The organism is Stenotrophomonas sp. STEN018 (assembly GCF_056760235.1).
The window spans coordinates 1-40456 of sequence record NZ_JBRREK010000042.1 but is presented as its reverse complement, the minus strand read 5'-3'; the positions used below and the strand labels follow the sequence as shown (position 1 = coordinate 40456).

Below are 40456 nucleotides of genomic sequence, written 5' to 3'. Positions count from 1 at the left end.
CTCGGCTCGTCTGTCGGCTGGTATCCGCAGATATCATGTTGACGGTCCCTCCACCCTGGCTCCTACATACCTCGTAGGAGCCGGGAGGAACATACAAGCCATGCTCGGCTGGGCGTTACCGGGAAAGCCTCTGCCGAGCATGGCTCGGCACTACGCTCCCTCCTTTGCGCCGAAGGCGGAGGGGAGGGTTGGGGAGGGGTTGGCTTTTAGGCATTTCAGGCATAACCAGCTTCGCGGCTTACGCCGCTCCTACAGGCGAGTCGACATTGCGGGTGAAGCTCCTGCCGAGCTTGGCTCGGCACTACGGTGCTCCCACATTGGGATGTGGCTAGCCGCGCGGTGCCATCGCCAGGATTGCCAGCTGCTGCTGCGCTTCGTCATTACCGGCTGCGGCGGCGGCCTGCATCTGGGCCAAGTCCGGGTGTTGCACTACCAGTAGCGGGTACTCGCATTCGGGGCAGGCGTATTCGGTCTGCTCGTCGTGCAGTTCCATTTCCATCTGCCGTGAGCTGCCTTTCCATTCACAGGCGGGGCAGTTGTGCTCGTCTTCGCGCCAGCCGGTTTGGTAGTAGTCGCTGACAGTGATGGTCATGGGTAAGGCCGGAATCTGGGGCTGTGAAGTGTAGCCCGGGTGCGCTGTGCTTACCCGGGCTACGGTTCTACGGGCCAGCGGCCGCAATCAGTGCAGCAGCACCAGCGTGGCCAGGCCGAGGAAGGTGAAGAAGCCCATCGAGTCGGTGACTGCTGTCAGGAAGATGCCGCTCGCCAGCGCCGGGTCGAAGCCGAGTCGCTTCAGCGTCAATGGCACCAATACGCCTGCAGATGCTGCAAACAATAGGTTGAAGGTCAGCGCGATGCCGATCACCAGCGACAGCCCGGGCATATGGAACCACGCCAATACGATCAGGCCGAGCACGGTGCCCAGCACCACGCCGTTGAGCAAGGCCACGCGTAGCTCTTTCCACAACAAGGTGCGGGCATTGGAGGCTCCCACCTGACCCAGTGCCAGGCCGCGGATCATCAGCGCCAGCACCTGCGTACCCGCATTGCCGCCAAGGCCGGCGACGATCGGCATCAGCACCGCCAGCGCTACCAGCTTGTCGATGGTGCCTTCGAAATGGCCGACCACGCTGGAGGCGAGGAAGGCGGTGCAGAGGTTCACCGACAGCCACATCAGGCGCCGGCGCATGGCGCGCCAGACCGGGCTGAACAGGTCCTCGTCCTCGTCCAGACCGGCCGCACCCAAGGCCTGGTGATCGGCCTGGCCACGGATGATGTCGACCACGTCATCGATGGTGATGCGGCCGATCAGGATGTTGTTGTCATCCACCACCGGTGCCGACACCCAGTCATGATCGGAGAACTGGCGGGCCACTTCGTCGGCGCTTTCGCCCACGTCGATGGCTGGCTGTTCGTCGTCGATCAGGCGGTTGATCGGGGTGGTGTCCTCGTGGGTGACCAGCGAGGCCAGCGACAGCCGGCCCAGATACTGGTGGCGACGGCTGACCACGAACAGGTGATCGGTGTGGTCGGGCAGTTCGCCGCGCAGGCGCAGGTAGCGCAGCACTACATCGACGTTGACATCGGCGCGCACGGTGACCACGTCCGGGTTCATCAAACGGCCGGCGGTGTCTTCCGGGTAGGACAGCACCTGCTCGAGCCGCTCGCGGTTCTCGCGGTCCATCGACTTGAGTACTTCGTCGATGACGGTATCGGGCAGGTCTTCGACCAGATCGGCAAGATCGTCGATGTCCAGGTCTTCGACCGCGGCGATGATTTCGTCCGCGTCCATGTCCGCCAGCAGGCTTTCGCGCACGTCTTCGCCGACATGCACCAGTACCTCGCCATCGTCCTCGGCATCGACCAGGCCCCACACCACCTCGCGCTTACCCGGCGGCAGCGATTCGAGCAGGTTGCCGATCTCGGCCGGGGACAGGGTGTTGACCAGGCGACGCACCGGTCCTAGCCGGCCGCTGTCCAATGCATCGGAAAGCAGGCGCAGCTGGCGTGCGGTCTTGTCGTGGCGTACGGCTTCAGCCATGCGCAGCTCCCGGTATGGTGATGGCCGCTGTCCGTGGCGGCTGGGCGCCAACGGCGGTGTTTAGCCCGCCATTATCACGCGCGACGCGCGGGCTTGCATATAACCGCCGCTACCGAAATCAGTTTCCGGCGATGCTGGTGATCCAGCGTTCAATGCCGCGGCGGTCGCGTGCAGCCAACAATTGCGGGGCCTGCAGCCGCAATTCGCCCAGGTTCACCTCACGGATGGCGCGTCGCACTTCCAGCAAGGTGGCCGGGTGCAGACTGAACTCTGTCAGCCCCAAGGCTAGCAGCAGGGCTGTCATCTGCGCGTCACCTGCCATTTCACCGCACACCGCCACCGGCGTGTCATGCCGTTGTGCGGTTTCAATCACCTGCCACAGCAGCCGCAGCACTGCTGGATGCAGCGGCGAGTACAACTCGGCCACAGCGTCGTTGTTGCGGTCGGCGGCCAGCAGGTACTGGACCAGATCGTTGGTGCCGATCGACAGGAAGTCGACCTGGTCGATGAAGGTCTCCAGTGCGATGGCCGCTGCCGGCACTTCGATCATCGCCCCGACCGGGATGTTTTCCGCCACCTCATGGCCGTCATTACGCAGGATCGCGGCCAGCCGCGACAAGCGCCGCCGTACCGCCATGATTTCCTCACGGGTGGTCAGCATCGGCACCAGGATGCGCAGCGGGCCGTAGCCGGAGGCGCGCAGGATGGCCCGCAGCTGGGTGTCGGACACCTTGGGCCTGGCCAGTGACAGGCGCACGCCGCGCAGGCCCAATGCCGGGTTTTCTTCGCTGCTGAGTACCAGCCCGGTGCGGTCGGCCTTGTCCGCGCCCAGGTCCAGGGTGCGGATGGTGACCGGGCGGCCACTCATGCCAAGTACGGTGTCGCGGTAGACGTGGAACTGTTCTTCTTCGTCAGGCAGCTGGTTGCGCTGCATGAACAGGAATTCGGTGCGGTACAGGCCCAGGCCACGGGCACCCAGTGCGTGCGCCTGGGCCACGTCGTCATGCGATTCGGCATTGGCCAGCAGGGTGATCTCCGCGCCATCGAGGGTGCGGGTGGGCTTGGCTCGCAAACGGCCGAGCTCGCGTTGTTCACGGGCCAGTTCACGCTGGCGCAGGCGGTATTGGCGCAGGTCGTCCGGGCCCGGATCAACCACGATCTCGCCGCTGCCACCGTCAAGGATCAGTACGTCGCCATCGCTGACTTTCTGCAGTACTGCATTGGCAGCCACTACCAGTGGCATATGCAGGCTGCGGGCAAGGATGGCGCTGTGCGAGAGCACGCTGCCGGCACTGCTGACGATGCCGACCACGCCTTGCGCTTGCAGTTGGGCCAGCTCAGAGGGTGCGACGTTCTCGCAGACCAGGATCTCGCCGGCCAGCCCCTTCATGGTGGTGGTGCGCTTGTGCAGGAAGGACTGGATGCGGCCGATCACATGGTCCAGGTCATCCATCCGGCTTTTCAGATAGGCGTCTTCCATGCCCTCGAAAACCTGTGCCAGGCGATCGCGCTGCACGCGCAGGGCATGGCTGGCGCTGTAGCGCTTGCTGCGCACCAGTTCATCCAGTGCGGTCAGCAGCTCGGGGTCGTCCAGCAGCATCGCGTGCAGGTCGAGGAACTCGCCCACTTCGGACGGCAATGCACCTTGCAGGCGGGTGCGCAGTTCGCGCATTTCCTGGCGTGCGGCATCGGTGGCGCGGTGCAGGCGTTCCAGCTCGTGTTCCACCGCAGAAGCCGCAACTCGCTTTTCACCAATGTCCTGCACATGCGGCAGGCGCACGCGGGCGCGGCCGAGCGCGCTGCCACGGGAGGCGGGCAGGCCCAGTAAACGGGTCACCGCTGCCGGCTCCACACAATGGCTGCAGCAGTGCGCGCGGCCTGCGACATCAGCTGTCCTCGTCGAAACGACGCTCGAACAGTGCGGCAACTGCCTCCAGTGCGGCAGCTTCGTCTTCGCCATCCACCCGCACCGTTACCGGTGTGCCTTGGGCGGCGGCCAGCAACATCACGCCCATGATGCTTTTGGCGTTGACCTCGCGGCCCTTGGCCACAAGCGTGGCGTTGGAGCGGAAGGCAGACAGCACCTGCACCAGTTTGGCGGTGGCCCGGGCGTGCAGCCCCAGCCGGTTGGAAACCATGAGTTCTTTTTCAAGCATCGTCGGTGATGACTCCATTGCGAGCGCCCGCCGCCGCAGTGGCGGGCAGTTGGTCCAATCCCTGTTCCGGATAGTTCATTACCCGCAGCAACATCGCCAAGCTCAATCCCGATACACGCCGGGTTGGGGTGCCCAAGCGGGCCAGCTTGCCGGCAAGATTGCTGGGGCTGGCACCGTACAGATCGGTCAGTATCAACACGCCGCCATCGCCTTCCACCCTGCGCATCGCCGCCGAGGCGGCGGGCAGCAGGGCATCCAGGTCGGCGTCGAACGGCACTTCGAACGCTTCTGTTTTCAGCGGCAGTTGCCGCAACAAGGCGGTCGTCACTTCCAGCAGGGAAGTGCCGACACCGGTATGAGTAACTAGGAGAATGCCGCAGGTCATCCCTGAACGTTAACAGGTCAGGGCAAGTCCGCGATAGCGCTTAAAACTGTCTTCTGTGTGCCATTCAGTACATGCACGGTGATTGCATATGCGGCCCATCAATCCTGTTCGCGATGGAAGGTGGCTACGTCCTGCCAACCCTGCTCGCGGGCATGCCGGGCCAGCCGTTCGGCCAGGTAGACCGAGCGGTGTTTGCCGCCGGTGCAGCCAAAGGCCACGGTGACGTAGCTGCGGGTCTCGCTGCCCAGCTTGGGCAGCCAGGTGTCGAGCAGGTCCTGCAGCTGGGTGACGTAACGCACCACGTCGGGTTGGGCATCCAGATACTCGCGAACCTCGCGGTCGCGCCCGGTCAGCGAGCGCAGCTCCGGGTCCCAATGCGGATTGGGTAGCACCCGCGCGTCGAAGACGAAGTCTGCTTCGGCCGGCACGCCACGCTTGTAGGCGAAGGACTCGAACAGCAGCGACAGTTTGCTTTCGTGGCTGAGCGCAAACTCGGTCACTACCCGGCGCCGCAGCTGGTGCACGTTGAGGCGGGTGGTGTCGATGACGGCGTCGGCTTCGCGGCGCAGCGGCGCGGTCAGTTCGCGCTCGCGGGCAATCGCTTCCGGCAGCGACAGGCCCAGGTGGCTCAACGGGTGGCGGCGGCGGGTGTCGGCGTAGCGGGCCAGTAAGGTGTCGTCGTCGGCTTCGAAGAACAGCAGACGCGCCTCGATGCCGTAATCCAGCGCGGTCTTGCGCCAGGTAGCCAACTGGCTGAGATCGCTGCGGCCGCGCACGTCGATACCGACCACCAGCCGCTGTGGGCGGTTCTCATCGCGTTCGCCGAGTACCCCGCGTACGAATTCCGGCAGCAGACTTACCGGGATGTTGTCCGAGCAGTAGTAGTCCAGGTCTTCAAAGGTCTTCAATGCCACCGATTTGCCCGAGCCGGACAAACCGCTGACGATGCTCAGTACCGATGCAGGGGTGTTCATGGACTGCGTTGCTCCAGCAGGTTGCTATGGCGGGCGATGAACATCGCCGCCGGGTCGATGCCCTTTGTCCGCAGGATATGCAGGCGGGTGGCGGCCTCGGTCAGCACCGCCAAATTGCGCCCAGGCATCACCGGCAAGGTGATCAGCGGCACGTCCAGATCCAGTACGTGACGCTTGCCGGAGTCGCCAGTCAGGCGCTCATAGCCATAGCTGCTGGGTTCGGTCATCGGCTTGGTCAGGTGGACGATGAGGCGAAGGTACTTGTTCTTCTTTACAGACGTGTCACCGAACATCTGGCGCACATTCAGTACGCCCAGTCCGCGCACCTCCAGCAGGTCCTGCAGCAGCTCCGGGCAGGTGCCGTCGAGCACGTCCGGGGCGATCTGGGTGAATTCGGGGGCGTCATCGGCAACCAGCCGGTGGCCGCGTGACAGCAGTTCCAGCGCCAGCTCGCTCTTGCCGGAGCCAGCCTCGCCGGTGATCAGCACGCCGATGGAGTAGATCTCCATGAATACGCCGTGCAGGATTACCCGTGGCGCCAGCGTGCGGGCCAGGTGGTAGCTGAGGTGGTTGAGCAGTTCGTGGCCGCGTCGCGGCGACACCCACAATGGGGTCTGCGATTCATCGGCCGCCGAGCGCAGGTCTTCCGGGCAGCCATGGCTTTTGGTGATCACCAGTGCCAGTGGCCGCGCCTGGATGATGCGCTCGATCACTTCCCAGCGCTGACGCGCGTCCAGCGAATCCAGCCAGGTCAGCTCCTCGGTGCCGAGGATCTGCACTTTATTGGGGTAGATGGTGTTGAGGTAGCCGGCCAGCGAGGGCCGCCGCGAGACGGTATTGCCGGCCTCCAGCTCACGTTGCGCACCAGCATGGCCGGCGACCCAGCGCAGATCGAGTTTCTCGCGCTGATGGTCGAAGAGTTCCTGGGCGGTGATGCTGGTATTCATCCGCTACGCGCCTGTTGCGGGTTGGTGATGATGTGTCTGAGGGTCTGCGCATCGGGGGCAATGCGCAGCGCGTGGCGGATGTCGGGATCGGAGAAAATCTCCGCCAGCTCCGATAGCAGCATCAGGTGTTGGTGGGTGTAATGCGCGGGCACGGCCATCGCAAAGACCAGGTCCACTGGTTCGTCGCCGCCGAAATCAACGGGTTGTTGCAGCCGTAGCAGGGCGCCGCGTGGCTCCTGCAGTGTCTCCGAACGCCCGTGCGGGATGGCGATGCCGTGGCCAATGGCGGTGCTGCCGACGTTTTCACGTTCGCGCAGGCTTAAAAACAGGCTGTCCGCACCGGCCTCACGACAGGCAAGCAGGCGTGAGGCGGCAATCAGGGTGCTGTCTCGATCAGCGACCGCGAGTACCTGGGTACTCACGGCCGCCATCAGGTCGGTCAACGGCATGTTGGGCTTACGGCTGGGTTAAAGATCAGCCATTGTCGCGCAGAGCATGCGATGCGTGGGGAAGATGCTTTTCCTTGTGCTTTATGACCAGTCGGTCGAGCTTGTCGGCCAGCACGTCGATGGCTGCGTACATGGTGGGTTCTGCAGCATCGGCGTGCAGGGTGCGCCCGGGTAAATTCACCGTGGCGACGACGAGGTAGTCAGGCTTGCGGGTGGACAACTGGACTCGTACTTCGCAGTGCTGGTCGAAGTGCCGACCCAGCCGCTCCAGCTTTGTTTCCACGTACTCCTTCAGGGCAGGCGTGACTTCAACTTGCTGGCCATACGTCTCGATACGCATCGGATTCCTCCTGTGGTTCGGGGTTGCCTAGATGAACCCTGCGCTGCTCAACGACTGCTTCAGGCGATGCGGACGCGTTCGTGAGAGGCACAGATGTTCATGGCCTCACGATACTTCGCAACGGTGCGGCGCGCTACCGGTATGCCACTGGTTTTGAGCATCTCAGCCAGCTTGGCGTCAGAAAGCGGTTTGCGCGGGTTTTCCGCATCGATCAGGTTGCGGATCATCGACTGGATCGCGGTGCTGGAGGCCTCACCGCCGCCTTCGGTATCAATGCCGGAGGCAAAGAAGGCGCGCAGCGGCAGGGTGCCGCGCGGGGTACGCACGTATTTGCGGGCGATGGCACGCGAAATGGTGGATTCGTGCAGTTCCAGTTCGCCGGCGATTTCACGCAGCGTTAGCGGACGCAGCGCCTGTTCGCCGAATTCCAGGAAGCCGGCCTGGTGATGCAGCAGGCTGCTGACTACCCGCAACAGGGTTTCGCCACGGGCCTGCAGGCTTTTCAGCAACCAGCGTGCTTCCTGCAGCTGTGCGCGCAGATAGCTGGCGTCGGCATCGCCGCAGCGCCGGATCAGTTGTTCGTAGCTTTGATTGATGACCACCTTGGGGCCGGCGTGCCCAGCCAATGCGCAGCGCCAGACGCCGCGCTGGCGCCAGACCACGCAATCGGGAACTACGTAGGTGTCCGAGGTCATCTGTCCCAGTTGTTTGCCCGGGCGCGGGTCGAGCGAGCGCAGCAGCTGCACGGCTTCTTCGACGTCGGCAACCGGCTGTTTTAGTTCCTGCGCAATACCGCTGATGCCGGCGCGCGGCAGGCGCTCCAGTGGGCCATCGGCGATGCGTCCGGCCAAGGCGAGGGCAGGGGTTTGGCAGGGCAGCATGTCCAGCTGCAGGCGCAGGCACTCGCCCAACGTGCGTGCGCCTACCCCGGCTGGGTCAAAGCGCTGGATCTGGCGCAGTACCGCCACGATCTCATCTTCGTCGGCGTGGATTTCCGGAAGCAGGGTTTGCGCGATCGCCGACAAGGGCTCGCGCAGATAGCCGTCTTCATCCAGCGCATCGATCAGGGCTACGCCAATGGCGCGATCACAAGGACCAAGATGGGTCAGGTGCAGCTGCCACAGCAGGTGATCAGCCAGCGTGTCGCCGTCTTCGGCCTGTTCGCGTTCGTCGCTGTCGCCATCGTCGTCGAACGAGCCGGAGCGACCGCTGCTCCAATCTTCATCGCCGCCATCCCAATCTTCGCCCTCGGCGTTGATTTCGCCTTGTGCGGGATCAATCGGGGTTTCGTCGTTGGAACTACTGGGGGCTGCGTCGTCGCTGTCGCCACCCTCGGTGTTGTCGGCCCATTCCAGCAGTGGATTGGTTTCCACTGCCTCGGTCAGTTCCAACTCGAGCTCGGTGCTGGACATCTGCAGAAGACGGATGGCCTGACGCAACTGCGGCGTCATGACCAGACTTTGTCCCATCGATGTCTGCAGCCGAGCTTTCATGCCTGTTCCGTTCGGGTAGGGGCACGACGTGGCGCTGCGACTCAGAGGGTGAAAGCGTCCCCGAGGTAAACACGGCGCACGTCGGTGTTGGCAAGCAGGTCTTCCGGTGCCCCCTGCGCCAGTACGCTGCCTTCAGCGAGGATATACGCCCGGTCGCAGATTCCCAAGGTTTCGCGCACATTGTGGTCGGTGATCAGCACACCAATGCCGCGTTGCTTGAGGTGGGTCACGATGCGCTGGATCTCGCCGACCGAGATCGGGTCGACGCCGGCAAACGGTTCGTCAAGCAGGATCAGGCGCGGTTTTGCCGCCAGTGCGCGGGCGATTTCGCAGCGGCGGCGTTCGCCGCCGGACAGGCTGGCGCCAGTCTGATCGGCCACGTGGCTGATCTGCAGTTCGTCCAGCAGCGAGGACAGTTCGCGCTCACGGCCGGCGTTGTCCAGGTCGGTGCGCAGTTCCAGCACCAGGCGGATGTTGTCGGCCACGCTGAGCTTGCGGAATACCGACGGCTCCTGCGGCAGATAACCCACGCCGAGCTTGGCGCGCTCGTACATTGGCTCGGAGGTGATGTCCTTGCCGTCCAGCACGATGCTGCCGGCATCGGCGGCTACCAGGCCGACGATCATGTAGAAGCAGGTGGTTTTACCGGCGCCGTTGGGGCCGAGCACGCCGACCACTTCGCCGGCATCCAGGGTCAGCCCGAAGTCCTTGACGACTTCGCGGTTCTTGTAGCGCTTGCGCAGGCCTTGGGCAACGAGCATTACTTGCTATCTCCCGCCGCTGCCGGCGCCTTGTTCTTGGGTTGGATCACGGTGCGCACGCGGGTGCCATCACCGCCGCTCTGCATCGCGCCGCTGCGGGTGTTGTAGACCATGCGCTGGCCGGCATTGGTGCCACGCTCGGACTCAACCTTGTAGTTGCCGGTCAGGATGATGATTTCGCTGTTGATGTTGTAGTCCATGTTGTCGGCACGGGCATTCATCCAGGTGTTGTCATCCATCTGCTGCTTGAGCGTGGCTTGCTTGCCGGTGAGGATCACGCGCTCGGTTTCGCCGTTTTTGCGGATCACATCGGCGGTGTCGGCATGGATCTCCATCGTGCCCTGGGTAATGATCACATTACCGCTGAACTGGCATTTGCCGTTGTCGCTGAAGTTGCAGTCATTGTTGTTGGAGTCGATGGTCATCGGCTGGTTGCGATCCGATGCTTTGGACCACGCAAGACCGGGTGCGAGCAGGGCGGCGAGCAGCGTGATCGACGCGAGCTTAGCGGGCAGCATTGGGTTCATAGCGGGTCTTGACCTGGGAAAGGAGTGAATACTGTTTGGTTTTCAGGTTGGTCTGGAAGCCAACGCCGGTCTGGGTGAGCCCGGGGCGGGTCACGGTAACGCGGCCATCGGTGCGCGCAAGGTTCTGCTCGGTGAGCACATCCAGCGCGTCGGTACGGAAGGTGGTGGGCGGGGTCTTGCCATCGGCGGGGCTGTCGCCGGCGACATTGCCGCGCAGGCGCAGCTCCTCACCCTTGGCGCTGACCCAGCCGGTATCTGCACGCAGCTGCCAATGCTGTCCGGCAGCGTCAGGCAGCAGGAACAACGGCTTGCTGATGGTCGAGGTCTGGTCGGCGCGGCTGCGCGCCATCAACGGTGCGCGCAGGGTTACCGATTCGTGACCGTCCTTGTCCAGGCTGATGACCTCAAAGTCGGTCAAGGTGAAATCGGTACTGCCTTCTTCAATGGCCGTGGGTACGGTATGGGCGCGATTGCGCCAAGCCGACCAGCCGCTGAGCAGGGCGGCCAGCAGCAGGCCGATACCAAGAACCGAACGCCAACTCATCAGGAAAACCTCGCCAGGACTGCATCCAGTTTGCCCTGCGCGGCCAGCAGGACGTCACACAATTCGCGCGCTGCGCCACGCCCGCCTTGGGCACGGGTCTGCCAGTGCACGCGCTCGGCGATCCATGGATGCGCATCGGCTGGTGCAACTGCGAGGCCGACCGCGCCCAGTGGCGCCAGATCGGGCAGGTCGTCGCCCATGAAGGCGACCTGGTCCAGGCCGATGCCGTGCTGCTCGCACAACGCACGCACGCTGGCCAGCTTGTCGCCGACCGCGATCTGGGTGTCGATGCCCAGGTCGGCGCCGCGCCGCTGCGCCGACAGGCTGTTGCGTGCGGTGATCAACACCGGATGGATGCCGTGCTGCTGCAGCAACTTCAGGCCCAGCCCGTCCTGCACGTAATACGCCTTGCTCTCGTTGCCGGCATGGTCGTAGAAAAGCCGACCGTCGGTCAGGGTGCCGTCCACGTCAAAGCAGGCCAGGCGGACGGCGCTGGCAGTGGCGTGCAGGTTGGCGGGGAAAAGCGCGAGCGGCGAGTAAGGCATTGGCAGGCAGTATCCGTTGCGGCAGGTCGGGTGTTGGCCCGAGGTCGTTGATTGTGCGGGGTTTAGACGACTTTTGCCCGCAACAGGTCATGAATGTTCAGGGCGCCGACGGGGTGATTGTCGCGGTCGACCACGATCAAACCATTGATCTTGTGGGTTTCCAGCAGCCGTGCGGCTTCGGCGGCCAGTTGGTCGGCGCCGATGGTGCGCGGGTTGCGGGTCATCACCTGGGCGATGCTGGCCGTGCGGACATCCAGATCGGTGTCCAGTGCGCGGCGCAGGTCGCCATCGGTGAACAGGCCGACCAGCTTGCCCTGGGCATCGACCACGGCGGTCATGCCGAGCCGCTTGCGGCTCATTTCCATCAGCGCCTGGCTGAGGCTGGCGTCGTCACTGACGCTGGGCAGATCTTCGCCGGCATGCATCACGTCGGTGATATGCAGCAGCAGGCGCCGGCCGAGGCTGCCGGCCGGGTGCGAACGGGCGAAGTCGTCGGCGGTGAAGCCGCGCGCATCCAGCAGGGCCACGGCCAGCGCATCGCCCATTGCCAGCGAGGCAGTGGTGCTGGAGGTCGGGGCCAGCGCCAACGGGCAGGCCTCATGGTCCACGTTCACGTCCAGATGCACATCGGCGGCCAGCGCCAAGCTCGATTGCGGCCTGCCAGTCATGGAAATCAACGGGTTGCCCTGGCGTTTGAACACCGGCAGCAGGGTTAGTACTTCGTCGGATTCACCGGAGTAGGACAGCGCCAAGACCACGTCATCTTCGGTGATCATGCCCAGATCGCCGTGCCCGGCTTCGCCCGGGTGCACATAGAACGAGGGCGTGCCGGTCGAGGCCAGGGTGGCAGCGATCTTGCGCGCGATATGGCCGGATTTGCCCATGCCGGTGGTGACCACGCGGCCGCGCGAGGCCAGTACCAGCCGGCAGGCGGCGGCGAATTCCGCACCGATGCGACCGCCTACCCGGTCCAGTTCGTCGCGCTCGATCTCGAACACGCGGTGACCACTGGCCACCAGATCGGTGTCGCGCAATGTATCCAGGGAAAGCGGGGAAGCAGCCATACGGATGCCACTCGGAGAGTAGAATGGGGGTTCATTTTATTAGGAAAGCGCTTTGGACGCCGAGACCATCCGAAATCTGATCGAAGCCGGCCTGCCGGGCGCCCGCGCCGACGTGCAGGGCGACGATGGGGTGCACTTCGAGGCCACGGTGGTCTGTGAGGCATTTGCCGGCAAGATGCCGTTGGCGCGCCACCGCATGGTGTATGCGACGCTGGGCGACTTGATGGGCGGTGCGATCCACGCGCTGGCGCTGAAAACCATTACTCCGGGTGAAGCCGGCTGAGCCGGCGCACTCTCTTTTCCTTATACCGGCCTTAAATCCATGGCAAAAATCGTAGTCACCGGCGGCAATGTGCTGAACGGTGAGGTTCATATCTCCGGCGCCAAGAACGCCGTCCTGCCGATCCTGTGCGCCACCTTGCTGGCCGATGCGCCGGTGGAAATCACCAACGTGCCGCATCTGCACGACGTGATCACCACCGTGAAGCTGCTCGGCGAGCTGGGCGCCAAGGTCACCATCGACCAGGGCACGCTGTCGCGCGGCAGTGCAGTGGTGGTGGACCCGCGCACCGTCAACCAGCACATTGCGCCGTATGAGCTGGTCAAGACCATGCGTGCCTCGATCCTGGTGCTGGGTCCGTTGCTGGCCAAGTTCGGCAAGGCCGAAGTGTCGCTGCCGGGCGGTTGCGCCATCGGCTCGCGCCCGGTTGACCAGCACATCAAGGGCCTGCAGGCGCTGGGTGCGGAAATCAGTGTTGAGAACGGCTTCATCAAGGCCCACGTCGACGGGCGCCTGAAGGGCGGCCGCTATACCTTCGACATGGTCAGCGTCACCGGCACCGAGAACGTGCTGATGGCAGCGGTACTGGCTGACGGCACAACGGTGCTGGAAAACGCGGCGATGGAACCGGAAGTGGCTGATCTGGCGCATTGCCTGATTGCGCTGGGCGCCAAGATCGAAGGTGTTGGTACCTCGCGTCTGGTTGTCGAAGGCGTCGAACGCCTGCACGGTGGTCGTCACGCCGTGCTGCCGGACCGCATTGAAACCGGCACCTTCCTGGTTGCCGCAGCGATGGCCGGTGGCCGCGTCACGGTGCGCAATGCGCGCCCGGACACGATGGACGCGGTGCTGCAGAAGCTGACCGAGGCCGGTGCTGAAATCAGCACTACCGAAGACAGCATCACCCTGGACATGCATGGCAAGCGGCCGAAGGCGGTGAACATCACCACCGCGCCGCACCCGGCCTTCCCGACCGACATGCAGGCCCAGTTCATGGCAATGAACTGTGTTGCCGATGGTGTCGGTGTGATCACCGAAACCATCTTTGAAAACCGCTTCATGCACGTCAACGAGCTGCTGCGTCTGGGCGCTGACATCCAGATCGAAGGCCATACCGCGATTGTGCGTGGCGTGGCCAAGCTCAGCGGTGCGCCGGTAATGGCCACCGACCTGCGTGCTTCGGCCTGCCTGATCCTGGCCGGGCTGGTGGCTGCTGACGAGACCAGCATCGACCGCATTTACCACCTTGATCGTGGCTACGAAAACATTGAGGAAAAGCTCAGTGGGCTCGGTGCCAACGTACGGCGGACCGCGTGATCCTCAAGGGCCGTTTCACCCCGCGTCGCAAGGCCCTGCTGGGTCTGGTGCTGCTGGCCCTGGCCTGGTTGGGCTGGGGCTGGTACAGCGGCGTGGCCATCACGAAGGGCGTAGAAAAGGAACAGATGGACTGGAATGGCGATGGCCAGGTCAGTCGCGATGAGTTCCTGCAGGCGTTCTACGCGGTGCAGGTGAAGGACAGCGAAGAGGGCGATCGCCAGTGCCGCAGCTTCATCTGGCGCAGCAGCGGCGAAGAATTCCGCCGCGATTGCCGGACTGTGTTCAAGCAGCCGGCGGCCAAGTAAGCCTTGGCGTTGTTGGCGTTCCGTAATGCCGAGCCATGCTCGGCTGGGGCGTTACCGGTGATGCCCTTGTAGGAGCGGTGTAAGCCGCGAAGCTGATGATGTATCAGATCGCGGGTTCGCCGGTGTCTCAATAAGGGCGGCTTCGCGGCTTATGGCCCGAGGCCACCCAGCACCGCTCCTACAAAATCGTGGGGCTGATGCGTTGCTGGCGAAGCTTATGCCGAGCATGGCTCGGCACTACCGTTTACCGCGGGTTTATTGGATTGACTTGATGGTCAGGTCCAGTGCGTCCTGGCCGTTCTCGCGCTGCAGCAGGCGCGCCGGTACCGGCATGCCGGGGACGATCCAGGCGATCTGTTCCTTGTTGCCGTCCACACGCGAAACCTTGGTGGCTTCCTGCTGCTTGCCACCGATGGTCATGTTTTCCTTGCCGATCACCCGGTAGGTCATGGGCTTGATGCGGCCGTCGTCAACCATGCGGTAGCTCAGTGGCTTGCCGGCGATGACGTCACGGGCAATGGCCAGATTGATCAGCAGTGCATCCATGTCGCCGTTCTGCAGGCGGATCGGGCCGCTGCGCTCGGGCTTCACATCGCCGGTCCAGGTGGCCTGGTTGCTGTTCCAGTCATAGCGCGCATCCACCTGCTTGCGCTTGATCAGCACGACTGAGCGATCATGGCTGCTGAGCGGGCGCAGTTTGCCGCCCTGTTCGTCGAACACTGTGGCTTGGCTCAGTTCCGCCATCGGGTTCTTGATCTGCAGGCTGTAGCGCCACTGGTTGTTGCCGGCAGGAACTACCGACATCACGCCATTGGCCTGCATGCCCATGTAGCTTGCCTGGTAATTGGCGGTGAACGGCTCAAATGCCAACGCCGGCAAGCTGGCCGCGATCAGCGCGGCGGCAACGAGGTAACGCAGGGGGCGGTGGGAAGGCTTCATGCTCAGGCTCCTTGATATTCGATCAGACGCAGGTCGATTTCGTCCTGCCCGTCTTTGCGTTGCAGGATGCGCACCGGCGTGGGTACGCCGTTGGCAATCCACAGGATGGTTTCATCGTTGCCGCCATTGGTGCGGTACACCCGCAAGGCGTCATAGCTGAGATCACCCACCTGCACGTTCTCGGTGGTGTCGGCGGCACGGTACTCATACTGGCGCACCCGGCCGACGTCGACATAGCGATACTGCAGTGCCTGGCCTGGGCGCGCATCGCGCATCAGTGACAGGTTCAACAGCAAGGCGCTCTGGTCGCCGCGCTGCAGTGGAATCGGCTGCTGCCGTTCTTCCTTCAGATCACCCTGCCACTGCGCGGTACCGGCCTGCCAGTTGTAGACGCCGGTGACCTTCTTGCTCATGAACAGGGCTTTCTTGATCGTGCTCTGGCTCAAGGGCGTGTAAACGCTGCCTTCGTTGTTGAACACGTTGCTCTGTTCAATGTTCAGCCCGAGGATGCTGGCAAAGCCGCGCTTGCCGCGCACCGCCATGTCCACCCGCCACTGGCTGTCGTTGTTATGGACCACGCGCATGGTGGCATCGCCGGCTTCCTTGCCCTTATAGAAGGCTTGGTAGGTGGCAACGAAGGGCTCCAATGCTGGCGGGGTCCACTCCAGCGCAGGCGGCGCCAGCGCTACCGGTGCTTGCGTCGGCGTGGCGGGGGCGGGCGTTTCCTGGGCGTGGCTGACCGCCGATACCAGCAGTGCGGTCAAAACCAATGGTTTGAAAAGCGCTATGGCCATGTGAGGACGAGGGCAGGAGAAGGGGGGGATCTTGCCAAACCACACATCAGCAGCATGTGCGGATCAGCGGCGAAGGGTTCCGGCGGAATCTAGGCGCAATGGACTAAACAGGGACTGACCGTCGTATTGGATCACGCCATCGCGTTCAGCAAGTCGGCCGGCCACCAGCAACTGTACGCTGGCCAGCAGCAGCGGATGCTCGACCGCCAGCACGCGCTTGGCTAGCGATTCAGCACTGTCGTCAGCCAGCACCGGAACCCGCGCCTGGGCAATTACCGTGCCGGCATCCAGTTCGGGTACGACGAAGTGCACGCTGGCACCGTGCTCGGCATCGCCGGCCTCGATGGCGCGGGCGTGGGTGTGCAGGCCCTTGTGCAAGGGCAGCAGCGAGGGGTGGATGTTCACCAGGCGGCCACTGAAACGTTGTACGAAGCCAGCGCCGAGGATGCGCATATAGCCGGCGCAGATGATCCAGTCCGGCTGGCATGCAGCCGCCGCGTCGGCCAGCGCGCTGTCAAACGCCTCGCGGTCGGTGAAGTCCCTGGGTGAGCGTGCCCAGCGCTGCGCGGGTGGCACCTTGTCCAGCGCGGCGGCGGTTGGCTTGTCGGAGAACACACCGACGATCTGTGCATCCAGCTGACCGGTGGCAATCGCCTCCTGCAGGCATTGCAGGTTGCTGCCACGCCCGGAGGCAAGCACGGCGAGACGGGGCAGGGGACTCATGCGCGGGATTTCCGCAGCAGCGGCCATATCGCCAGACTGCCAAGGGTGGCCAGCAGCATGTCGGCATGCGCGTCCCAGATGTCGCCCTGCTGGCCGTTATAGGCCTCGGCGGCTTCGGGGGACAGGGCCAGGGCAATGCCCCATTCCAGCCATTCGTAGGCCAGGCTGGAGCACATGATGGTCATCACCGCCAGCGTGAACGCCTGGCCCAGACGCAGCGCCGGCCAGCCATGGCGGGCCAACTGGGTCAGTGCCGGGGTGAAGCAGATGCCGTACAGCAGGTGGATCAGGCGATCGAAGTGATTGCGTTCCCAGCCGAACGCAGCGTTCGGCGACCAGCCAAACAGGGCCTGCGCCCATTGGTCATAGGGAATATTGGAATACAGCCAGCGAGCGCCGATGCTGTGCAGGATGATGAAGCCGCAGATCGCCGCGAATGCGCCGCTGCCCAAGGGCCAGCGGCGATCCACCCACCACAGCGCCAGCACGCCGAGCACGGTCAGCGAGCTGTGCAGGGCCTGTTCCACAGGCCATAGCGGTTTGATCCAGGTAAGCGCTAATACAACAAGCACGCCGATGAAGGCGGCCTTCTTGGCGGCTGTCATGTAGTCGTTGGCTCAGCCGATGTGGACGCGTTCGGCGCCGTTTTCAGCCACCACTTCACCAATCTGCCAATGCGCCAGTTCCAGCGTATCCAGCGTGGCGTTGATGGCAGCGACCTGGTCGGCCGGTACCAGCAGCACGAAGCCGATGCCGCAGTTGAAGGTGCGCCACATCTCGCTGTTGGCTACATTGCCTTCGCGCTGCAGCCACTGGAACACCGGCGGCAGCGGCCAGCTGCTGGCGTCGATGGTCAGGCCCAGGCCCTCCGGTACCACGCGGATGATGTTCTCGGTCAGGCCGCCGCCGGTGACGTGGGCCATACCGTGCACGGCTGCGCCATGGGTCTTGAGCAGCGACAGGATCGGCTTGACGTACAGGCGGGTCGGCGCCATCAGCGCATCGACCAGCTTGACGCCGTTCTCCAGCACCAGGTCGGCCGGGCTGCCGGCACGTTCATAAATGCGGCGGACCAGCGAATAACCGTTGGAGTGCGGGCCGGAGGAGGCAATGCCGATCAGCACGTCGCCGAGGGCAACGGCCGAGCCGTCCTTCAGCTCGCTCTTTTCGACGCCGGCGACGGTGAAGCCGGCCAGGTCGTACTCGCCCGGGGCGTACATGTCGGGCATTTCGGCGGTTTCGCCGCCGATCAGCGCGCAACCGGCCTCGGTGCAGCCATTGGCGATGCCGCCGACAACGGCCGCGGCGGTGTCGATGTCGAGCTTGCCGGTGGCGAAATAATCCAGGAAGAACAGGGGCTCAGCGCCCTGTACCAGCACGTCGTTGACGCACATGGCGACCAGATCGATGCCGATCGTGTCGTGGCGGCCGAGCTGTTGTGCCAGCTTCAGCTTGGTGCCGACGCCGTCGGTGCCGGACACCAGGACCGGCTCGCGGTACTTGTTGGAGAGGTCGAACAGGGCGCCAAAGCCACCCAGTCCGCCCATCACCTCCGGGCGGAAGCTGCGCTTTACCAGCGGCTTGATGCGCTCGACCAGTTCGTTGCCTGCGTCGATGTCGACACCGGCGTCACGGTAGGTCAGGGGGGAGTTGGCAGAGGTCGAGGGGCTGGTCACTGGCGGCTGCACTGGCGGGGTGAACGGTCGATTTTAACAGGCCACGTTGGCGTGAAGGCCCCATTCGGGCAACAATTCCCTCCGGAATCGTCGAGCAATGGAAATTTCAATGCGCCGCAGCCTGGTCACAATCCTGTTTCTGGCGCTCTGCCTGCCTGTTTCACTGGTGCAGGCGCAGTCGTCCGGCATGCGTACCGAAGGGGACGTGGCCGGCGCCAGCAGTGCCTATGAGGCCGAGGTACCGGTCAACAGCCAAAGCGAGGCCGATCGCAACGGCGGGCTGGCGCGCGCGCTGGGCGCGGTGCTGGCCAAGCTGTCCGGTGACCGCAGCGCGCTGGCGCGGCCGGGCGTGGCGCAGGCCCTGCGCAGCGCCAAGGACATGGTCGAGAGTTACGACTACCGGCAGGACCAAAGCGTCAGCGCCAGTGGCGCGCCGAGCTTCCGCACCATGCTGGTGGCACGCTTCCGCCAGGATGACGTCGACGGGCTGGTAGCCGCGCTGGGCTTGCCGGTGTGGCCGCAGCCGCGCCCGAAGCCGGTGGTGTGGCTGGCGATCGACGATGGCAGTGGCCCGCGTCTGGTCGGTGTTCCGCAGTCCAATGCGGCGCGGCCCTTGCTGGATCGGGCGGTTGAGCGCGGCTTCAAGCTGGGTCTGCCGGCCGGCGGCGCGGCTGAGCAGGCCTTGGTCGGCGCGATCTGGCGCCAGGACACCGCCGCGGTAGCGCGGGCCTCGTCACGCTATTCGCCGCCAATGCAGCTGATCGGCAAGTTGTACCGCGGCAAGGGCGGCGGCTGGGTTGCCGACTGGGTGTTTGTCGACAACGGCCGCGAGCTGTCCAAATGGACCGCCAACGACGCCGATGCACGGCGGGCAATGATGGCTGGCGCCGACGGTGCCGCCGATGCGCTGGTGCGGCGCTATGCCAAGGCACCGGTAGGTGGCGCGGCGGGTGTTTACCGGATCGTGGTCAGCGGCATCCGCAGCGCGGATGACTATCTGCGTCTGGCGGCTACTTTACAGAGCGTGGCTGTGGTGAAGGCCATCATGCCGATCCAGGCCTCGGGCGACCGGCTGGAACTGGATGTTGAGCTGATGAGTGGTCTGTCCGGCTTCAACCGCATGCTGGGCCGTGATGCGGCCTTGCAGCCGGTGGGTGCGGTGGACGATGGTGATGCGGATGCATCGACGGATCAGAACAGCGGCAGCCGCCGCGCGGAGTACCGCATTCGATGAGCACTGATACAGCGGAAATGGAAATCGCGCTGTTCCTGCGCCGCCTCAAGTGGGTGGTGTTGAGCGCCTTCGGGCTGTGGGTGATGTGGCTGCTGGCACCGGTGCTGACCCCGTTCGTGGTCGCATTGATGCTGGCCTGGCTGGGTGACCCACTGGTTGACCGGCTGGAAGCCCGGGGCCGTTCGCGCAATACCGCGGTGGTGCTGGTGTTCGTATTGATGATCCTGCTGCTGGCCTTGGCGCTGCTGATCCTGGTGCCCTTGATCCAACGCCAGATCATTACCCTGGTTGCCGCCTTGCCCCAAGGGCAGGACTGGCTGATGAACACCGCGATCCCATGGCTCGAGCAGAAAACCGGCCTGGAAATCATGGCCTGGCTCGACCCGGGCCGTCTGTTCGAGTGGGTACGCAGCCATTGGCAGCAGGCTGGCGGCGTTGCGACCACGTTCTTTGGCTACGTGTCGCGCTCGGGTTTTGCGATGGTGGCTTGGGTGATCAACCTGGCCTTGCTGCCGATCCTGGCCTATTACTTCCTGCGCGACTGGGACAAGTTGGTCGAGCGGGTTGCATCGATGATCCCGCGCAACCATATCGAAGTGGTTACGCGCTTGGCGCGTGAATCCAACGACGTGCTGGGTGCCTTCATTCGCGGCCAGATCGTGGTGATGATCGCATTGGGTGTGGTGTATGCAGCCGGCTTGACTCTGGTGGGCTTGAACCTGGGCCTGTTGATCGGCCTGGTCGCTGGCTTGATCAGCTTCATCCCCTATCTGGGGGCGACCACCGGCGTGGTGATGGCGGTGCTGGCGGCATTGGTGCAATCACAGGGCGTGGACCTGCAGTTGCTGGTGTTGGTTGGTGTTGTCTTCACCGTCGGCCAGCTGCTGGAAAGCTATGTGCTGACGCCGCGCATCGTCGGTGACAAAATTGGCCTGCACCCGGTCGCGGTCATTTTTGCAGTGATGGCCGGTGGCCAGTTGTTTGGATTCCTGGGAATGCTGTTGGCCTTGCCAGCGGCGGCGGTGATCAACGTCTTGTTGCGCTATGCGCACCAGCGTTATCGCCAAAGTGAGTTGTACGCCGGCCATGGGCCGACGATTGTGTTGGACCCGCGCAGCATTCAAGTGCCGGCGGATCTGAGCATCGTGTCGAAGGATGTAGAACCTAAGTGAGTGTGCCGCAGTTACCGCTGGCCTTGCGTTACCCGCCAGACCAGCGCTTTGAAACGTTCATCGGTGCGCCGGAAGGCGCGCTGCCGCAGTTGCGTGCCGTTGCCAATGGCAGCAGCCAGGACTGGATCTATCTGGTTGGCGCCGGTGCCACCGGCAAGACGCATCTGGCCTTGGCCACCTGTGCTGCCGCGTTGCAGGCCGGGCGCCGACCGGCCTACCTGCCATTGCAGGCCGCGGGTACGCGCCTGCAGGACGCATTGGAAGCGCTGGAAGGGCACGATGTGCTGGCGCTGGACGGGCTGGAATACGTAGCCGGGCGGCGCGAGCAGGAAGTGACGCTGTTCGAGTTCCATAACCGTGCGCGTGCTGCTGACGTGACCGTGATCTATACCTCGCGGCTGCCGCCGGATGGTCTGGGGCTGGTGCTGCCGGATCTGCGCTCACGGTTGTCGCAATGCAGCCGCATCACCCTGGAGCCGCTCGATGCCGAAGGCCGTGGTGCGGTGTTGCGTGAACGTTCGGTGCGCCGAGGCCTGGTGATGGATGAGGCGACGCTGGACTGGTTGCTGACCCGCACCGGCCGTGACCTGAGCGGACTGGTGACCCTGCTGGAGCGGCTGGATCGCGAATCGCTTGCGGCAAAGCGGCGGATCACCGTGCCGTTCTTGAAGCGGGTGCTGGAGAACGGGCCGGGTTGAGGGGGGGGCTTCTGGTTTTTTGTGGGAGCGGCGTGAGCCGCGAAGCAGATGTCTTATCCGCAAGAAAAATGCCTGCGATTGCAGGCATTTTTGTATCTGAGGCTTCAGCGGCTTCGCGATTTACACCGCTCCCACAAACAATGCATCAGTCCAGCATTTGTAGGAGCGGCGTCAGCCGCGAAGCCTGTGCCGTACCAGCAGACAAAATGCCCGCAAATGCAGGCATTTTGGTGTCTGATCCTTCATCAGCTTCGCGGCTTACGCCGCTCCTACAAGCTCGGCTTCCAGCTGCTGCAGGCGCTCGGGCGTGCCTACGTCGGTCCAACGGCCTTGGTGATGCTGGCCGCTGATGCTGTTGCTGGCCATCGCCGCGCGAAGCAAGGGGGCAAGCTTGAAGCGCGGCGGTGTTTCCTTGCTGCCATCGGCATTGCCAATCACGGTCTGCCAGTCCTGCAGCAGCTGCGGTCGATATACGCCGATGCCGGCAAAGGTCAGGCGCGTTTGTTCGCCGTTGTCGTGCAGCAGACCATCGGCATTCAGAATGAAATCGCCGCGCGGGTGCTGCACTGGATTGTCGACCATGACCAGATGCGCGCTGCCCTTCGGTTCCTGCGGCAAGCTGGCGAAATCAAAGTCGCTCCAGATATCGCCGTTGACCGCCAGGAACGGCGCGTCGCCGAGCAGCGGCAGTGCGTTGTGCATGCCACCGCCGGTTTCCAGTGGCACCGGGCCTTCGTAGAGATAGTGCAGGCGCAGGTTCCAACGACTGCCATCGCCCAGTTTTTCCGGGAACTGCGTGGCCAACCAGCTGGTGTTGATCACCACCTCGCGGACGCCCAGTGCAGCCAAGCGCTGCAGATGCCATTCAATCAGCGGCACACCCGCCACGGTCAGCAATGGCTTGGGTGTGTGGTCAGTAAGCGGGCGCATGCGCTCGCCTAGTCCGGCGGCGAAGATCAGCGCCTTCATGCGGCCGCCTTGGCAGCCATCGCCGGCTTGAAGCGGCGCTCGAACAGCTCCTGCAGCGGCGCCAGTTCCGGATAGCGCGGCAGCACTTCATCCAGATAGCGGATGAAACGCGGTGCGTCCTCGAAGTAATGCCCCTTGCCGTCGCGGTCGCGCAGGCGCACGAAGATGCCGAGGATTTTCAGATGGCGCTGCACGCCCATCCAGTCGGCATCGCGCAGGAACTGCGGCCACGGCCGTACCGGCAGGCCAGCGGCCAGTGCCTGTGCGTGATAGCGCGCAAGCCAGGCGTCCACTTTTTGCAGCGGCCAGCTCAGGAAGGCGTCCTTGAACAGGCTGGCCGGATCGTAGGCAATCGGTCCGCTGACCAGGTCCTGGAAATCCAGCACCGCCGGGCCGCCTTCGACCGGCATCAGGTTGCGCGGCATGAAGTCGCGGTGGGTCAGCACCTGCGGCTGGTTCAAGGCGTTGTCCATCAAGCGCCGTTGCACCAGCTGCAGCTGCTCGCTTTCGCCGCAGTCCAAGGTCAGGCCAAGGTGGCGTTGCACGAACCATTCTTCAAACAGGCCGGCATCGCGTTGCAGCAGCGCCTCGCCGAACGCGCCCATGCCATCGGGCACAGGAATCGATTGCAAGCGGATCAGCTGCGCGAAGCTGGCGTCGAACCATGCATCGGCAGTGCCGTCAGTGATGAATCGGGCAAGGGTAGGGCCGCCCAGGTCTTCCAGCAGCAGGAAGCCATTGTCGACATCGCGCGCCAGCACCTGCGGCACGCGCACGCTGCTTGTTTCCAGCAGATCGTGCATGCGCAGCCAGGGGCGTACATCTTCCAACCCGGGCGGTGAGTCCATCACGATGTGGCTGCCGCGCGCGCTGGTGCTGCGCCAATAGCTGCGAAAACCAGCATCGACCGATGCGCGCTCGAGCGTGGTGGCAGGATCGCCAAGTGCGGCGGTGGCCCATTGCAGGCGTTGTTCGGTGCGCAGCGGATCGGAAGCGGGATCGTTCATGGACACTACAAGTGAAGCGGCGCCCGCAGGCGCCGTTGGATGGAGTCAGCGCTTGCCGCCGCTGATCAGGCGCAACAGGCCGAGCAGGGCGATCGCACCGATGATGGAGCCAATGAAGCCAGCCGGCTGGCCTGCCGAATACCAGCCCATCTCACGGCCGAACCAGCCAGCAAACACCGCACCGGCCACGCCGAGCACGATGGTCAGCAGGCAGCCCATGCGGTTGTTGCCGGGCATGAAGAAGCGACCCAGCAGGCCTACGAAGAAGCCGATCAGGATGATGTACAGCCAGCTGTCGCTGCCAAACAGTCCGCTCATGTTCTTGTCCGTGCCAAAGAAAAACGCAGCCTAGCAAGGCCAGGCTGCGTTCGTCATCAAACCATCAACATCCGACCAATCGCGTCGGACCGATCAGCAGCAGCCGTGGCCGCCGTGACGGGTGCCACTGTCGGCGGCCACCGGCGAACCGCTGGTCTCGCCACGCAGGCTGGCGGCGTGGTGGTCGAACAGCACCTTGGACACGCAGGAGGTGACGCGCTTGCCCATCGGGATGTGCAGGAACTCGTTCGGGCCGTGTGCATTGGAATGCGGGCCGAGCACGCCGGTGATCATGAACTGCGCACCCGGGAACTTCTCGCCCAGCATGCCCATGAACGGGATCGAGCCGCCTTCGCCCATGTACATCGCCGGCTTGCCGAAGAAGGCCTGGCTGGCGGCATCGATGGACTGCTCCAGCCACGACGCCATCGCGGGGGCGTTCCAGCCGGTGGAGGCCTTTTCCAGATCCAGGCTGACGTGGGCGCCGTTCGGCGGATCGCGCAGCAGGGCTTCCTTCAGCAGCTCGCCGCAGGCCTTGCCATTGGCGGTCGGCGGCAGGCGCAGCGACAGCTTCACCGAGGTTTCCGGGCGCAGCACGTTACCGGCCGATTCCAGCGGCGGCATGCCGCCGATGCCGGTCACCGACAGGGCCGGACGCCAGGTGCGGTTGAGTACCAGCTCGGTCAGTTCATCGCTCATCGGCTTGAGGCCGTCGACCAGCGGGAACTTGTCGAAGATGGCGGTATCGACCACGTCGGCAGCACGCTTGGCCTGCTCCAGACGCTCGGTCGGCACTTCCACGTGCAGGCCGTCGAGCAGGATGCGGCCGGTGTTCTCGTCCTCGATGCGCGACAGCAGCTGGCGCAGCAGGCGGAAGCTGGACGGCACCACGCCGGAGGCATCGCCGGAGTGCACGCCTTCGTTGAGCACCTTGACGGTGAAGTTGCCGCCGGTCAGGCCACGCAGCGAGGTGGTGCACCACAGCTGGTCGTAGTTGGCGCAACCCGAATCCAGGCACACCACCAGCGAAGGCTGGCCGATGCGATCGGCCAGGTGGTCGACATAGGCGGGCAGATCGTAGGAGCCGGACTCTTCACAGGCTTCGATCAGGATCACGCAGCGGGCGTGCGGCAGGCCTTGTTCCTGTAGCGCCAGCACGGCGGCCAGCGAGCCGAAGATGGCATAGCCATCATCGGCGCCGCCACGGCCGTACAGCTTGTCGCCACGCAGCACCGGCTTCCACGGGCCCAGGTCTTCGTCCCAGCCGGTCATTTCCGGCTGCTTGTCCAGATGGCCGTAGAGCAGCACGGTGTCGTCGCCGGTTTCCGGGCCGGTGGCCGGGATTTCCAGGAACAGCAGCGGGGTGCGGCCTTCCAGACGAACTACCTCGACCTGCAGGCCGGGGATGGTCTGCGCCTTGGCCCAGCTCTCCATCAGGGTTACGGCCTGTTCCATATAGCCGTTGGCGACCCAGTTGGCGTCGAACATCGGCGACTTGTTGGGGATGCGGATGTAATCGACCAATTGCGGGACGATGTCGTTGTCCCACTTGTCGCTGAGAAATTGGCCGATCTTGGCGCTGTCCATCTGGATCTCCGGTAGCAATGTCAGGTGTAACCATTCTACGCCGCTCCCTTGTTCAGGGGGCCTGCGGCGGTTTCATCAATGAATTTTGTAGGGTTTTTCCTACAGACACCCGGGATGTTGGCTGGCTGTCCGCTCGACCTGCTCCGGATATTCTAGGTTCATGTGGCGCGGGACACTGATTCGGCCGGCGGGATAGCTCGCCAATCAGCCAACAAGCCACAAGGAGTACAGCGATGAAGCTTTTTACCGTAACGCTGCAGTCTCTGATTCTCGCATTGTTGTTGACCCTTACGGCGCAAGCCAAGGACAAGGTCGATATCAATACCGCCTCCGCGGCGGAGCTGAATCAGGTGTTGGTGAACGTAGGCCCTTCCAAGGCGCAGGCGATCGTCGAACACAGACAGGCCAACGGGCCCTTCAAAAGTGTCGAGGAACTGGCACTGGTGAAAGGAATCGGATTGAAGACGGTCGAAAGGAATCGTGACCTGATCGAAGCGAGGGCTGGAACTGCCCCCGCCAAGAACGCTACCGGGACGGTAGCTGCGCAGCCGGTTGAGAGGCGCTGAGCGGAAGGAATCGAATAGTGAACCGCCAGGATGGCGGATCACCAGGAACCCGAAAAGGGCAGGACGCTGGGGGCTGGCAGGATGCCAACAAGGATGTGAGGTCGTCCGGTGTTGCACAGTGACGTGCAGCCGGGCGATTTTTCTGTCTCTGCTCCAAAAGAACAAGGCCCGGGTCTTCCCGGGCCTTGTTTGTTTCTGTGGTTTTAGCGCCAGGGCTGCTCCGCAACCTGTGTGTTGCCAATCGCCGCCCTGGCGCTAGCCAGGGCGCGCAGCGGCTTAAACCAGTCCGGTGGCGTAATACACGCCGATGATCGCGAACACCGCCAGGGTCTTGATGATGGTGATGGCGAAGATGTCCTTGTAGGACTGGCGGTGGGTGAGGCCGGTGACGGCCAGCACGGTGATCACTGCGCCGTTGTGCGGCAGCGTATCCATGCCGCCAGAAGCCATCGCCGCTACGCGGTGCAGTACCTCCATCGGAATGCCGGCAGCCTGCGCATTGGCGATGAAACTGTCGGCCATCGCTGCCAGCGCGATGCTCATGCCGCCCGACGCCGAGCCGGTGATACCGGCCATGGCAGTAACTGAAACCGCCTCATTGACCAGCGGATTCGGAATCGAGCCCAGCGCATTGGCCACCACCAGGAAGCCGGGCAGGGCGGCAATGACCGCGCCGAAACCGTATTCCGAAGCGGTGTTCATCGACGCCAGCATCGCGCCGCCGATGGCCGACTTGGTGCCCTCGGCAAACGAGGCAATCACGGGCTTCCAGGCAAAGGCAATCACGCTGAGAATGCCCAGCAACAGCGCCCCCTGCACCGCCCAGATGGCCCCCAGCTTGGACACTTCCTGCACCACCGGCGCCGGGTTGCCGATCACGGCGGGAATGAAGGACTGGGTTTCCCCGTAGAAGCCGGGAATCCAACGGGTCAGGAAGAAGTTGGCCACCCCGACCAGGATCAGCGGCGTGATCGCCACCAGCGGATGCGCCAGGTTCTGGCCCTGGAACGGTTCTGGTTCATTGCGCAGCTCGTCGTTGGCGCCGGCATAGCCTTCGCCGTTACGCACCGCGACGCGGCGGCGCCATTCCAGGTAGCTCATGCCCAGGATCAGGATCACCACGGTGCCGATCACGCCCAACCACGGTGCGGCCCAGCTGTTGGTGCCGAAGAACGCCGAGGGAATGATGTTCTGGATCTGCGGCGTGCCCGGCAGCGCATCCATGGTGAAGGTGAAAGCACCCAGCGCGATGGTGCCGGGGATCAAACGCTTGGGGATGTTGCTCTGGCGGAACAGCTCGGCGGCGAACGGATAGACCGCAAACACCACCACGAACAGCGACACGCCGCCGTAGGTGAGCAGCGCGCAGACCAGCACGATGGACAGCATCGCGCGCTTGGCCCCGACCAGCTTGATGGTGGCGCTGACGATGGACTTGGAGAAACCCGAGACCTCGATCAGCTTGCCGAACACCGCGCCCAGCACGAACACCGGGAAGTACAACTTGAGGAAGCCGACCATCTTGTCCATGAACAGGCCGGTGAACATCGGCTGCACCAGGCTGGGATCGGTCAGCAGCACTGCGCCCAGCGCCGCCACCGGCGCGAACAGGATCACGCTGTAGCCGCGGTAGGCGACAAACATCAGGAAGCACAGGGCCGCCAATACGATCAGAAACGACATTCACAGCTCCCCGGCCAATACATTGCCGGCGAGTATCGGGATGTCGAGGGGGGCGGCCCACTGTACGAAGGGACTATACGCGGCGGGCTAACGCTCCTTTAACGTGCGCTCCATGGCGACATTCGTGTGTCGCAACGTCATACCCGGGAGGAGGGAGACCAATGAAGCGCAAGTATCTGAGTATCGCCATCGGTGGCATTCTGTTGGCACCGGCCGCCTTCGTGCAGGCCCAGGAGCAGCAGGCTGCGCCGGCCGGCACCAAGGCTACGCAGCTGGACGAAGTGACCGTAACCGCGCGTCGCCGCAGCGAGTCCATCCAGGACGTGCCGGTGGCGGTCAGCGCCTTCGGTGAGGAGCAGATCAAGGATCTGCAGGCCTCGACCGTGGAAGGCCTGCAGGGCGCCGTGCCCAACATGAACATCGCCCAGGGCCGTGGTTCGGCCAACAGCGTCAACGTCTTCATCCGCGGCATCGGCCAGCCCGACGCGCTGCAGACCTTCGACCCGGGCGTGGGCATGTATGTGGACGACGTCTACTACTCGCGCATCAATGGCGCGCTGTTCTCGCTGTTCGATATCCAGCAGCTGGAAGTGCTGCGCGGCCCGCAGGGCACGCTGTACGGCAAGAACTCCACCGGCGGCGCGATCAAGCTGACCACCAAGAACCCCTTCGACAATGAAGGCGGCGCAGTGGAAGTAACCGCCGGTGACTACGGTCGCCTGGAAGGGCGCTTCTATGTCTCGGGCAAGCTGAGCGACACCATTGCCGCAAGCATCGCCGGTGCCAAGATCACCAACGACGGTTACGTCAAGGATGCGGTCACCGGCAAGCGTTACAACGACGACGACACCGAAGCGTTGCGCGCAAAGCTGGCATTCCAGCCGACCGACAACTTCAGCGCGGTCTTGTCGCTGGATACCACCAAGCAGGATGCCGCGCTGACCCTGGGCCGACCGATGGCCGACCTGCGGCAGACCAGCCTGGCGCCGGCTGGTGTGATCGTGCTGCAGCCGGGCGAAACCGGTGAGTGGAACCGTCGCGCGCAGACCTCGTTCAAGGATGGCCAGGGCCAGTACCTGAAGCATTCTGGTGCATCGCTGTCGATGAGCTGGGACATCAACGAGCAGTTCACGCTGAAGAGCATCAGCTCTTACCGCAAGCTCAAGACCAAGTCCTACATCGATATCGACGCCTCCGAGTACGAACTGGGCGACGTGCTGGTGGCGCTGGACCAGAACCAGAAGAGCCAGGAATTCCAGCTGCACTACGACAACGGCTCCAACCTGCACGCCACCTTTGGTGCGTACTACATGAAGGAGAACGTGCCGTCGTACCAGGAAGCCTACGCCGACGATCTGTTCTCGTTCCTGGGTGGCAAGGTGGCGTTCCTGCGCACCATCGAAGACGACCTGAGCACCACTTCGACGGCTGCGTTCGCGCACGTCAACTGGGAATTCGTGCCGACCTGGACCGTGGCTGCCGGCGTGCGCTGGACCAAGGACAAGAAGGACTACGACCGCTCCACCAGCACCTTCTGGGGCGCACCGTTCACCGGTTTGAATGGCACGGTTGCATTCGACGCGAAGGCATCGTGGACCGCGGTAACGCCGTCGGTCAGCCTGCAGAAGGAATTCAGCGACAACCTGATGGGCTACGTCTCGGCCAATCGTGGCTTCAAGTCTGGTGGTTTCAACGGCCGCGCCAATACTGTGTATGACACCCAGCACGCCAAGTTCGACCCGGAATACGTGTGGACTTACGAACTGGGCCTGAAAGGCAGCACGGCCGATCACCGCATGCGTGGTACCGCAACCGCGTTCTACAGCAATTACAGCGACTTCCAGGCACGCGTATCGCAGGACGTGGGTACCTTCCCGGTATTGAATGCTGCCAAGCTCAACATCAAGGGTATCGAGCTGGAAGGCAGCGCACTGCTGGGCGAGTCGACCACATTGAGTGCGCAGCTGGGCTGGATGGATGCCAAGTACGACCGCTTTGAAGACTTCCGTCTGGATCCGTCCTACGCCGGCTACGATCCGACCGTAAACCACGACCACGTGCCGTTCTCGCCGGACGTGACCGCCCGTGTGGCCCTGCAGCATGTGTTCTCGTTGGGTGACAACGGCAGCCTGACCTTTGGCGGCGATGTGTCGTATCGCAGTGACACCTGGTTGTCGGTGGACAACCGTAAGGTGCTGAGTCAGGACGCTTACACCTTGTTGGGTGCCTACGGCGTGTGGGATTCGTCGCAGCTGACCTGGCAGGTGCGTGCAGGCGTACGTAACCTGACCAACAAGGAGTACAAGACCGAGGGTCAGGAGTTCGCCAGCGTTGGCAACATCCAGACCGCGTACTACGGTCTGCCGCGCAACTGGTATGTATCGGTGCGTTACAACTTCTGATGATGGAGCCGGTGACGGCTGCCTGACAGGAACGCAAAACAGCCCTTTCCCGCTTGGCGGGGGAGGGCTTTTGCGTTTGTTGCTGGTGCTCTGGTTGTAGCTACGGCGGTTTCCGAAGCAGATGCTGTTGCTTCGGCTTCGGCTTCGGCTTCGGCTTTGGCTTTGGCCCTGGCCCTGGCTCTGGCTTTGGCTGTTGCTGTTGCTTGAAGCCCCTCTCCCGCCTGCGGGAGAGGGGTTGGGGTGAGGGCAGCCTTTGCTGTTGGCTTCTAAGCTCTGGCTTTTGATGCAAAAGCTAAAAAGCAAACTCCTAGCGAACCGCACCCTCACCCCAACCCCCGCGCTAGCGCGCTCGAAGACTCGCGAACCAATGGTTCGCAAACGCCTCTCCTCGCCCCGGTGGGAGAGGGGCTTTTAGTACCGGCTTTGAGCATCCACCGCTTCATCCCTATCGCTTAACTCCGTATCCTGCCAAGCAGCTTCCGGGAAACGCATTCCATGTTGAGTCTGGTGACAGTGGCCTTGGCGGGTCTGGCCTGGCTGGCCTTGATGTTCGGCGTAGCCTTGTACGGCGAGCGTCGGCCCACTGCGTTTGCCCGCCACTGGCGGCATATCTATGCGCTGTCGCTGGCGGTGCACTGCACCTCGTGGACCTTCTACGGCACCGTCACCCAGGCCGCGCGCCACGGCTGGCCGCTGCCGCCGACCTTCGTCGGCGCGATCCTGTTCTATGCGCTGGCCATCGGCGTGATGATGCGGCTGGTGCGGTTGGCGCGCGAAACCAATGCCACTTCGCTTGCCGACCTGATCGCCGCGCGGCTGGGCCGCGATGCCTGGTTGGCGGCAACGGTGACGCTGGTGACCGTACTCGGCCTGATTCCGTACATCGCGCTGCAGCTCAAAGCGGTGGCGATGAGTTTCGGCATGATCACCTCGCGAGCGGTGGAGGCTGGGCAGAGCGGTTCGATCTGGCAGGACAGCGCCTTGTATGTGGCACTGGCGATGGCCTTGTTTGCCATGTTGTTCGGTGCGCGCCGCGCCGATGCCTCCGAGCACAACCGCGGGCTGGTGCTGGCAATGGCGGCCGAGTCGGTATTCAAGCTGGGTGCGATGCTGGCGCTGGGCGTGTTTGTCTGGTTTGGCTTGAAGGGTGTGCCTGCGGCACCGGTGGTCCCGGTGAGTGCGCCAGAAGGCGGCTTCATCCCGCTGGTGATACTCGGTGGACTGGCGATGTTCCTGCTGCCGCATCAGTTCCATATCGGCGTGGTGGAGTGTCGCGACCCGGCCGATGTGCGCACCGCACGTTGGTTGTTTCCGCTGTACCTGCTGTTGATCGCGCTGCCTATCCTGCCGCTGGCGCGTGCTGGCACCGCGCTGCTGGGCAACAGCGTTCCCTCGGATATGTACACGTTGGCGCTGCCATTCTCGGCCGGCCATGAAGGGGTGGCCTTGTTCGCCTTCCTCGGCGGCCTGAGTGCGGCCACCGGCATGGTGGTGGTCAGTACGCTGACGTTGAGTCTGATGATCGGTAATCACTGGTTCGCACCTGGACTGGTGCGCAGTGCCTGGGCGCGTGCTGGCGGCGGCGATCACCGCCGAGAGCTGGTGTGGCTGCGCCGCGCTGGCATCTGCGTGATCATGCTGTTGGCCTGGGGATACAGCCGCCTGATCGGCGGCAGCAATGTATTGGCCGATATCGGTGCAGTCTCGTTCTCGGCAATGGCCACCTTGGTGCCGGTGCTGGCCTTCGCCATCTGGCGCCCGCAGACACCGCCGCGCGCTGCGATAGCTGGCGTGCTTGCCAGCTTCGCCACCTGGGCCTGGGTGCTGCTGCTTCCTTCCCTGCTGGAAAGTGGTGGGCGCACGCCGACGTGGTTGCTGCAAGGACCTTTCGGTTGGCAATGGCTTGCGCCGCAGGGCCTGTTTGGTCTGACTGGCTGGACGCCGCTGGGGCGGGCAGTGGGGGCGAGTCTTTTCGTTGGCACGGCGGTGACCTTGCTGGCGATGGCATGGCGTCGCGATACCCCGGACCGTATCAGTCGCAATCTGGATGCCGATACCTTGCGCAATGCCGGCCGCCGCTTCCTGCCTGACGAGCGCGTGCAACAGTTGTTGGCGGACGCACCGCGCAGTGGTGCGGTGCCGGCATCAATCGAGGCCAGTGTTGAGCGCGAATTGTCGGCGGTGCTGGGTGCTGCTTCCGCGCGTCTATTGCTGGATGCAGCACGGCGCGAAGGGAATGAGCTGGCGACCGTGGCAGCCATTGTCAGCGAGGCCTCACAGGATCTGCGATTCAGTCAGCAGGTATTGCAGGCCGCGCTGCAGAACATGAGCCAGGGCATCAGCGTGATTGATCGCGAGCAGCGGCTGGTGGCGTGGAACCGGCCTTATGCGCGGATGTTCGGTTTCCCTGATGAGTTGTTGCAGGTCGGCCGGCCAATCATGGACTTGACCCGCTGGGCGCTGCAGGCGATGCCCGCACGTGGCGGCGATGAGCGTGCAGTGGATAGGCGTTTGGCCTTCATGCGCGCCGGCACGGCGCATCTGACCGAGCGCGTGTTTCCGGATGGCAGCATCGTCGAGATTCGTGGCAATCCGATGCCGGGCGGTGGTTTTGTTGCCACCTTTACCGATGTCACCGAGTTCCGCCGCAGCGAGCGCGAACTCAAGCGCAGCAACGAGACGCTGGAGCAGCGCGTGGGCGAGCGTACTGCGTTGTTGGAATCGGCCAAGCGTGAGGCTGAGCGCGCCAATGACGCCAAGAGCCGCTTCCTTGCCGCGGTTGGCCACGACCTGTTGCAACCCTTGCACGCCGCACATCTATTCACCGATACGCTGGCGCAACAAGTGGAATCCAGCCAGCAGCAACAGGCGGTGGTGCAGATCCGTGGCGCCTTGGATTCCACCACCGATCTATTGACCGGTCTGTTCGATATGTCGCGGCTGGAGGCCGGTGGTCTGGTGCCGCAACCACGCGATCTGCCGTTGGCTGAAGTGCTGGATCCCTTGGTTTCCGAATTCCGCGCGCTGGCCACCGAGCGTGGGTTGGCGTTCCACTACATGCCTACTCGTGCGTGGGTGAACAGTGATCCGCAGCTGCTGCGGCGGGTGCTGCAGAACTTCCTGGCCAATGCGGTGCGCTACACAAGCCAGGGTGGCGTGTTGTTGGGCGTACGCCGCGAAGCCGACTGCCTGCGGGTTGAGGTGCACGACACCGGCCCGGGCATTGCCAAGGAAGAACAGCAGCGCATATTCGAAGAGTTCCGGCGTGGCGAGGACAGCAGCGGGCAAGGGCTTGGTCTTGGGCTGGCGATTGCAGATCGCATCGCTGGCTTGTTGCATGCACCGCTGCGCCTGCGCAGTGAGAAAGGGCAGGGCACTGTCTTCTCGGTGACTTTGCAGCGAGTGACCTCGCCGCAGATTGCCAACCTGCCGCGCACACGCAACGCGGCAACCTCGGGTGGCGTGCCGGTACTGGTGGTCGACAATGATCCCGCGGCTTTGCAGGGATTGGCTGGGCTGCTGCGTGGTTGGGGTTACAGCGTGGCGGAAGCTTCGGGCGAAGCGCAGGCGGTAGCGGCATTGCAGGTGACACCTGCGAGCTTGTGGCTGTTTGATTACAACCTGGATGACGGCGACACCGGCACCGCACTGCAGCTGCGGTTGGGCGAACGTTTTGGTGCAAGACCGACCTTGATCCTTAGTGCCGACGACAGTCTGGCAACGCGCCGCGAAGTGCTGGAGCAGGGACTGACCCTGCTGCACAAGCCGGTGCGGCCGCTGGCGCTGAAGTCGATTCTGGATCGGCTGTTGGCGGCGGATGCTTTGAGGCCGGGAATTGGCAGCAAGGAATAGCTACCTATCTCGGCGAGCACGCCTGTCAGGAACTCCGGACCTCGGCATTCCCGCAATACGCTGCATGCAAAGCCTGCATCACGCCCAACGCCGGGCTATCCGCCAGCGTGTAGTAAATGGTCTGTGCTTCGCGACGGGTACTGACCAGGGCGGCTTCTCGCATTACCGCCAGATGCTGTGACAACGCGGACATCGACAAGCCAACCTGCGCCTGCAATTCGCCTACCGATGCTTCGCCTTCCACCAGGCGGCACAGCACGCGCAGCCGGGCCGGATGGGCCAAGGCCTTGAGCAGCTGCGCGGCCTGTTCGGCATGTGCCTGCATCTGTTCCATGTTCATCTCTGAAGGACGCATCTGGGGCTGTGAGTCGGGCTTGTGCTTTGCAGGGGACTAGTTTAGTTTAGAAAAAGCTAAATTAAAAGCGAGGCACCCCATGAGCCAGGCGCAGATGTCATCAACCTTGATCGAGCCGTTCTACGACAAGGACACCGGCACCTTCAGTTACGTGGCCTACGACCAGGTCGGCGGCATGGCGGTCATCATTGATCCGGTGCTGGACTACGAGCCGGCTGGTGCGCGCATCAGCACCGCTTCGGCCGATGCGCTGTTGGAATTCGTGCGTGGCAAGCTGCTGACGGTGGCGTGGATTCTGGAAACCCATGCACACGCCGATCATCTCAGTGCTGCCGGCTATCTTGCCGATCAGCTGCAGGCGCCGGTCGCCATCGGTCGCGGCATCGTGCAGGTGCAGCAGCACTTCAAGACGGTGTTCGGGCTGGGTGATGAGTTCATTGCCGACGGACGTCAGTTTGATCGGCTGTTCGATGATGGCGACACCTTCAATGTTGGCGCCTTGAGTGCGCGGGTGATCGCCACGCCAGGGCACACCGACGACAGCCTCACCTATGTGATCGGTGATGCCGCGTTTGTCGGTGACACGGTGTTCGCCAGCGACACCGGCACCGCGCGCTGTGATTTCCCCGGCGGCGATGCGCATCGTCTGTATGCGTCCATCCAGCGCATTCTGTCGCTGCCTGCTGAGACGCGTATCTGCCTATGCCACGACTATCCCGGCAACCGCCGCGAGGCGCAGGCACAGACCACGATCGACGAGCAGCGGCAGAACAACGTGCATCTGAAGGGCGGTACCGACGAAGCGGCATTCGTACAGATGCGCCAGCAGCGTGATGCGACCCTGCCGGTGCCGAAGCTGATCCTGCCTGCGCTGCAGGTGAACATCCGTGGTGGCCGCCTGCCGGCGCCGGATGCCAATGGCGTGCGTTACCTGCGGCTACCGCTGGATCAGATCGGAAAGGCGCAATGAACAGTTGGATGATGGCTTTGGCTGGTGGCGTACTGATCGGCATTGCCGCTACGTTGCTGCTGTGGTTGACCGGGCGTATCGCTGGTATCAGCGGCATTCTTGGTGGTGTGTTGATGCCGCGTAGTGGTGAGGTCGCTTGGCGTGCGGCGTTCCTGATTGGTTTGATTGGCGCAGGTGCTGCGTACCTGTGGCTGGTGCCGGGGGCCTATTCGCCGAGGCAGGGCTTTTCGCCGTTGTTGCTGGTGATTGCAGGCCTGCTGGTGGGCTTTGGCACGCGGATGGGCAATGGTTGTACCAGCGGCCACGGTGTCTGTGGTCTGGGGCGCTTGTCGATGCGTTCGTTCGCCGCCGTGATGACCTTCATGGCTACCGCGATCGTGACCACTTACATCGTGAGGCACGTGGCATGAGCACATCGCGCATCAGCTTGGCTGCACTGGTTTCCGGCGCGCTGTTCGGGCTTGGGTTGGCGCTGTCGGGCATGACCGATCCGCAGCGCATCCTGGGTTTTCTGGATGTGTTTGGTGACTTCAATCCGGCGCTGCTGTTTGTGCTGGGCGGCGCGGTTGGGACGACGATGCTGTTGTTCCGATTTGTGCTGCGACGACCGGCGCCGGTGTTTGGCGAGCGCTTCCAGATATCGGATCTGCGCAGTATCGACCGACGGTTGCTGGTCGGTGCGGCCTTGTTTGGTATTGGCTGGGGATTGGCTGGATATTGCCCGGGGCCGGCCTTGGTTGGCCTGGGGGTGTTTTCATCGGAGGCACTGTGGTTTGTGCCGGCGATGGTGGCGGGCATGTTGCTGCATAAGGCGGTAAGTCGGAACACCGGTTTGTAGGAGCGGCGTCAGCCGCGAAACTGGTATTGGTTCCGACACAGAACTAAGCGCAATCAGGCAGGAATGCGTGGGGTTGATCTGGCTGTGGGCTGCATGTCCGCTAGCTTCGCGGCTTACGCCGCTCCTACAAAGCTCCGATCAGGATCACAGCGCCTGTCGCGCCGGGTCGCTCAATTCCAGCTCGCGCAACACCACGCTGGCCTGGGTGCGGTTGCGCACGCCAAGGCGTTCAAAAATCGCGGATAGATGTGCCTTGACTGTGCGCTCTTGTACATCCAGGCGGTCGGCGATCTGCTTGTTGAGTAGACCTTCGGCCACCAGCGCCAGTACGCGGAACTGCTGCGGTGACAGACTTGCCAACCGTGCGGCCAGTTCGCTGTCATGGGTGGAGGATTGCGCACGCGATACCGATGCGCGCAGCGAAGCAGGCAGCCATTGCTCGCAGGCCATCACGCTGCGGATCGCCTCGCGCAGTTCGTTCAAGCCAGAACTCTTGGGTAAGTAACCAGCAGCGCCATGGTCGAGTGCACGTCGCACCACGCGCGGGTCGTCGTTGGCCGACACCACGATCACCGCCACGCCGGGGTGCTGGGCGCGGATCGCGGCCAGCCCGGCCAGGCCGTGGTTGCCCGGCATATGCAGGTCGAGCAGGATCAGATCGGTATCCGGCGCTGCATCCAGTGCGGCCAGCACGCCTTCCAATGATTCGGCTTCGCGTACAGATAAATCGCTGACGGCCTCGCTGGCGGCCTGCCGCAGGGCGGCACGGAACAGGGGATGGTCGTCGGCAATCAACAGGCTGGGCATGGCAGTGCTAACTGGATGGAAGGAAGCGGGCGCCCGCTTGTCTGCAGCGTGTGCCCGGGGCAGTATGCCGTGGATTTCAGCCATTGCCCGCTTCCTCCTGTTTTTCCAGACTTACTGCGCGGTCCAGCCGCCGTCCATTGGCATTGCCGCGCCGGTCAGGTTGTGCGACTCGCGGCGGCACAGCCACACCACCATTGCACCGATATCCTCCGGCAGCGACATGCGCAGGCTGGGCTGCTTTTCTTCCAGCAGGGCACGCACGCCATCGTCGCGGCTGCCGCCGTTGCGGTGGGCCTGGATCTGCGGCTCGATCAGCGGGGTTTCCACCCAGCCCGGGCATACGCAGTTGACGGTGACGCCGCCGCTGTCACGGCTGCCGGCCGCGGCGTATTCCAGTGCGGCCACCTTGCTCAGGCCGACGATGCCGAACTTGCTGGCCACATAGGGCGCTTTGTTCTTGGAGGCGACCAGCCCGTGCACCGAGGCGATATTGACCACCCGGCCGTAACCGCGCTCGGCCATGCCCGGCAGTGCGTGCTGCATGGTGTGGAAGGCAGCGCTGAGGTTGATGGCGATGATGTCGTCCCACTTCTGCGGCGGCTGCTCGGCCAGCGGCGCGGCGTGCTGGATGCCGGCGCAGTTCACCAGGATGTCGATGTTGCCCCAGGCCTGCACGGCTTCGAGCATGTGTGCGATCTGGTCGGGTTTGCGCAGATCGGCATCGAAGTGCTGCGACTCGCTGCCGGCATCGGTGACGCTCTTCAGCGCCGCCTCGATCTGTTCGGGGCTGCCAAGGCCGTTGATGGCCACGCGCGCGCCGGCACTGGCCAGGGCCTGGGCGATGGCCAGGCCGATACCGGAGGTACTGCCAGTCACCAATGCGGTGCGGCCTTGCAGGAAGTGGTCCATGGGGGGACTCCGATTACTATGGGGGATGGTGGAAACGTAGCAGCCGCCGCGCTAAAAGCGTGTGGTACTTAAGTACGATGAGCCGGGTGCTGCCGCTCTGCTAGGGTGCGCCCATGAGCCAATCCCTATTGCGCGCCGCCTGCGGCCTATTCGTCGGACTGAGCCTGGCCTCCTGTGCCAGCGGCCCAGCATCCAAGTCCGTGGAGCCTTCCATGTTCAGCAACGAACTCCGCAGCGAGCATCGTGGCAGCGATGACCTGCTTACCGCCGGGCTTGGCCTGGCCGGCCTGCGCAGCATGGCGCCGCCGGCCTTTGCCGACGCCAGCGCACCGACCGTGGACGAACTGCGCCGGCGCGCGCTGTGGGGCAGTTGGCGCGGCATTGCCGACCTCGCTCCTGGCGGTGGTTACGGCGAACTGTTCGGCAGCCTGCAAAGCGTGCCCGGCCGCGAGTATTCGGCGTTCGCGCGCCTGCCCGGTGCCAAGCAGCCGCATCGCGTGCTGGCGCAGATTCCGGACAACTTCGATACCGCCAAGCGCTGCGTGCTGGTAGCACCGGCGTCGGGCTCACGTGGCATCTATGGCGCAGTCTCGGTTGCGGCCGCGTGGGGTCTGCCCAAGGGCTGCGCCGTGGTCTATACCGACAAGGGCGCTGGTAGCGACTATTACGACCTCAACGCGCAGATCGGCGTGCGTGCCAACGGTACGGTCGGCGCATTGGGCGAAGTGAGTGATCTGGCCTTCGTGCCGGATGCGCCGATCAATGCGTCGGGCGTGGCATTCAAGCATGCGCACTCCAAGGACAACCCAGAAGCGGACTGGGGTAGGCATGTAAAGCAGGCGGCCGAATTCGCGTTGCTTGCATTGGCCGAAGCCTATCCGCAGGCTGCACCTTTCACCTTTGAAAACACCCGCATCATTGCCGTCGGTATCTCCAACGGTGGCGGTGCGGTGCTGCGTGCGGCCGAGCTGGAGGGCGATTGGCTGGATGCCGTGGTGGCGGGCGAGCCCAGCATCTACTCCAGCGGCCCGGGCGCACGGGCGCTGTACGACTACAGCACCGAAGCGGCGCTGTTGATGCCGTGTGCGCAGCTGCACATGAGCAACCTGCCTCAGCCGCCGATGACCGCAGCCCTGCAGGCCGGTGCAGCAGTGCGCTGCGCGACATTGGCGGCCGAAGGCGTGATCAGCGGGGCGACCCCGGCCGCACAGGCCAAATCGGCTTACGATTTGATGTTGAGCAAAGGCTGGACCGAGCAGTCACTGCGCGCTGGTGCCTTGTCCACCGGCTTCGATCTATGGCGTGCCATTGCGGCGACGTACGCATCGGCATACGGGCGCTATGGCGTGGGCGAGCATCCCTGCGGCTTCAACTTTGCCGCACAGAACCCGGATTTCTCGCCGCGCGCGGCAACAGCAATCGAGCGTGCAGCATGGATCTCCGACGGCAGCGGTATTCCCCCGGGCGCTGGCGTTGGCCTGCTCGACAGCAAGGTTGCCTTGCCTGACCTGACTTACGCCGGCCTGAAGTGCCTGCGCGGTCTGTGGGATGGCCAGAGTGAAGACGCCAAGCGCGTGCAGGCGGGCATCCAGGCCACCCATGCTGGTTTGCCGCGCAAGGGCCTGCCGGTGATGGTGGTGCACGGTGCTGACGATGGTTTGATTCCACCGGCTTTCAGTAGCGCGCCGTATACAGCTGCAGCCAAGGCTGCAGGGCGTGAGGTGAGTTACTGGAAGGTGCAGAACGTGCAGCACTTCGATGGTTTCCTCGGCTTGCCGGATTACGGCTCGCGTTACCTGCCGCTGTTGCCGTATGTGTACGAGGCGTTGGATCGGGTGCAGGCGCGCTTGGACAAGGGCACGGCGTTGCCGGCGGATGCTGTGATCGCGACCACGCCGCGGGCGGGCAAGCCGTTGACGGCTGAGAACCTGGCAATGCCGAAGTAAGGGCTTCTACCCCCTCCCTTTTGCGTAGCAAAGGGGAGGGTTGGGGAGGGGTTGGCTTTGCTCTGCGCTGTTGGATTTGTGGCTTCGCGGCTGACGCCGCTCCTACAAAAGCACGATCAAAAGCTGGTAGTGGCATCATTGGCTGATGCATACCTTGAACTCTCCTTCCCGCGTCATCCCCTCCGCTCTCTACCAGCGCGAGCGCTGGCGCAATGGCCTGGGCTGGACGCGCGAGATCCTGCGTTTGCCGGAGCAGGGCGATTGGCAGCTGCGCCTGTCCATCGCTGAGATCGAACAGGATGCGGCGTTCTCCGCATTCTCCGGTGTCGAGCGTGAGCTGGTGCTGCTGCAGGGCGAAGGCCTGCGTCTGCGCTTTGCCGATGGCCGTTGCGAAACCCTGCTGCCGCCGTATCAGCGCCTGCGCTTTGCCGGCGAGGAGCAGCTGGTAGGCGAGCTGGTCGATGGTGTGACCCAGGATTTCAATCTGATGTGGCGCCGCGATAGCTTGCAGGCTGAGCTGCTGCATCGGCCGTTGGTCGGGCCCATGTTGTTTTTCACCGAGCCGCAGGCGGCGTGGGCGATTCATCTATTGGCCGGGCAGGCCGAGTTTGAAGGTGGTGTGCTGCCGGCAATGTCGGCGGGCGATACCGCGTGGTTGGCTGCCGGTGAACGGCAGCGCTACACGCTCAGTGGCGGTGGGGAATTGCTGGCGATAAAGGTGGCCCCGGCTGTTGTAGGAGCGGCGTGAGCCGCGAAGCCACAGAACCAACAGCACAAGGCTTCACCTGTAGTGGGGGGGGGGGGGGGGGGGGGGGGGGGGGGGGGGGGGGGGGGGGGGGGGGGGGGGGGGGGGGGGGGGGGGGGGGGGGGGGGGGGGGGGGGG

General features: G+C 63.9%; 42 protein-coding genes. 14 read left to right on the top strand and 28 right to left on the bottom strand.

Going from position 1 to position 40456, the window contains the following annotated elements; all coding sequences use genetic code 11:
• Window positions 1–328: 328 nt before the first annotated feature.
• From ACVOMB_RS15525 to ACVOMB_RS15455, 15 genes are all read right to left on the bottom strand, one after another.
• Window positions 329–592, bottom strand: coding sequence for a hypothetical protein (locus ACVOMB_RS15525; RefSeq protein ID WP_481531996.1), 264 nt, complete (start codon window positions 590–592; stop codon window positions 329–331).
• Window positions 593–679: 87 nt separating this feature from the next.
• Complete coding sequence (gene mgtE / locus ACVOMB_RS15520) at window positions 680–2041, bottom strand: magnesium transporter (protein ID WP_481531995.1); 1362 nt, start codon at window positions 2039–2041, stop codon at window positions 680–682.
• A 118-nt stretch (window positions 2042–2159) separates the two neighbouring features.
• A complete protein-coding gene (gene ptsP / locus ACVOMB_RS15515) occupies window positions 2160–3878 on the bottom strand; it encodes a phosphoenolpyruvate--protein phosphotransferase (protein ID WP_481531994.1) in 1719 nt (572 codons plus the stop codon).
• A 49-nt stretch (window positions 3879–3927) separates the two neighbouring features.
• Window positions 3928–4197, bottom strand: coding sequence for an HPr family phosphocarrier protein (locus ACVOMB_RS15510; protein WP_481511450.1), 270 nt, complete (start codon window positions 4195–4197; stop codon window positions 3928–3930).
• Complete coding sequence (locus ACVOMB_RS15505) at window positions 4190–4582, bottom strand: PTS sugar transporter subunit IIA (protein ID WP_481531993.1); 393 nt, start codon at window positions 4580–4582, stop codon at window positions 4190–4192. Before ACVOMB_RS15505 ends, ACVOMB_RS15510 begins: the two co-directional genes overlap by 8 nt.
• A 98-nt stretch (window positions 4583–4680) precedes the next feature.
• Entirely contained in the window at window positions 4681–5556 is an 876-nt protein-coding gene (gene rapZ, locus ACVOMB_RS15500; protein ID WP_481531992.1) for an RNase adapter RapZ, read from the bottom strand.
• Window positions 5553–6503 carry an HPr(Ser) kinase/phosphatase gene (hprK, locus tag ACVOMB_RS15495; RefSeq protein ID WP_481509320.1) on the bottom strand — a complete coding sequence of 317 codons (951 nt, stop codon included), beginning with the start codon at window positions 6501–6503 and terminating at the stop codon, window positions 5553–5555. Before hprK ends, rapZ begins: the two co-directional genes overlap by 4 nt.
• A complete protein-coding gene (locus tag ACVOMB_RS15490) occupies window positions 6500–6952 on the bottom strand; it encodes a PTS sugar transporter subunit IIA (protein ID WP_481531991.1) in 453 nt (150 codons plus the stop codon). Before ACVOMB_RS15490 ends, hprK begins: the two co-directional genes overlap by 4 nt.
• A 25-nt stretch (window positions 6953–6977) precedes the next feature.
• Window positions 6978–7292, bottom strand: a complete 315-nt coding sequence (gene hpf, locus ACVOMB_RS15485; RefSeq protein WP_282267862.1) for a ribosome hibernation-promoting factor, HPF/YfiA family — start codon at window positions 7290–7292, stop codon at window positions 6978–6980.
• Between the two features lie 59 nt (window positions 7293–7351).
• Window positions 7352–8785, bottom strand: a complete 1434-nt coding sequence (locus tag ACVOMB_RS15480) for an RNA polymerase factor sigma-54 (protein WP_481531990.1) — start codon at window positions 8783–8785, stop codon at window positions 7352–7354.
• Between the two features lie 41 nt (window positions 8786–8826).
• Window positions 8827–9546, bottom strand: coding sequence for an LPS export ABC transporter ATP-binding protein (lptB, locus tag ACVOMB_RS15475; protein ID WP_481509317.1), 720 nt, complete (start codon window positions 9544–9546; stop codon window positions 8827–8829).
• On the bottom strand, window positions 9546–10064 hold the full coding sequence (gene lptA / locus ACVOMB_RS15470) for a lipopolysaccharide transport periplasmic protein LptA (RefSeq protein WP_481511444.1): 519 nt from the start codon (window positions 10062–10064) through the stop codon (window positions 9546–9548). Before lptA ends, lptB begins: the two co-directional genes overlap by 1 nt.
• The gene (gene lptC / locus ACVOMB_RS15465; protein ID WP_481531989.1) at window positions 10051–10617 is read right to left on the bottom strand and encodes an LPS export ABC transporter periplasmic protein LptC; all 567 of its coding nucleotides are present in this window, start codon (window positions 10615–10617) and stop codon (window positions 10051–10053) included. Before lptC ends, lptA begins: the two co-directional genes overlap by 14 nt.
• Window positions 10617–11162 carry a KdsC family phosphatase gene (locus tag ACVOMB_RS15460; RefSeq protein ID WP_481531988.1) on the bottom strand — a complete coding sequence of 182 codons (546 nt, stop codon included), beginning with the start codon at window positions 11160–11162 and terminating at the stop codon, window positions 10617–10619. The genes lptC and ACVOMB_RS15460 overlap by 1 nt, the downstream gene beginning before the upstream one ends.
• A 62-nt stretch (window positions 11163–11224) precedes the next feature.
• Entirely contained in the window at window positions 11225–12226 is a 1002-nt protein-coding gene (locus ACVOMB_RS15455; RefSeq protein ID WP_481531987.1) for a KpsF/GutQ family sugar-phosphate isomerase, read from the bottom strand.
• Window positions 12227–12278: 52 nt separating this feature from the next.
• Here ACVOMB_RS15455 and ACVOMB_RS15450 point away from each other — a divergent pair, with 52 nt between their 5' ends.
• The 3 genes from ACVOMB_RS15450 to ACVOMB_RS15440 are packed head-to-tail and all read left to right on the top strand — an operon-like array spanning window position 12279 to window position 14128.
• Window positions 12279–12509, top strand: a complete 231-nt coding sequence (locus ACVOMB_RS15450; protein WP_296251001.1) for a BolA family protein — start codon at window positions 12279–12281, stop codon at window positions 12507–12509.
• Window positions 12510–12548: 39 nt separating this feature from the next.
• Complete coding sequence (gene murA / locus ACVOMB_RS15445; RefSeq protein WP_481531986.1) at window positions 12549–13823, top strand: UDP-N-acetylglucosamine 1-carboxyvinyltransferase; 1275 nt, start codon at window positions 12549–12551, stop codon at window positions 13821–13823.
• Window positions 13820–14128, top strand: coding sequence for an EF-hand domain-containing protein (locus ACVOMB_RS15440; protein ID WP_481531985.1), 309 nt, complete (start codon window positions 13820–13822; stop codon window positions 14126–14128). The genes murA and ACVOMB_RS15440 overlap by 4 nt, the downstream gene beginning before the upstream one ends.
• A 255-nt stretch (window positions 14129–14383) precedes the next feature.
• Here the strand turns inward: ACVOMB_RS15440 and ACVOMB_RS15435 are convergent, their stop codons facing one another.
• From ACVOMB_RS15435 to purM, 5 genes are all read right to left on the bottom strand, one after another.
• Complete coding sequence (locus tag ACVOMB_RS15435; RefSeq protein ID WP_481531984.1) at window positions 14384–15067, bottom strand: DUF3108 domain-containing protein; 684 nt, start codon at window positions 15065–15067, stop codon at window positions 14384–14386.
• 2 nt (window positions 15068–15069) lie between these two features.
• Entirely contained in the window at window positions 15070–15861 is a 792-nt protein-coding gene (locus tag ACVOMB_RS15430) for a DUF3108 domain-containing protein (protein ID WP_481531983.1), read from the bottom strand.
• A gap of 63 nt (window positions 15862–15924) precedes the next feature.
• Window positions 15925–16584 (bottom strand): phosphoribosylglycinamide formyltransferase, encoded by a 660-nt coding sequence (gene purN, locus ACVOMB_RS15425; protein ID WP_481531982.1) that lies wholly within the window; start codon window positions 16582–16584, stop codon window positions 15925–15927.
• Window positions 16581–17189 (bottom strand): DUF2238 domain-containing protein, encoded by a 609-nt coding sequence (locus ACVOMB_RS15420; protein WP_481531981.1) that lies wholly within the window; start codon window positions 17187–17189, stop codon window positions 16581–16583. Before ACVOMB_RS15420 ends, purN begins: the two co-directional genes overlap by 4 nt.
• A 12-nt stretch (window positions 17190–17201) precedes the next feature.
• Window positions 17202–18260, bottom strand: a complete 1059-nt coding sequence (gene purM / locus ACVOMB_RS15415; RefSeq protein WP_481531980.1) for a phosphoribosylformylglycinamidine cyclo-ligase — start codon at window positions 18258–18260, stop codon at window positions 17202–17204.
• 97 nt (window positions 18261–18357) lie between these two features.
• Between purM and ACVOMB_RS15410 the strand changes: the two genes are divergently transcribed.
• From ACVOMB_RS15410 to hda, 3 genes are read left to right on the top strand one after another with little or no spacing between them, the layout of a single operon-like run.
• The gene (locus ACVOMB_RS15410; protein ID WP_481531979.1) at window positions 18358–19494 is read left to right on the top strand and encodes a DUF2066 domain-containing protein; all 1137 of its coding nucleotides are present in this window, start codon (window positions 18358–18360) and stop codon (window positions 19492–19494) included.
• On the top strand, window positions 19491–20666 hold the full coding sequence (locus ACVOMB_RS15405) for an AI-2E family transporter (RefSeq protein WP_481531978.1): 1176 nt from the start codon (window positions 19491–19493) through the stop codon (window positions 20664–20666). Before ACVOMB_RS15410 ends, ACVOMB_RS15405 begins: the two co-directional genes overlap by 4 nt.
• Window positions 20663–21364: a DnaA regulatory inactivator Hda gene (gene hda, locus ACVOMB_RS15400; RefSeq protein ID WP_481516402.1), complete on the top strand. Its 702-nt coding sequence runs from the start codon at window positions 20663–20665 to the stop codon at window positions 21362–21364. The genes ACVOMB_RS15405 and hda overlap by 4 nt, the downstream gene beginning before the upstream one ends.
• A gap of 258 nt (window positions 21365–21622) precedes the next feature.
• Here hda and murU read toward each other — a convergent pair whose 3' ends face one another.
• The 4 genes from murU to ACVOMB_RS15380 all read right to left on the bottom strand — a co-directional run bounded on the left by murU (window position 21623) and on the right by ACVOMB_RS15380 (window position 25245).
• The gene (murU, locus tag ACVOMB_RS15395; RefSeq protein WP_481531977.1) at window positions 21623–22333 is read right to left on the bottom strand and encodes an N-acetylmuramate alpha-1-phosphate uridylyltransferase MurU; all 711 of its coding nucleotides are present in this window, start codon (window positions 22331–22333) and stop codon (window positions 21623–21625) included.
• Window positions 22330–23340 (bottom strand): aminoglycoside phosphotransferase family protein, encoded by a 1011-nt coding sequence (locus tag ACVOMB_RS15390; RefSeq protein ID WP_481531976.1) that lies wholly within the window; start codon window positions 23338–23340, stop codon window positions 22330–22332. The genes murU and ACVOMB_RS15390 overlap by 4 nt, the downstream gene beginning before the upstream one ends.
• A 45-nt stretch (window positions 23341–23385) precedes the next feature.
• Entirely contained in the window at window positions 23386–23658 is a 273-nt protein-coding gene (locus tag ACVOMB_RS15385) for a GlsB/YeaQ/YmgE family stress response membrane protein (RefSeq protein ID WP_481531975.1), read from the bottom strand.
• Window positions 23659–23751: 93 nt separating this feature from the next.
• Window positions 23752–25245: a M20 family metallopeptidase gene (locus ACVOMB_RS15380; protein WP_481531974.1), complete on the bottom strand. Its 1494-nt coding sequence runs from the start codon at window positions 25243–25245 to the stop codon at window positions 23752–23754.
• Window positions 25246–25478: 233 nt separating this feature from the next.
• Between ACVOMB_RS15380 and ACVOMB_RS15375 the strand changes: the two genes are divergently transcribed.
• On the top strand, window positions 25479–25811 hold the full coding sequence (locus ACVOMB_RS15375) for a ComEA family DNA-binding protein (RefSeq protein WP_481531973.1): 333 nt from the start codon (window positions 25479–25481) through the stop codon (window positions 25809–25811).
• A gap of 276 nt (window positions 25812–26087) precedes the next feature.
• On the opposite strand, the gene ACVOMB_RS15370 is transcribed toward ACVOMB_RS15375, so the two are convergent.
• Window positions 26088–27494, bottom strand: coding sequence for a GntP family permease (locus tag ACVOMB_RS15370; RefSeq protein ID WP_481531972.1), 1407 nt, complete (start codon window positions 27492–27494; stop codon window positions 26088–26090).
• Window positions 27495–27655: 161 nt separating this feature from the next.
• Between ACVOMB_RS15370 and ACVOMB_RS15365 the strand changes: the two genes are divergently transcribed.
• Both ACVOMB_RS15365 and ACVOMB_RS15360 read left to right on the top strand, forming a co-directional pair.
• Complete coding sequence (locus ACVOMB_RS15365) at window positions 27656–29896, top strand: TonB-dependent receptor (protein ID WP_481531971.1); 2241 nt, start codon at window positions 27656–27658, stop codon at window positions 29894–29896.
• Window positions 29897–30391: 495 nt separating this feature from the next.
• Window positions 30392–33748 (top strand): hybrid sensor histidine kinase/response regulator, encoded by a 3357-nt coding sequence (locus ACVOMB_RS15360; protein ID WP_481531970.1) that lies wholly within the window; start codon window positions 30392–30394, stop codon window positions 33746–33748.
• 25 nt (window positions 33749–33773) lie between these two features.
• Here the strand turns inward: ACVOMB_RS15360 and ACVOMB_RS15355 are convergent, their stop codons facing one another.
• Window positions 33774–34082 carry an ArsR/SmtB family transcription factor gene (locus tag ACVOMB_RS15355; protein WP_481531969.1) on the bottom strand — a complete coding sequence of 103 codons (309 nt, stop codon included), beginning with the start codon at window positions 34080–34082 and terminating at the stop codon, window positions 33774–33776.
• A gap of 115 nt (window positions 34083–34197) precedes the next feature.
• Between ACVOMB_RS15355 and ACVOMB_RS15350 the strand changes: the two genes are divergently transcribed.
• The 3 genes from ACVOMB_RS15350 to ACVOMB_RS15340 are packed head-to-tail and all read left to right on the top strand — an operon-like array spanning window position 34198 to window position 35911.
• Window positions 34198–35073 (top strand): MBL fold metallo-hydrolase, encoded by an 876-nt coding sequence (locus tag ACVOMB_RS15350; RefSeq protein WP_481531997.1) that lies wholly within the window; start codon window positions 34198–34200, stop codon window positions 35071–35073.
• Entirely contained in the window at window positions 35070–35483 is a 414-nt protein-coding gene (locus tag ACVOMB_RS15345; RefSeq protein ID WP_481531968.1) for a YeeE/YedE family protein, read from the top strand. Before ACVOMB_RS15350 ends, ACVOMB_RS15345 begins: the two co-directional genes overlap by 4 nt.
• Entirely contained in the window at window positions 35480–35911 is a 432-nt protein-coding gene (locus tag ACVOMB_RS15340; RefSeq protein WP_481531967.1) for a DUF6691 family protein, read from the top strand. Before ACVOMB_RS15345 ends, ACVOMB_RS15340 begins: the two co-directional genes overlap by 4 nt.
• Window positions 35912–36055: 144 nt before the next feature.
• On the opposite strand, the gene ACVOMB_RS15335 is transcribed toward ACVOMB_RS15340, so the two are convergent.
• The gene (locus ACVOMB_RS15335; RefSeq protein WP_481511517.1) at window positions 36056–36718 is read right to left on the bottom strand and encodes a response regulator transcription factor; all 663 of its coding nucleotides are present in this window, start codon (window positions 36716–36718) and stop codon (window positions 36056–36058) included.
• 111 nt (window positions 36719–36829) lie between these two features.
• Window positions 36830–37627, bottom strand: coding sequence for a 3-hydroxybutyrate dehydrogenase (locus tag ACVOMB_RS15330; RefSeq protein ID WP_481531966.1), 798 nt, complete (start codon window positions 37625–37627; stop codon window positions 36830–36832).
• A 113-nt stretch (window positions 37628–37740) separates the two neighbouring features.
• Between ACVOMB_RS15330 and ACVOMB_RS15325 the strand changes: the two genes are divergently transcribed.
• Together ACVOMB_RS15325 and ACVOMB_RS15320 are read left to right on the top strand one after the other, a co-directional pair.
• Window positions 37741–39573: a 3-hydroxybutyrate oligomer hydrolase family protein gene (locus ACVOMB_RS15325; protein ID WP_481531965.1), complete on the top strand. Its 1833-nt coding sequence runs from the start codon at window positions 37741–37743 to the stop codon at window positions 39571–39573.
• Window positions 39574–39718: 145 nt separating this feature from the next.
• A complete protein-coding gene (locus ACVOMB_RS15320) occupies window positions 39719–40321 on the top strand; it encodes a HutD/Ves family protein (protein WP_481531964.1) in 603 nt (200 codons plus the stop codon).
• The last annotated feature ends 135 nt before the right edge of the window (window positions 40322–40456 follow it).

What these genes read in the sequence shown, in the direction of transcription:
- ACVOMB_RS15525 (WP_481531996.1), bottom strand. Translation starts at nt 592, where the DNA reads ATGACCATCACTGTCAGCGACTACTACCAAACCGGCTGGCGCGAAGAC.
- mgtE (WP_481531995.1), bottom strand. Translation starts at nt 2,041, where the DNA reads ATGGCTGAAGCCGTACGCCACGACAAGACCGCACGCCAGCTGCGCCTG.
- ACVOMB_RS15510 (WP_481511450.1), bottom strand. Translation starts at nt 4,197, where the DNA reads ATGCTTGAAAAAGAACTCATGGTTTCCAACCGGCTGGGGCTGCACGCC.
- ACVOMB_RS15505 (WP_481531993.1), bottom strand. Translation starts at nt 4,582, where the DNA reads ATGACCTGCGGCATTCTCCTAGTTACTCATACCGGTGTCGGCACTTCC.
- rapZ (WP_481531992.1), bottom strand. Translation starts at nt 5,556, where the DNA reads ATGAACACCCCTGCATCGGTACTGAGCATCGTCAGCGGTTTGTCCGGC.
- hprK (WP_481509320.1), bottom strand. Translation starts at nt 6,503, where the DNA reads ATGAATACCAGCATCACCGCCCAGGAACTCTTCGACCATCAGCGCGAG.
- ACVOMB_RS15490 (WP_481531991.1), bottom strand. Translation starts at nt 6,952, where the DNA reads ATGCCGTTGACCGACCTGATGGCGGCCGTGAGTACCCAGGTACTCGCG.
- hpf (WP_282267862.1), bottom strand. Translation starts at nt 7,292, where the DNA reads ATGCGTATCGAGACGTATGGCCAGCAAGTTGAAGTCACGCCTGCCCTG.
- ACVOMB_RS15480 (WP_481531990.1), bottom strand. Translation starts at nt 8,785, where the DNA reads ATGAAAGCTCGGCTGCAGACATCGATGGGACAAAGTCTGGTCATGACG.
- lptB (WP_481509317.1), bottom strand. Translation starts at nt 9,546, where the DNA reads ATGCTCGTTGCCCAAGGCCTGCGCAAGCGCTACAAGAACCGCGAAGTC.
- lptA (WP_481511444.1), bottom strand. Translation starts at nt 10,064, where the DNA reads ATGCTGCCCGCTAAGCTCGCGTCGATCACGCTGCTCGCCGCCCTGCTC.
- lptC (WP_481531989.1), bottom strand. Translation starts at nt 10,617, where the DNA reads ATGAGTTGGCGTTCGGTTCTTGGTATCGGCCTGCTGCTGGCCGCCCTG.
- ACVOMB_RS15460 (WP_481531988.1), bottom strand. Translation starts at nt 11,162, where the DNA reads ATGCCTTACTCGCCGCTCGCGCTTTTCCCCGCCAACCTGCACGCCACT.
- ACVOMB_RS15455 (WP_481531987.1), bottom strand. Translation starts at nt 12,226, where the DNA reads ATGGCTGCTTCCCCGCTTTCCCTGGATACATTGCGCGACACCGATCTG.
- murA (WP_481531986.1), top strand. Translation starts at nt 12,549, where the DNA reads ATGGCAAAAATCGTAGTCACCGGCGGCAATGTGCTGAACGGTGAGGTT.
- ACVOMB_RS15435 (WP_481531984.1), bottom strand. Translation starts at nt 15,067, where the DNA reads ATGAAGCCTTCCCACCGCCCCCTGCGTTACCTCGTTGCCGCCGCGCTG.
- ACVOMB_RS15430 (WP_481531983.1), bottom strand. Translation starts at nt 15,861, where the DNA reads ATGGCCATAGCGCTTTTCAAACCATTGGTTTTGACCGCACTGCTGGTA.
- purN (WP_481531982.1), bottom strand. Translation starts at nt 16,584, where the DNA reads ATGAGTCCCCTGCCCCGTCTCGCCGTGCTTGCCTCCGGGCGTGGCAGC.
- ACVOMB_RS15420 (WP_481531981.1), bottom strand. Translation starts at nt 17,189, where the DNA reads ATGACAGCCGCCAAGAAGGCCGCCTTCATCGGCGTGCTTGTTGTATTA.
- ACVOMB_RS15410 (WP_481531979.1), top strand. Translation starts at nt 18,358, where the DNA reads ATGGAAATTTCAATGCGCCGCAGCCTGGTCACAATCCTGTTTCTGGCG.
- ACVOMB_RS15405 (WP_481531978.1), top strand. Translation starts at nt 19,491, where the DNA reads ATGAGCACTGATACAGCGGAAATGGAAATCGCGCTGTTCCTGCGCCGC.
- murU (WP_481531977.1), bottom strand. Translation starts at nt 22,333, where the DNA reads ATGAAGGCGCTGATCTTCGCCGCCGGACTAGGCGAGCGCATGCGCCCG.
- ACVOMB_RS15390 (WP_481531976.1), bottom strand. Translation starts at nt 23,340, where the DNA reads ATGAACGATCCCGCTTCCGATCCGCTGCGCACCGAACAACGCCTGCAA.
- ACVOMB_RS15385 (WP_481531975.1), bottom strand. Translation starts at nt 23,658, where the DNA reads ATGAGCGGACTGTTTGGCAGCGACAGCTGGCTGTACATCATCCTGATC.
- ACVOMB_RS15380 (WP_481531974.1), bottom strand. Translation starts at nt 25,245, where the DNA reads ATGGACAGCGCCAAGATCGGCCAATTTCTCAGCGACAAGTGGGACAAC.
- ACVOMB_RS15375 (WP_481531973.1), top strand. Translation starts at nt 25,479, where the DNA reads ATGAAGCTTTTTACCGTAACGCTGCAGTCTCTGATTCTCGCATTGTTG.
- ACVOMB_RS15370 (WP_481531972.1), bottom strand. Translation starts at nt 27,494, where the DNA reads ATGTCGTTTCTGATCGTATTGGCGGCCCTGTGCTTCCTGATGTTTGTC.
- ACVOMB_RS15365 (WP_481531971.1), top strand. Translation starts at nt 27,656, where the DNA reads ATGAAGCGCAAGTATCTGAGTATCGCCATCGGTGGCATTCTGTTGGCA.
- ACVOMB_RS15360 (WP_481531970.1), top strand. Translation starts at nt 30,392, where the DNA reads ATGTTGAGTCTGGTGACAGTGGCCTTGGCGGGTCTGGCCTGGCTGGCC.
- ACVOMB_RS15355 (WP_481531969.1), bottom strand. Translation starts at nt 34,082, where the DNA reads ATGGAACAGATGCAGGCACATGCCGAACAGGCCGCGCAGCTGCTCAAG.
- ACVOMB_RS15350 (WP_481531997.1), top strand. Translation starts at nt 34,198, where the DNA reads ATGTCATCAACCTTGATCGAGCCGTTCTACGACAAGGACACCGGCACC.
- ACVOMB_RS15345 (WP_481531968.1), top strand. Translation starts at nt 35,070, where the DNA reads ATGAACAGTTGGATGATGGCTTTGGCTGGTGGCGTACTGATCGGCATT.
- ACVOMB_RS15340 (WP_481531967.1), top strand. Translation starts at nt 35,480, where the DNA reads ATGAGCACATCGCGCATCAGCTTGGCTGCACTGGTTTCCGGCGCGCTG.
- ACVOMB_RS15335 (WP_481511517.1), bottom strand. Translation starts at nt 36,718, where the DNA reads ATGCCCAGCCTGTTGATTGCCGACGACCATCCCCTGTTCCGTGCCGCC.
- ACVOMB_RS15330 (WP_481531966.1), bottom strand. Translation starts at nt 37,627, where the DNA reads ATGGACCACTTCCTGCAAGGCCGCACCGCATTGGTGACTGGCAGTACC.
- ACVOMB_RS15325 (WP_481531965.1), top strand. Translation starts at nt 37,741, where the DNA reads ATGAGCCAATCCCTATTGCGCGCCGCCTGCGGCCTATTCGTCGGACTG.
- ACVOMB_RS15320 (WP_481531964.1), top strand. Translation starts at nt 39,719, where the DNA reads ATGCATACCTTGAACTCTCCTTCCCGCGTCATCCCCTCCGCTCTCTAC.